The sequence below is a fragment of the Methylophaga muralis genome (genome assembly GCF_001720165.1).
Taxonomy (GTDB): domain Bacteria; phylum Pseudomonadota; class Gammaproteobacteria; order Nitrosococcales; family Methylophagaceae; genus Methylophaga; species Methylophaga muralis.
In genome coordinates, this window is the sequence record NZ_MCRI01000016.1 from 1 (window position 1) to 51066 (window position 51066).

Here is a 51066-nt window from a genome sequence, read left to right on the forward strand (position 1 = left end):
CTTACAAAGCACTGTCTAGCTGGACTAACCTGGGTGGTATTCTGAGCGTATTTAGCCTGTAAGACTGCTAGAAAGTCTATAGTTAATAAATAGACAAGTAAGTTAAATTAAGAACCCGGCATCATTGATGTCGGGTTTTTTTTTGCTGAAATTTAAACAAGTTCGTAGTAAAAATTTCAGGCTATTTTTCCTGATACCCATTCAGGAAAATCCTGAACTTCAAGAGGACAATTGCTGACGCTACTTATCCCACATCACCGTAATATGCTTGTACCGCGTGAATCGTTCAGGCGGCGTTAAATACAACTATTAGAGAGGAATTTATTATGTGGACTAAACCAGAATATTCAGACATGCGTTTCGGTTTTGAAGTAACCATGTATATCTGCAATCGTTAAGATTTAACGAGCAAATATGTGTCCGGGGTGAATGCCCCGGACATCTTCAACCGACCAGCAAATCAGACCGCTTTACGTTACGATGACGATCCATAATAAATCAGTGTGATTTGCTGAATAGTCGACAGGAAAGAGAAATATGCACATACATGTCATGGGGTCAGGCGCCGGCGGAGGTTTTCCACAATGGAATTGCAACTGCAACAACTGCAAAGGTGTGCGTGAAGGAACAGTAAAAGCGAGCCCTCGGACACAATCGTCAATTGCCATCAGCTCTGATGGTGTGGATTGGATTTTGTTTAACGCTTCACCTGATATCAAAAAACAAATGGATGATTTTCCGGCATTACAACCCGCCAGAGAAGTTCGTGATACCGCCATCAAAGCAATTCTGATTACTGATGCACAAATTGATCATGTGACAGGTCTGCTGACACTGCGTGAACATAACAAGCCTTGGGATATCTACTGTACTGAAGCGGTACATGGTGATCTGACCACTGGCTTTCCGGTATTTAATATTCTTGGTCATTTTCGTGGTATCAACTGGCACGAAATCAAAACCGATTTGAAGTCATTTACTATCCCGGCAGCACCAGGCTGATATTTACCGCCGTGCCACTAAAGAGTGAAGCGCCACCCTATTCACCTCATCGTCACAATACCGTGCCGGGCGACAACGTCGGCATTCGTGTTGAAGATACCCGCACTGGTAAAAATGTGTTTTATGCGCCGGGTCTTGGAGTAGTTGAAGATCACGTACTTGAATTTATGCGTAATGCTGATGTGGTTTTAGTAGATGGCACGGTTTGGACTGATGATGAGATGTCAAAAGAAGGCATTAGTGATAAACGTGCCCAGGAAATGGGCCATATCAACCAGTCAGAAGAGGGCGGTACGATCAGTTTCTTAAATTCGATGGAACGTCCACGCAAGATTTTGATTCATATTAATAATACCAATCCGATCCTCAATGAAGAATCGGCAGAACGTCAGGTGCTGAACAACGCAGGAATTGAGTTGGCATATGACGGCATGGATATTGAGCTATAACAATCGGGAAAGGGCAAACGATGGCTGACAACACACCATGGTCAAGAGAAGAATTTGAACAGAAGCTGCGTGATAAAGAGCAGTTCTATCACATCAATCATCCGTTTCATAAACTGATGCATACGGGCAAGCTGAACCAGAAACAGGTTCAGGGCTGGGTAGCAAATCGCTTTTATTATCAAACCGCGATTCCTATTAAAGATGCGGCAATTATGGCCAACTGTGAAGATGCCGAAGTACGTAAACATTGGGTACAACGCATTTTGGACCACGATGGTTTTGAAGGTCAGGAAGGTGGGATTGAAGCCTGGTTACAACTAGGTGAAGCGGTGGGTTTACCCCGCCAAGAACTGACTTCTTATGAACATGTTTTACCAGGTGTACGTTTTGCAATTGATGCGTATGTTAATTTTGCCCGCCGTGCGCCATGGCAGGAAGCGGCCGGTTCCTCTTTGACTGAGCTGTTTGCTCCGAAGATTCATCAGGCACGTCTGGATAACTGGCCTGAACTGTATCCATGGATTGATGAAAGTGGCTATCGTTATTTCCGTAAACGCCTAAGCGAAGCCCGCCGGGATGTGGAGCACGGACTACAAATAACGCTGGATTATTGTGATACGCGTGAGAAGCAGCAGCGAGCATTGGATTTGCTGCAATTCAAGCTGGATATCTTATGGACCATGTTGGATGCAATGTGGATGGCGTATATTGAAGATCGCCCACCTTATTGTATGGATGTTGAAAAATGACCAAGCGGGTATTTAACGCAGATAGTGTGCCGGTTTTGGCATTAGGTTACCGCTTTCAATGGGAGCCAATGCAGGATTGTTACGTATTGCTCTATCCCGAAGGCATGGTCAAATTAAACCCGGCCGCCGGTGAAATATTGAAGCGTATCAGCGAGAAAAAACAGACCGTCAGCGAGTTAATTGCTGAACTTAAAGTCGCCTTTGATGGCGCAGATTTAGACGATGACGTCTATCAGTTTTTGGAGGAAGCACATGGCAACGACTGGATCAGAGCAGAATAAAGCACCCGGCAGCACCGGTGGTGCTCTGGGGATGAATGTACGTGATGCTATCCGACAGCCATTATGGCTCTTGGCTGAGCTGACTTATGCTTGTCCGTTACAATGTCCATATTGTTCAAACCCGATGGATTTCGCCAAAATCAAAAGCGAATTGACCACCGAGGAATGGATTGATGTATTCAAACAAGCCCGGGCAATGGGAGCGACACAACTTGGTTTATCGGGCGGTGAGCCTCTAGCCCGCCCGGATATAATTGAATTAATTCGTGCTGCACGTGATTTGGGCTTTTATACCAATTTGATTACTTCTGGTATTGGTTTGGATTCAAGTAAAGCTATCGCATTTAAAGAAGCCGGACTGGATCATATCCAGGTTAGTTTCCAGGCAAGTTCAGAGGATTTGAATAATCTGATTGCCGGTACCGATGCATTTCAACATAAAATTGAAATGGCCAAAGCGGTTAAAGCTGCGGGTTATCCGATGGTATTGTGTTTTGTTACCCATCGGCAGAACATCGATAAAATCGACGAAATCCTGGATCTGGCAATCAATTTGGATGCGGATTATGTCGAGCTGGCGACCACTCAATATTACGGCTGGGCTATGCACAACCGTGATCAATTATTGCCTTTGAAAGAACAGCTGGTTCGTGCTGAGCGCATCGCGCATGAATATCAGGAACAGCAAAAAGGCAATATGAAGATCTATTACGTTGTGCCTGATTATTATGAAGATCGTCCTAAAGCGTGTATGAATGGCTGGGGCAATGTGTTCCTGACAGTCACTCCGGATGGCACGGCTTTACCATGCCATGCTGCACGTGAGTTACCTGGCATGACCTTGCCGAATGTCCGTGATACCAGCGTGAAAGAAATCTGGGAAGATTCCAACGACTTTAATCGTTTCCGTGGTTTTGATTGGATGAAAGAGCCATGCCGCAGCTGTGATGAAAAAGTAAAAGACTTTGGTGGCTGTCGTTGTCAGGCTTATATGTTGACTGGCGACCCAGCAGCAGCTGATCCGGTTTGTAGTAAATCTCCTAATCGACATGTTGTTGACGAAGCAATTGAACGTGGGCGTCGGGAGTCTGAAAAACCAATCGAAGTCGCCAAGCCATTGGTATTCCGTAACCCGAAAAACTCGAAACAAATCAGTGGATTCTGAGTGAGGGTCTGTTGATCTTTCATAGCCACCACTGCTGGAGGCACATTTTGTCCAACAAGGCGGTAATGATGCGGTGTAGTCGTTCTACATAAATCATTTCCAACGCAGTGGAGCGGAATGTGCCCCCAGCCCTCCGGGTTGTGATTGAAAAAACACCACACGGTGTTGCTCGTCATTCATTTAGAATAACTACAAAAACGTCTGGAACGTTTTTGAGCGTAAGCCCTAAAGGGTGAGATACATGGATGTATCTCACAAACTACATTCCTCGCGCCTTGTGTGGCGTTTTTTCAATTCACAACAGAGGCCGCTATGAAAGATCAACAGACCCTAACAATTAAGACCAGCGGCCTGACCAAACAATATGGTCAGGCGTTGTCGTTAATGGGCTGGATCTTCAGGTCAAAGCGGGTCAATGTTATGGACTGTTAGGTCCTAATGGTGCTGGTAAAAGCACTACTATTCATATGCTCACCACCATGACTTCGCCTTCAGCAGGTGAAGCCTGGATTGCTAACCGATCCATATCGGCTGATCCGGTGGCGATTCGACGTTCGGTTGGCTTGGTGTTTCAGGATTCAGCTTTAGATCGCACTATGACGGTGGATGAAAATCTGCAGTTTGCCGCCGCGCTGTATGGCATGTCTAAAAAACAGGCTAATGAGCGTATTGAAGAGTTATTAGCCGTATTTAATCTCGGTGCTCGACGTGATGCCAAATTGCTGGCGCTTTCTGGTGGTCAGCGTCGTGCTGTGGATATTGCCCGTGGTGTATTACATCAGCCGCAAGTGTTATTTCTCGATGAGCCTACAATTGGGTTGGATTTACCAAACCGGCGATCTATCTGGCGTTTTGTCGAACAGTTGCGTCGTGAGCATGGCATGACAGTATTTTTAACCACCCATTATCTTGAAGAGGCAGTCGCTTGTGACCATGTTGATTTCATTCAGCGTGGTGTGTTGCAAAAAGGTGGAAAGCCCACTGACTTGATGCGACAACTTGCTGCCTATGTATTGGAAATTGAATGTGTGGATGTTGAACACGTGGTTTCGCGTCTAACCCCGCAGTTTGGTCAACCGATTATCGAAGATGAACAATTAAGCTTTTTGATTAAAAATGCCGAAACCGATCTGCATTCTCTGCAACAAGCGTTGGGCAATAGCATTAATGCTATGCGCTGGCGCAAACCGAATCTTAATGATGTGTATCTATGGAAAGTCTGTCCACCAGATCAGGAGCAGGCAGCATGAGCTGGTTACCGGTTAAAGCGGTTGTAGGGCGTGAGCTGACAAAATTATTCCGTCAAAAGGCCCGTTTATTCAGTTCAATGGTAAGACCCATGATTTGGTTATTAGTCATTGGATCGGGTGTCGGTAGTATGCTTAGTGGAGAACAGCAGGAAGGTTATCTGCAATTTTTGGTGCCCGGTGTGTTGGCAATGACTTTGTTATTTGCTGCGTTGTTATCGGCTTTAACACTAGTCTACGACAAAGAATTCGGTGTTATGCGAATGATGATGATCGCACCAGTGGCGCATTACTGGATTGTTTTATCCAAGCTGATTGCCGCCACAATTACCGCTATGGTGCAGGCATTATTGCTATTGGTGATATTACTGTTGATTGGTTTGATTGATATCAAGATAGCATTGTTGTTGATACCACCCGCGTTATTAACAGCGGTGGCATGCGCGTCGATGGGTGGTTTGATTGCAGTATTTTCCAAAACATTGGATAACTTTGCAGTAATCATGAATTTCTTTATTTTTCCGGTGTTTTTCCTTAGTGGTGCGTTATATCCGGTGAGCCAATTACCGGATATTTTGCGGTATGTAGTGCTGATTAATCCATTCAGTTATGGTGTGGATCTTCTGAAACATGCCGTTCCTGCTGCTCAGTCGGATTTTTCTATTTGGACAGATATTGCGGTGCTTATAATCTTTTCTGCAGTCGCAATTGGGATCGCCTGCTGGCGTTTTTCTCGAGAATCGGTTCATGAGCCGTTGTTTCATCGTGCGACTAAGCGTGGTTAAGTAAAACAAATTTGGTGTTTGACTGCTAGAAAATCCACGCTCAGTCTCAACAGATCACTCACTAGTAATTTACTCTGCAACCAATCAAAGTCGCTCAGCTATTTCTACTTGAATTAGCAATACAGCTGCGGTTGCGCAGCCCATGGAAAGGCCCTATCCTAGCCAATTTAAAGCAGCAAGTAACGCTCAGGAATTACCAATGACATCCACCATGAATCCAGCTCATGCGAATATGGTCTGGCAGCAGGTACGGCCCAATGAAGTTTCCAATCCACAAGTTCTGGAGGCTTTACAACAGATTGATCGTGCACAGTTTGTCTCGGATGACTACAAAGAACTGGCTTATTCAGATACTCGATTGCCGATAGGCTGTGGGCAGTTTATGTGGACACCACTGGAAGAAGGGCGGATTTTGCAGTTCCTGCAATTGAAACCCACTGACTCGGTCCTGGAGATTGGCACGGGCAGTGGTTTTTTCACCGCATTGATCGCACAACTGTCTTCAAACGTCATTAGTATTGAGTATTTTGATGAACTGTCTAAATTAGCCAGCTCAAGACTGGAATCGGCTGGTATAAATAATGTGACTTTACATTGTGGCGATGCCAGTCATCGCTGGAATCTGGCCGATCGAATTGATGTCATTGTAGTGACGGCGAGCTGTCAGCAGGTGCCGGAAGATTATCTTCATGCACTCAAAGTTGATGGTCATTTAGTTGCAATCACTGGGCAGCCACCGGCGATGCAAGTGCAGCGCATAACCCGTTCCGGCGAATGGCAATGGCAAACCGAAAATTTATTTGAAACTGTCGTTGCACCCCTGGTGCACGCTGAAACAAAAACTGAATTCACTTTTTAACGTAGAGAACGTGTTATGAAACAAATGTCAGCAACTCAATTAGATGAATTTTTGCAGGACCACGGGCAGGAAGCCATTTTGATAGATGTGCGTGAAGCACACGAGCTTGCTAACGGCATGCTGGAAAATGCACAACATATCCCGATGAATAGTATTCCGGCCCATGTGGATGAACTTGAAACGGTGAAAGACAGTCCGATAGTGTTGATTTGCCGTTCTGGTCAACGCAGCGCTCAAGTCGGCCAATATCTTGAACAATTAGGTTTTTCTGACGTAATTAATCTTGAAGGTGGTATGAACGCCTGGGCAGCGCAAATCGATACCAGCATGAACGTATATTAAGGATTGAGCATGAAGTCGCTGTTTATCGTTAGTTTTTTTGCAGCTGTATTTTGTCGACCGGCATTGGCGGTTCAAGATCTGGTAGATATTTATTATCTATCTGTCCAAAGTGATCCGATCCTCATGGCGCAAGGCGCAGCACAACGAGCAACCGGCGAACTAGCTGATCAGGCCGATGCAGCATTTTTACCGCAGATTGATATTGTTGCTAACAATAGTCGGGTATGGAGTGACAGCTCATCTCAACGTTTTGGGGGCACCAGTGAATACAATGACCACGGTTACACTTTAAGTCTGGTACAACCGATTTACCGGCGTAATAATTTTGTGCAATCCCGTCAGGCAGATATTGCCATTGAAGGTGCGGCTGCCAATTATCAATTTGCCGAACAGGAACTGATTGTTCGTGTTGCTGAACGGTATTTTGCGGTATTGGGTGCAGAAGATGATCTGAGTTTTGCCCTGGCAGAGCTTGAAGCGATTGAAAAACAACTTGAACAGGCCGATCAACGATTTGAGGTTGGCTTGGCAACAATTACCGATGTCAGCGAAGCTCGTGCTGCTTATGATCTCGCCAACGCCGCCGTTATTGAAGCTGAAAATTTGGTGGCAAATAGCCGTGAAGCTTTGCGTGAAACGGCCGGTGTCTATCCTGGTAATCTGGCTGAACTCAGAGATGAAACACCGCTGGTTAAACCAGAACCTGAAAGTATTGATGAGTGGAGCGAGCAGGCCATCGTGATGAATCCGGTTTTGCTTGCTGCTGGCAGCAATGTCGGCCTTGCCAGAGAAAATATCGAGTTTGAACGTAGCGGGCATTATCCGACATTGGATTTAGTCGCCCAGAAAGGTTACACCTCGCAAAGTGACAGCAACTTAAGCGGTAGCAATAAAACCCATCAGAAGATATTAGGTTTGCAGGTCAATATCCCGATTTATGCCGGTGGTGTGGTCAGCTCCAGAACCCGTGAAGCCAGTTTCCGGCTGGATGAAGCGATGCAAAATGAAGAAGAACAACGGCGAGCTATTTTACGGCAGACGCGTGCAGCTTATAACAGTGTGATGTCGGGTATCAGCAGGGTGAATGCGTTAAAACAAGCGGTATATTCCAACCAAAAAGCATTGGAATCCACCGAAGCAGGTTTTGAAGTTGGTACTCGCACGACAGTGGATGTGTTGAATGCGCGCCGTGAATTATTCAGTGCATTACGTGATTATTCGCGTTCTCGTTATGATTATGTAGTGAATACATTAAGGTTGAAACAGGCGGCCGGTATTGTTAGTACCAATGATATTGAACAAATCAATCAGTGGTTGGAACCTAGGGCTTAAGGAGTCTTATTGCATGATGGCAAATTCCCAAGACAGCGTTTTAGTCGTAATCGATGTGCAACAGAAACTGGCTCAAGCCATGCCTGAAGGTGTGCATGAGCGCCTGACGAATCAGATTAAAATTCTGCTTACCGCCGCCAAGGTACTCAATGTTCCGGTTATTGTCACTGAGCAGTACCCCAAAGGGCTTGGACCCACGGAATCAGTGATTCAGAGCAACTTACCTATTGGTACAAAAACCATTGAGAAAACCTGTTTTTCCTGTATGCGCTCAGAGGATTTTCGCTATCAACTTGCTGCGACCAGACGCAAACAAGTCATTCTGGTGGGAATGGAAACCCATATCTGTGTATTGCAAACTGCATTGGCTCTAAAAGCTGAGAATTACAGTGTTCATGTGGCCGAAGACGGTGTTTGTTCGCGCGCAAAATGTAACCAGTACAATGCTTTGCAACGTATGCGTCATGCTGGCGTGGTGATCAGTAATGTGGAATCAGTATTGTTTGAATGGCTCGGCGATGCCAGTCACGCAGAATTTAAAACGCTGGCTAAATTGATTGTTTAACGATTTCGCTGTGTAGCGGATCGTTGCTGCCGTCTGGTTTTACAATTGATTACAGTGGCCTGCTTATCAGCTTCGCTCATTTTTTCCCAACGTAATATCTCATCCATCGTCCGAAAACAGCCCCGGCAGATATCCTGAGCATTAAGCCCACATTTTCCAATGCAGGGGCTGGGAGTGAATGATTTATCTGAGTTCATGATAGTGTCTGATCGTAGTTTGGCGCTGAGTTTGTGAAGCCCAACATTCATTGGCAGGGTAGGTTGGGTTGAGGTACGAAACCCAACAGCTTAAATTGGTTCCCAGCTAAGGCTGATTGTAAAGCTTAAGCATGAAACCGCTGGCGTTTATTTGCCGTGCCGACTTTGGCAGGTTTGTTTAAGGTTGGCAGCGCTTCATAATCCGGCTGACCTTTGAGACCTGCACGAGCATAATCCAGCCGCAGATGATCTTTGACCAGTTCCGCCGGGTGATGCATATCTTCTGTCAGCACAACATAAATCAGTTCAAACAGTCGTTTCAAGGCAATTTTGGCGGTTTGGCCGGTACGCTGATAAATCTGATCTGACAATGTCATAAAATGCCAGAACGGTTGTTCATCCAGCAGCAACGGCAGGGTATTGATGAAGCGTCCGGAGTTGCCGATTAAATCCCAATACCGGGCAAAACGATTGACCCGTTGCATGGTAGAAAAGTCGATTTCACGGCTGCTGAGCAGGTTATAAGGCGGCAGGGGATTGAAGCGTAAATCACTGGGTTCATTATGCCGGTTCAATGGCGCACCACGTAGACGTTTGAGAATGCCGACCTGAATTTCATGAGGGTTCAATGCGATTAATTGATCAAAGCTATCAGCAAAATTTTCCAAGGTATCGCCAGGCAGACCAAAGATCAGATCAGTGTGTAAATGCGCGCCGCTATGTTCACGCAGCCAGAGAATATTGTCTTTGCTTTTATCATTGTTCTGCTTGCGACTGATGCGTTCCTGAATTTCACTGTCAAAGGTCTGAATACCGATTTCAAATTGCAGGCTATTGGGCGGAAATTTCTGTAAAACTGATTTCAATTTGTCTGGCAGATTGTCCGGTACAACTTCAAAATGCAGATACAAATCATCGCTCATTCGTTCCAGGAAAAACTCCAGAATGGCAATGCTTGTGGTGATTTTCAGATTAAAGGTACGGTCGATAAATTTAAAATTTCGCACGCCGCGCTGCCAAAGCTGATCTATTTCAGCGAGAAACGCATCCAGTGGAAATGCCGTCGCGGTTTTATCCAAAGCCGATAAACAGAACTCACACTTGAATGGACAGCCACGGGATGCTTCGACGTAAATTAACCGGTTGCGAATATCTTCATCGTTGTAAAAACGATAGGGCAGAATCAACTGCTCCAGTGGTGTTGCCCGGCCATCAATATATTTAGTTGCAGGATTTTCATTGCGCAGTAATTTTTCACACAGCTCACGAAAATCCTGTTCGCCGGGTCCGGCAATCACGTAGTCGGCCAGCTCACACACTTTCGGTAAATCAGGTGAATGACTGACTTCCGGGCCACCGAGAATAATACGAATTTCAGGCTTAATCGATTTTAACAGCCCAACTACGGCCTCAATTTCACTAACATTCCAGATATACACACTGAACCCGATAACCTCAGGCTGATAGCTAAGCAATTTTTCAGCAATGCTTAGCGGTTGTTCTTGAATAGTAAATTCGATCAGTTCAGCGGCGGATTGCTGCTCACCGAGATTGGCATATAAATAACGCAAACCAAATGCCGAGTGCATATAGCGGGCATTAAGCGTAGTGAGCAGGATTTTGGCAGTAGTCGACATGCGCACATTGTAAATCAAACGTGGCCAATCAATCTGTTCAGTTAATTCCTAATGCGGTTTGTTGCTCGGTGACATAACGTTGTAAGTCGTCCAAAGTTTGCTGTTGGGCTGTGGTGAGGTCTTGCTGCCGACACTCCGCTAATGCGGCGTTAAATTTTTCAAATGTAAGTCCAGGCGACGCAGTTGCGGTTAATTTGTTACGACAGAACTGCTGCCATTGTTCCACCTCACTATCATTAAGCGATTCAGGCCAGTTACGCGCTCGGTAACGGAACAGCATTTCCGGTAATCGCAAATCATTAAAAGGAATTGATAACGTGCCCAATTGATCAGGAGCTGCTTCGCGAATCAGGGTCATTTTGTTTTTATCGCTGTCATCAAAGAATCCACCGCCATATAAGCTGGCATCAACATCGTCTATCTCATCAAATGATTTCTGACTGAACACAGCCTGCAATTTTTGCTGTAATGATTCACCGGCCTCACGTAATAGTTGCAGATGTTTATGACTTAATTCCCGATCAATTTGCAGCCGCTCGGCAGCGGCATCATCCAGCGTAGCTGCAGGCACAATGACCGGACATTTATTGATATGCACAGTTTTTAATGCCGGACGCGAAACACCTTCAGGTAAATCTTTAGTGGGCGTAAATAAACATTGCCGAATGGTATCGGCATCCTGCTCCAGTAACTCAGAGGGATCATGGCGCAGATCATAAACAATCACCCCATTGCTGTTATTGGGTTCTTTGGCAATTGGCACCACCAATGCCGTATTGCAATATTCAGAAGGGTACATGCGTGAGGTATGCAAAACCGGATCAGCCTGATGCAGGTTCAGTAACGGAGCAAGCTGCTGTTTACGGCGTAACTGATAAATATAGTCATACAGTTTTGGCTGACGATCTTTAATCAGTTTTGCCAAGGCGATGGTGGCATACACATCCACTAACGCATCATGTGCCCCCTTATGTTCTATACCGTTTGCTGCAGTTAAGGCTTCCAGACGAAAACTTGGCAGGCCATCTTCACGATTTGGCCATTCGATTCCTTCCGGACGAAGAGCCCGGGTGAGACGCACCATATCAATAATGTCCCAACGCGAATTACCGTTTTGCCATTCACGGGCATAAGCATCGTAAAAATTACGAAACAGGGCGAAGCGGGTAAATTCATCATCAAACCGCAAACTGTTATAGCCCACACCACAAGTGCTGGGCTGTGACAGTTCATTATGAATTTGTTTGATGAATTCGGCCTCAGTCAGACCTTCCTGCCGGGCTTTCTGTGGCGTGATGCCCGTTATTAAACTCGCCATTGGATGCGGTAATACATCGGCTGCCGGTTTGCAGTAAATCATCAACGGTTCACCGATGATATTCAGATCTTCATCGGTGCGAACTCCGGCGAACTGTAATGGCCGATCAAAGCGCGGATCGGTGCCAGTCGTCTCATAATCGTGCCAGTACAGCGTATTCATTTATAAGCTCGCCAATACCAGTTCAGCTGCTGCCAATGTGGCTTCAATTTCATCATCGCCATGTGCAGCAGAGACAAAGCCCGCCTCAAATGCAGAAGGTGCAAGATAGACCCCACGATCCAGCATGCCGTGATAAAACTTTTTAAAACGTTCCTGATCACATTGGGTGACCTGTTCAAAAAACTCAATGTTGTTTTCTTCGGTAAAGAAAAAGCCAAACATGCCACCAACATAATTAACACTCATCGGGATACCGGCCGCATCGGCTTTTTGTTTCAAGCCATTGGCTAATTTAGCTGTCTGTTGACTGAGGCGATCATGAAAACCGGATTGTTGCACCAGTTTCAAAGTCGCCAGGCCTGCTGCCATAGCCACCGGATTGCCGGATAACGTACCTGCCTGATAAACAGGGCCAAGCGGGGCAATCGAATGCATTACATCTTTGCGGCCACCAAAGGCTCCAACCGGTAAACCACCACCAACAACTTTACCCAAGGTAGTGAGATCCGGTTTGATTCCATAATGCTGCTGCGCACCGCCCAAAGCGACCCGGAAGCCGGTCATGACTTCATCAAAAATCAGCAGACTGCCGTATTGATCACAGACTTCGCGCAAGCCTTCGAGAAATCCCGGAATCGGTGGAATGCAGTTCATATTGCCAGCTACCGGTTCAACAATAATACAGGCCACCTGAGCACCAATTTCAGCAAAACACTGTTTGACTGATTCCATATCGTTATAGCGCAAGGTAATGGTGTGCTCGGCAATCGCTTTAGGCACACCAGCTGAAGAGGGTTCACCGAGGGTTAATGCGCCACTGCCAGCTTTGACTAATAACGAGTCTGCATGACCGTGGTAACAGCCTTCAAACTTAACGATTTTGTCACGACCTGTATGGCCGCGGGCAAGGCGGATAGCACTCATGGTCGCTTCAGTACCGGAGCTCACCATACGCACCATTTCCATTGAAGGTACTAATTCACAGAGCAAATCCGCCATTTCAGTTTCAATCGCTGTGGGCGCGCCATACCCCAGTCCATTTGCGCACATTTGCTGAACGGCCTCAATGACTTGCGGATGCGCATGACCGGCAATCATCGGACCCCACGAGCCGATGTAATCAATATATTTTTTGCCTTCCACATCGGTGAGCCAGGCACCTTTTGCGCTACTGAAAAATACCGGATCACCGCCGACACCTTTGAATGCACGTACTGGTGAATTGACGCCACCGGGGATATGTTTTTGAGCTTGAAGGAAAAGTTGTTGATTGCTTTGCGCTTGCATTTACAGAGTCCTGATTTGATGATGTGCGATAATTCTAGCCTATCACAGCGAGATAACTGACCCGACATGAGCCTGAAACTGCGTTTATTGATCATTGTAACCTTGATTCTGGTATTCAACTTTGTCGCCGCTGGCTATTTTATGATCCAGAATGCCCGCCAGGCGGTGGCTGCCGAAATGGCCTCCAGTACCCAGTTGGCGCGTGGATTATTGATCAATGCTTTACCGACATTAAGGTTTTCCAATGATTTGAGTGAACGGGTAACTTTGATCGTCGATAGTGTGCGACATACCCGCCATATCCGTGCCTGGTTTGAAGATATGAATGGCCAACCGTTGATTGGTCATGAAGAAGGAGTGCCATTCACTAATCGACCAGACGCGCCAGACTGGTTTATCCGATTAATGGAACCTGAAGCAGTCGCTTTTCGACGACTTATCACTCGTGGCAGTCAATCTTATGGTTATCTGGTAGTTGAAGCAGATCCCAGTGACGAGGTTACCGAGGTCTGGCGGGATATGGAAACTCTGCTATTTTTAGGTTTGTTTTTCCTGACAGTTATTTCCAGTTTGATCTATTTGGCGTTATTACATGGTTTAAGACCATTACAGCAATTAGCGGACGCCTTGGGACATCTGGAAAAAGGCGATTTTCATGCGCGGGTGGATACCGGCGGCGCCAAAGAATTAAAACCGATCCAGATTCGCTTTAATCATATGGCCGATGTCTTGGAAACTACCATGGCTGAAAACCATGCCCTGGCCGGAAACATGCTGACCTTACAGGAATCTGAACGACGAGATCTGGCACGTGAGCTACATGACGAGCTGGCACCGTGTCTGTTTGGTATCCGAGTCGATCTGGCTGAAATCGAACGCATTGCTATTGAAAATAAATTGCCGGATGTCGAAGAAAAAGTCAGCTCGGTTAAATTGATTACCAGCCACATTCAATCACTAGTACGTAAGATGCTGAGTCGTTTGCGGCCGATGACTCTGGATGATTTAGGTCTGGTGGAAGCCTTACGTGATATGTTGCATAACTGGCGTGACCGACAACCGGAAATTGATTGGGAATGGGATTTCGTTGGCGATTTCACCGGTCTTGCAGATACTTTGCAAGTGACGGTGTATCGCGTGGTGCAGGAATGTACAACCAATTGTGTTCGCCATGCAGAAGCCAGTCATGTACGGGTTGAAGTTAAGCGTGAAAAACAATATATAAAGGTTACAGTCACAGATGATGGTAAAGGTCTGGACACTTCTGCCGTGAAAGGCTTTGGTTTGATCGGTATGCGAGAGAGGGTCTCGGCATTAGGTGGTAAGATTGCGTTTGATACTGCCGAAGGTCAAGGTTTGCAGGTTCGGGTAATGATCCCTATGAAGAGTGAAAATAAAAAATGAAACCAAACATCACAATCCTTGTAGTCGACGATCATCCGATTGTCAGAGCGGGCTGTCGGCAGTTAATTCAGCAAATTCCCTCAGCCAAAGTAGTCGAAGCAGAGACTGGCGAAGAAGGTTACCGGATGTTTCAGGAACTGTATCCGGATATGGTGTTATTGGATATCACCCTGCCAGGCGTCGGTGGACTTGAAGTATTACGTCGCATTCGGGCCAATCGCGATACTGCCAAGGTCTTAATGTTCAGCATGCATGAAGATCCGGTATTTGCTTCTCGTGCCATGCAAGCTGGTGCGCGTGGTTATATCACCAAGAACAACGCTGCCGATCACCTGGTTGAAGCGGTGAGTAAAGTACTTGAAGGTAAAATTTACTTGAGTCCTGACATGGCGCAGCAACTGGCGATGTTAAACATTGATGCGGGTACCAGTGCGCTAAGTGATCTATCGCGCCGCGAATTAGAGATTTTACGGTTACTCGGCGAAGGTAAAAGCATGAATGAAATTTCGGACGTTTTAGGCATCAGTTATAAGACGGTCGCTAATAACCTGACACAAATAAAAGGCAAGCTGGACATCAATAAAACTGCTGAGCTGATGCGATTTGCAATCAGTCATGGTTTATCGTCCTAAGCGTCTGTATTACATGTATGTTTTTGAAAAGGAACATATTCCCGTTTTAAAAGGAGAAGTCGCTCATGGCGAATGGGCTTGCATTCAGTAAGCTGTATCACAAGTCCATAGGAATGTTCAGCTTCTATTGTCTTATATTTCTCTCTCCTTCTATGAAGGTTTAGCCAGACCCAATCGGTCTGGCTTTTTTTTGTCTTTTTTTTACACTTTTTTTCTCCATTGCTCGTCTAAATGATAAGAGATCGCATTTAGGCTTCCCTCTATGCGTTTTCTCTTATAAGATGTCGCTTTAATTTCCACCGCCGACATCCGGTAACACAAGGAAAACTTTATGCAATTCAATCTCAGCCGACTATGTTGCTTGCTTGGCATCTGGTTGGTGCCTACTTTCGCCTATTCCGGCGCATTGGACCAAGCCGTGGATCAACAGGTACAAACTGATACCGCGGCTCAACGTACTCAGCAACAAATTGACAGCCTGGATGATGAAACTCGTGAGCTGTTAGCCGAATATCGTAGCGTGCTGAATCAGAAAGAAAGTCTGGCGGCTTATAACAGTCAGCTGGAACAGTTAGTATCCTCGCAACAAGAAGAGCTGGTTTCAGTTGATGCGCAGTTAGCTAATATTGATACCACGCAGCGTGACATCGTTCCCCTGATGATCAAAATGGTCGAAGTGATTGAACAGTTTGTTGAGCTGGATAGTCCATTTCTGCCAGAGGAACGTGCGAGTCGTGTTGAACAATTAAAAACGATGATGCTCGCGCCGATGTGAATCTGGCTGAAAAATTCCGTCGCATTTTTGAGGCATATCAGGTCGAAACTGAATATGGCCGTACCTTGGAAGCTTATCAAGGAGAAATGGAAACTGAAGATCGCAGTCGCACCGTTGATTTTCTGCGGGTAGGGCGAGTAGGTCTTTATTACCTGACATTGGATCAACGTGAAGCGGGTATGTGGGATCAGGATACAAGAAGCTGGCAGCAGCTTCCGCGGGACTCAATTCAGTCTGTTGTACAAGGTCTGAAGGTGGCTCGTAAACAGTTACCACCTGATCTGTTAACCCTGCCGGTCAAAACGCCAGAGGCGATCCAATGAGAAACATTTCTATTTTTATAATTTCTTTACTGTTGTTGCCGCTGGCCGTTGTTGCCGATGATAAACCAGTGAACCTTGATCAGTTATTCGATCAAGTTAAACGTGAGCGGTTGATTGAACAAGAACAAAATCGAATTCGTGAAGCAGAATTTCTTCAGGCCCGCGATCGTCAAGCCCAACTACTGTCGGAGGCCAAAGCCGATTTAGCGGCAGAAGAGCGTCGAACTGAGCAGCTTAATGATGAATTTGAAGAGAATGAATTCAAATTAGCGGAAAAAGAGTCCCAATTACAGGAACGTTCAGGCTCATTGGGGGAACTATTTGGCTCCGTCCGACAAATGGCGAATGACAGCCGTGCCGTTATTGAAACCTCGATGACCACCGTTCAATACCCAGAACGTGTCGCTTTTCTGACAGGTTTAAGTGAACGTAAACAGCAGCCGACTATCGATGAGTTACGCGAGCTCTGGTTAGTGTTGCAACACGAGATGACACATTCCGGCAAAGTTGAGCAATTTAAAGCACAAGTTATCACCGCCAACGGTGAAGTTGCCGAAAGAGATGTAACACGCGTCGGTGTGTTTACCGCATTTAGTGATGGCAAATTCCTGCGTTACATGTCTGAAAACCGCACTCTGGTGGAACTGGCCAGACAACCTGTACAACGTTTACGCGATCAGGTTGAAGCGTTTGAAAACAGTGATGCCGGTGAATTAAAAACCGTGGTGGTTGATCCGACTCGCGGCGCCATCATGGCGTTACTTGTGCAAACACCGGACTTGCGTGAGCGTATCCAACAAGGTGGCTGGATTGGCTACATCATCCTGTTTTTGGGTGCGATTGGTTTATTGATTGCATTGATTCGCTTTGTGACCTTAATACGTCTGGAACGCGGTGTCAGCAAACAGCAAAAAACCAAAGAATTGAATCTGAAAAACCCACTGGGTCGTATTTTGTCTGTTTACAGCGACAAGATTGCCCAAGACGTAGAAACTTTGTCTCTGAAACTGGATGAAGCCATCCTAAGAGAAACTCCAAGTATTGAACGTGGCTTGATAACACTGGCAATTTTGGCGGCCGTTGCCCCAATGTTGGGATTATTAGGTACGGTTTCCGGCATGATTGAAACCTTCCAGGCCATCACTTTATTTGGTACTGGTGATCCAAAACTGATGTCTGGTGGTATCTCACAGGCTTTGGTGACGACGGAGTTAGGATTGGCCGTAGCTATTCCGATTTTGTTAATTCATAGCGCTTTATCAAGTAAGAGTAATCGGTTGATTCAGATCCTTGATGAAGAAAGTGCAGCGATAGTGGCACGTAACGCTGAAGCTCAAACCTTGCACCGTGACGGATAATTTCTTTCAAATACAGCTGCTGATGGAAAGCGGCGGCACAGTGCTCTGGCTGATTTTGCTGGCGTCTACTTTAATGTGGACGCTGATCATCGAACGTTACGTGTTTATTTGGTTTTTACATCCACGTGAAGTTCGCAAGATGATGGATGAATGGCATCAGCGTCAAGATTTAAGCAGTTGGTATGCGCAACAAATCCGTCAGGGCATGATTGCCGAAAGCCGGGTTATGTTGGAGCGGTTTCTGATTTTAATTCGTACGCTGACCGTCGCATTGCCGATGCTGGGTTTATTAGGCACGGTAAATGGCATGATCCAGACATTTGATGTTATGACCGTTTTCGGAACGGGCAACACTCGCGGTATGGCTGGTGGCATTTCAGTGGCATTGATTACAACGATGGGCGGCCTGCTGACCGCTTTATCAGGGCTCTATTTCATTACTCAGCTGGAACAGCGTGTTGCCAGAGAAGTCAATAATGTGGCTGACGCCCTACGCAGAGATTAGGAAAGTTTATGCGAAAACGACATTCCCGCCGTCAAAGTGGCGGTATAGCTGAAATCAACATGACACCATTGATAGATATGGTGTTTATATTGCTGATCTTTTTTATCGTCACCACCTCGTTTGTTAAAGAGACTGGTGTTGATGTAAACCGTCCATCGGCGAAAACAGCAGTAGAGAAAGAGCGGGCCAATATCCTGATCTCGATTCGTGAAAACGATGAAATCTGGATGGATCAACGGCAGATTGATCGGCGTGCGGTGAGAGCTAATGTAGAGCGTATGTATGCGGAAAATCCAGAAGGTTCGGTGATTATTCTGGCCGATGAAAATGCGAAAACCGGCCTGTTGATTGAGGTCATGGACCAGGCACGTTTGGCGGGAGTTGCGAATGTCTCAATTGCTGCTGAACGAGACTAGTCGCGGAGAATCACCGGCTATGCGGATCTTAATTGGACTATTACTGGCAATTGTCGTCAATTATGGTTTGTTTACCTTGATGAAGGAAATGACCAATTCAGATAGCAGCCTGTTTCGTGATGATAATGAAGCATTGGTTTTGGATTTCGTGCGTCTCAAGCCGGAAGAAACACAACCTGAGACAATAAAACGTGAGATCCCGAAAAAACCGCCACCACCGGAAGAACCACCGCCACCAACTCCGACTACGGCACCCAAAATGACGCAGCCTGATGTGCAGCAACCGAAAATGGATATGCCAAGAATTGATGTGCCATTGAATATTGCTGGTCAACCCTATTTGGGGGATTTCAGTGCAGAACCTGCCCCGGCGCCTTCAACAATGCCAGCACAACCAGGCCCGCAAATGGATGATGAGGTCGTGCCATTGGTACGTATTCCACCTAATTATCCTCGTGTTGCTCAGCGACGCGGAATTGAAGGCGTGGTGACAGTGGCGTTTACCATTACCCGTGATGGACAAGTTAAAGATCCCGTAGTGGTTTCTGCCAATCCGGAGAGTGTATTTGATAACGCAGCGATGACGGCGATTCTAAAGTGGAAGTTCAAACCTAAAGTGGTTGATGGCGAACCGGTAGAACGCCGCGCCACCCAGGAAATTGAATTTAAGCTGGCCAGATAATGATGAAGACATTAAATCAAAAAGTCGTTTTACTGACCTTATTAAGTAGTTTGGTCTGGCCGTTTAGTGTGCTGGCAAATGAGTATTTACTCAGTGAAAAAACCTACAACTCACTGAATGCAGCTCAGGAAAAAATGGAGCAACAGCAATACCGTCAGGCTGAAGCAGATTTAAAAAAACTGGTCGGCGAAACAGCAGCCGGCTCATACGAGCGCGCAGTGGTGTTACAAACACTGGGATATTTATATTCTGAAACTGAGCAATACAAACTGGCTGCAGATCAGTTTGAGCAGGCACTGGCACTGAATGCTTTACCGGAAGATGTAACACATAATCTGCGCTACAACCTTGCCCAGTTATTGATTGGTGATGACCGTTATCAGAAAGGTATCGATCTGCTTAATGAATGGTTGAAGAATGAGCCGCAAGCCAACAGTAATGCCTATGTTTTACTGGCAACCGCCTATTACCAAATCAATCAGTTTTCTAGAGCAGTAGAAGCTATCCGAACGGCCATTCAACGCGATAGAGCGCCAAAAGAAAGCTGGTATCGCTTGCAACTGGCGGCGCATATGGAAATGCAGCAATACAATCAATCAATAGATGTTCTGGAAATTCTGATTGAACGCTTTCCAGTGAATAAAACCTATTGGGATCAACTCGCTGCATTATATGCTCAACAGGACAAACGACTCACTTCATTGGCAGTGCAAATGCTGGCTAAACGCCTAAATATGGGTGATAACGATACTGTTATTCGTCTTGCCAATATGTATCGGTTTTTGAATATTCCGTATAAATCTGCTCAGTTATTGCAAAAGTCCATGGACGATGGCGTGATTGAACGTAATTTTAAAAATCTCGAATCATTGGCAGACAGCTGGTTAGCCGCCAGAGAAAATGAAAATGCGACCCAGGTTTTAGCCCGAATGCAATCGATGGATACTTCTGGCGAGACGGATTTGAAACTTGCTCGAGTCTTTATCAGCATGGAAAACTGGCCTGCAGCGGCTGGTCCATTGCAGCAGAGTTTGGAAAAATTACCTGAAGATAAACGCGGCCAAGCGTGGATGCTCTCCGGCATGGTCAATTATCACTTAGGAAATATGGAGCAATCCGAACAGCATTTAAATCGTGCTTTGGCCTTCGCTGAAGTGCGCAATCAGGCTTCACAATGGCTGAGACATTTACAGAATACGCGGTCGGATAAGGAAGATGCCTGAAACCGCACTGGCCGAGCTAAAAGGGCAATTGGTTCAACATTATCGTTGGCTACGCCAGTATGGTTGCAATGATTCGCATAGTGGTAATGCTTCATTGCGTTGGCATGATCAGATATGGGTAACGCCAACTGGCTGTTGTGCTGATACCCTAACCGCTGAAATGCTGGTGTTATGTGGTCTGGATGGACAAATTGGCGAAGGTGCTTCACTCGATGCGCCTCTTCATATAGCGACTTACCAATCTAATCCCACTGCAAAGGCTGTATTTCATAGTCATGGACCGCATGCTATTGCCATGACGATGAGCGGCGAAGATTTTATTCCAGTAGATTTTGAAGGGCAGTATTACTTCCCGATGGTGCCGGTTATTTCAATTGATTATGCGGAATATCTGGAAAAGTCACCTTCAGCCGTTGCACGCGGTCTTGCCAGTCATAAAGTTGTCATTGTTCGCGGGCATGGTGTGTATGCCTGTGCAGAAACCATTAATTTGGCTTATAAGTGGAGTTGTTCGGTTGAGCTCTCTGCAAAAACAGCCTGGCTGACTGCTCAACTATAATCTTTGACTGACGAAACCAATTAGTAAAGATTAAGTCAGATAGACTTCAACAGATATCCGTGAAGGGATTTTTGACACATGACTGCCGGAAAAGCCTTTTCTTTTTCTCTCCCAGAAACAACTAACTTACGCACTCCGCGGCTGGATATAAATGATACAGAAGCAATGCGTGCCGAACTTGCAACCTATTTTAATTCAACGTTTGAACGCTATGAATCTTTGTTCGAAACCTTGAAATCTGAAGAAGGTTTTTACCAGAAAAGCATTCCGTTACGTCATCCATTAATTTTTTACTACGGTCACACAGCGACTTTTTTTGTTAATAAACTGCTGTTAGCTGGTCTGTTAACCCAACGTATCAATCCACTGTTTGAGTCGATGTTTGCCATCGGCGTGGATGAAATGAGTTGGGATGATCTCAATGAAGCTCATTACGATTGGCCAACTGTTGCTGAGGTTAAGGCCTACCGTCAACAAGTTAAAAATTCGGTTAACCATCTGATTCAACAAGCACCACTGACTTTACCGATTAACTGGGAAAACCCCTGGTGGGCCGTGGTGATGTGTATTGAGCATGAAAACATTCATCTTGAAACCTCATCAGTATTAATACGTCAGCAGCAATTACACTGGGTGCAATATCAACCGGAGTGGAAAGCCTGTGATATTTCCGGACCTGCACCGGAAAACAAATTGTTACCAGTAGATGCCGGTAACGTAAAACTGGGGAAAAACTTTGATGATGCCTTTTACGGCTGGGACAACGAATACGGCCAGCATCAGGCTGAAGTGGGCGAATTCCAGGCCGCTAAATATCTGGTCAGTAATCAGGAATTTCTAACGTTTGTTGAAGCTGGTGGCTATCAGCAGCAACAGTATTGGTTGGAAGAAGGGCTGCAGTGGAGGGAATTCACCCAAGCCGAGCATCCGACGTTTTGGATTAAATCCGATCAAGGCTGGCAGTTGCGATTAATGACGGAAATAGTGCCAATGCGTTGGGATTGGCCGGTCGAAGTAAATTATCACGAGGCCAAGGCCTTCTGTCTGTGGAAAGCCGAAATAACTGGTGAAAATGTGCGACTGCCAACTGAAGATGAGTGGTATCGACTGGCACAAACTGCAAATGTTCAAGAGCTAAACCAAGCTCCAGCTCCAGCCAATATTCACTTGGATCATTTTGCTTCGTCTTGCCCTGTCAATCAATTCGCTCAAGGCGATTTTTATGATGTGACAGGAAATGTCTGGCAATGGACTGAAACCCTGATATATCCATTTGATGGTTCTCAAGTACATCGTTTATATGACGATTTCACCACCCCGACTTATGATGGAAAACACAATCTGATTAAAGGCGGTAGCTGGATTTCCTGTGGTAATGAAACTCGTCTATCATCTCGATATGCATTTCGCCGACACTTTTTTCAGCATGCAGGGTTTCGCTATGTCGTATCGGATTCGCCAGTGAAAAATCTGGATTCAAATTATGAAACCGACAAAATGCTGTCGGAATACGCCGAGTTTCACTTTGGTGAAAGCTATTTTGATGTACCGAATTTTCAACAAGCCATCGCTCAGCTTGCCATTGACAAAATGGGTGATAAGCCAGCCAGACGTGCTCTTGATTTGGGTTGTGCCGTGGGGCGAGCCAGTTTTGAATTAGCCCGACATTTTGATCAGGTTACTGGTATCGATTTCTCAGCCCGCTTGATCAATCTCGGTGTACAGCTCAAACGTGATGGGGTGATTCGCTACGCCGTTGCTGATGAAGGTGATTTATTGCTGTATCGTGAACAGCGTCTGGCTAATTTTGGTTTGCAGGATACCGCTCACAAAGTCGATTTTATGCAGGGGGATGCCTGTAATCTTAAAGCGACTTACAGCAATTATGATCTTGTGTTGGCAGCTAACTTACTGGATCGTCTGTATGACCCGATTTTATTCTTAAAACAGATCCACCAACGGATCAATGTCGGTGGACTGTTAGTCCTAACCTCACCGTATACCTGGCAGGAAGAACACACGGATAAAGCCAATTGGCTGGGTGGCTTTAAAAAAGACGGTGAAAGTTTTTCCACACTGGATGGTATTAAAAGCGTGCTGGAAAACCAATTTAAATTGATTGATGGGCCGTTTTCGCAAGCGTTTGTCATTCGTGAAACCCGACGAAAATTCCAGCATACTCTGTCAGAGGTGACTATCTGGGAACGTCTTGATGACGAAAATTGATTTTGACCAGCTGATTGATCGCAGCGGCACCAATAGTCTTAAATATGACGCACGCCAGCGTTTGTTTGGCCGGGATGATGCAATTCCGTTATGGGTGGCGGATATGGATTTTGCTGCTCCCAAGGCCGTTAGCCAAGCATTATCTGCCAGAGCACAACACCCGGTTTATGGTTACAGCGAGTATCCGGACGATTTATACCTTGCTACCCAGCAGTGGTTTTTACGACGACATCATTGGCATATTGAAGCCGAACAAATTCTGATTTGCCCCGGTGTTGTACCTTCATTGCATGCCACTATCATGGCGCTCACCGAGAAAAACGATCAGGTTATCGCTCAACCGCCAGTGTATTTTCCGTTCTTTTCAGCGGTTACAGAAACACAGCGTAAATTGGTATTAAATCCGTTAATTTTGCAGAATGACTTGTATCAGATAAATTTTGAGCAATTAGCTGCTCAAGCTGCTGATGGTGCCAAAATGCTGTTGTTATGTTCACCACATAACCCGGGTGGGCGAGTATGGACTGAGTCTGAGCTGCAAAAACTGCTGGAGATTGCCAGACAATTTCAATTGATTATTGTCAGTGATGAAATTCATGCCGATTTAGTCTTCACCGGACAAAAGCATATTCCGTTGGCATCACTAGCTAACGATGTTCCAATCATCACAGCCGTATCAGCCAGCAAGACCTTTAATATTGCCGGTTTAGGTATGTCGATGCTGATAGTACAGAACTCTCAACACAAAAAAGCGATTGAGGCAGTTTTTAATTCATGGCATGTCAGTGCGGCGAATCCATTCAGCATTGAAGCGACGATAGCGGCATACCAACAAGGCGATGAATGGCTAGATCAATTAATGATCTATCTTCAGCAAACTTATAAATGGGTAGAAAAGTTTTTTGCCGAACATTTACCGAAGATACGCGTATTGCCTTTGCAGTCGACTTATCTAATATGGCTGGATTGCCAGGCTTTGCAACTTGATGACAAACAACTGAGAACTTTTTTTGTGCAAAAGGCTGGTGTGGCGATGAATCCTGGACTAATGTTTGGAGAGGGCGGCAGTGGTTTTATGCGGATGAACATAGCGGCCCCAATGGCGGTTATCCAACAAGCCTGCCAGCAAATTGTTGCTGCATGGGAAAAAGCTGAATTAGCGGATTTTAAAGCGCAAAATTAATTGTATACGGCAGGTTGATAACAACGATTTACTTCAACAATATGAGGTTAGTGATGGAACAAATTATTGGGGATGCAGCAGGGAAAATTTGGAAATATTTACAACTAAACGGAGCGACCAGCACTACAAAACTGGCGACAGCTTGTGAACTTGATATTAAGCTGGTGCAACGGGCACTTGGTTGGTTGGCTAGAGAAGATAAGCTGGTGTCGATTCAAAAAGGTCGTACTGAAATTATCGACTTGAAAGAAAGTTAATCTGCCTTAGTAATTTCTTTCACACTAAACGCACCTCTGACACTGCCGATACTGAAGCCGGTGGCTTCATCGTCCGGGTAAAGTTTGTTTAATTCTGCCTGAATCTGCTCGGGTATTTTTTCACCGTGACAGGTAATGCAAACTAAATCAGTGCCGATGGCTTTCATTACGCGTCGTTGTTTTTGTCCATCAATATCAACTTGCTCGCTGAAACGCAGCTGTTTGATAGTTTCCCCTTTTTCCATACGTGTGTTGAAGTCTCTGAGCACCTTTTTTTCCCAATCATCAGCCCTGTTCTCTGGGTTTCTAACTTTCAATGAAGTACGGCTGACATCAAGATTGTATTTTTCGGAAACTTGCTGTGCCACTTTCGGGGCAATATCTTTACAAACAGCGATTGTTTTAATTGAACCATCAGTTTGCATTGATAGCATCAAAGCTGATTTGAGCGTTTCGGCAAATTCTTTTATTGCTTGATTGGCCTGTTTTTCAAAATACTTTGCATCGTCAGCATGGAGTGGTGCGGAAAATAATAAGATCGTTATAAAAAGAACCCGTCGAATATTCATAACATTACTCCGCGTTGAGTCATTAAAAGGCGTTGCCTTTAGGAATATTGAATTTTTTGAGTAACACCGCCAATGGACACAAACCGGTAAATGCTGCTTGTAACAAATTCAACCCTATAAACCCAGTGAACCACAGCCAGTAAATATGATGCAACTGTGAGAGTAATAAACTTATCAGAATAAAACTTCCTGCAAAAGCAAAAACCATTTTATCTATGTTCATGTTGCTTCCCTATTCAATAGATTAGTGTTTTCTAATATTAGGTAATAATTATATGTGATGCAAGCTTAGTTATTTCATTCCATGAGCTCAGATGCTTGTACATCTGGCTTTTATCCTGCTAACCTTCGGGCAACTTGAATTTTTTGACTAAGAGAAAATGACCAATATCTACGACGCTTCGGCAATTGAGGTTTTAACGGGATTGGATCCGGTCAGAAAACGGCCCGGAATGTACACCGATACCACAAGGCCGAATCATCTGGCTCAGGAAGTCATTGATAATAGCGTCGATGAAGCCATCGCCGGTCATGCGACCAATATTGAAGTCATCCTGCATCCCGACAATTCGCTAGAAGTCATCGATGATGGCCGCGGTATGCCAGTGGATATTCATCCTGAAGAAGGCGTGCCCGGTGTTGAAGTTATCCTGACCCGTTTACATGCTGGTGGTAAGTTTTCCAATAAAAATTACCGGTTTTCCGGTGGTCTGCATGGCGTAGGTGTCTCTGTTGTAAATGCCTTATCCAAACGTCTGGAAGTCAATATCCGCCGTGATGGCGTTAGTTACAGTATTGCCTTTGAAAATGGTTTGTTAGTTGAATCTTTAAAAGAAACCGGAACGGTCGGCAAAAAAAATACCGGCACCAGTGTACGCTTCTGGCCAGATACCAGTTTCTTTGATGCCCCTAGATTTCTGGTTTCCCGACTGCGTCATGTGCTGCGAGCCAAAGCAGTATTGTGTCCCGGTCTGGTTGTTACCTTCGAAGATTTAAGTGGTGCCGAAAAACAAAATGATCGTTGGTGTTATGAAGATGGTTTGAACAGTTATCTAGCTAATGCGATGACTGATGTTCCCTGTGTGCCAGCTAAACCGTTTGTCGGACATTTTGCTGATGAAATTCAAGAAGTTGACTGGGCTTTGATGTGGCAGCTTGAACCGGCTGAAGTCATCGCTGAAAGTTATGTGAATCTAATTCCAACTGCCCAGGGCGGTACTCATGTCAATGGTTTGCGTTCAGGTCTGCTGGACGCCTTACGTGAGTTTTGTGAGTTTCGCAGCCTTTTACCGCGTGGGGTAAAACTTTCTGCAGAAGATATCTGGGAACGTTGTAGCTACGTGTTGTCAGTCAAATTGCAGGATCCCCAATTTTCCGGTCAGACCAAAGAACGTTTATCGTCCAGACAATGTGCCGGGTTTGTGGCCGGTGCCGTAAAAGATTCGTTTAGCCTATGGCTTAATCACCATATTGAAGATGGTGAAAAAATTGCTGAGCTGGCGATAAATAATGCTCAATCACGCTTAAAACAAGCCAAAAAAGTAGTGCGTAAACGGGTGCAATCCGGCCCGGCATTACCCGGCAAACTCGCCGACTGTACTTCTCAGGATCCAGCCCGTACCGAACTGTTTCTAGTGGAAGGGGATTCTGCTGGCGGCAGTGCCAAACAAGGTCGGGATCGCGTATTTCAAGCCATCATGCCGCTACGCGGTAAAATCTTAAATACCTGGGAAGTAGAAGCTTCTCAAGTGTTGGCTTCACAAGAGGTTCATGATATTGCAGTTGCAGTAGGTGTGGATCCCGGCTCAGATGATCTTACCGGTCTGCGTTACGGCAAAATCTGTATCCTGGCCGATGCTGACTCAGACGGTGCACATATCGCCACTTTGTTATGTGCGTTATTTGTTCGTCATTTCCGGCCGTTGGTTGAAGCCGGACATATTTGTGTCGCCATGCCGCCTTTGTATCGGATCGATGTTGGCAAACAAGTTTTCTACGCGCTGGATGATGAAGAACGCAAAATCATTCTGGAACGTATTGAGCGTGACAAAATAAAAGGCAAAGTAAGTACCCAGCGCTTTAAAGGCCTGGGTGAGATGAATCCTTTGCAATTACGTGAAACCACCATGGCACCTGATACTCGCCGGCTGATTCGTCTGACCATCGATGCGGAAGACGATACATTTATGATGCTTGATAAATTGCTGGCCAAAAAACGGGCTGGTGATCGCAAAATCTGGCTGGAACAGCATGGCGATTTGGCTGATGGTTTAATCTGAACTGAGAATTTTAAATGAGTGCATTAGTCGACGATCTGGAACAGCAACCGCTACGTGATTTTACCGAAAAAGCGTATCTGGGATATTCCATGTACGTCATTCTGGATCGGGCCCTGCCACATTTGGCTGATGGTCTGAAACCAGTCCAGCGGCGTATTGTTTATGCCATGTCCGAGCTTGGTCTCAGCGCAGTTTCCAAACATAAAAAATCTGCTCGTACCGTCGGTGACGTTTTAGGTAAATATCATCCGCATGGTGATTCCGCATGTTACGAAGCCATGGTGTTGATGGCCCAGCCTTTCTCATATCGTTACACCTTGATTGATGGTCAGGGCAACTGGGGTTCGATGGATGATCCTAAATCCTTCGCTGCGATGCGTTATACCGAAGCGCGACTGGCACCTTATGCTCAAACCTTATTAAGCGAATTGGGGCAGGGCACAGTCGAATGGATGCCTAACTTTGATGGCACCATGGATGAGCCACAATTACTGCCTGCACGTCTTCCGAATGTATTATTGAATGGCGCCACCGGTATTGCCGTGGGTATGGCAACTGACATCCTGCCGCATAACCTGCGTGAAGTGGTCAATGCCTGTCTGTTACTGCTCAAGTCACCTAAAAGCACATTAGATGATCTGTTAACCGAAATTCAGGGACCTGATTTCCCTACCGGCGGTGAAATAGTTTCATCACAAGCAGAAATCCGCCGTATCTATGAAACTGGCCATGGTTCGATTCGCCAACGCGCTTCTTACAAAGTCGAAGAACACGAAGTCATTATTCATGCGCTGCCATATCAGACCTCTGGTGCCAAAGTGTTGGAACAGATTGCCGCGCAAATGAACAATAAAAAACTGCCGATGGTGGCAGATTTACGTGATGAATCTGATCATGAGCAGGCAGTGCGGCTGGTCATTGTGCCGCGCTCCAATCGGGTAGATATCGAAAGTTTGATGCTGCATCTGTTTGCAACTACCGACTTGGAACGCAGCTACCGCGTCAATATGAACATGATCGGTCTGGACGGTCGGCCACAGGTTAAAAATCTGCTGCAAATGCTCAGCGAATGGCTGACTTACCGTATTGAAACCGTTCGTCGTCGCTTGCAATACCGTCTTGATAAAGTGCTGGATCGCATGCATGTGTTGGAAGGCTTGCTGATTGCCTATCTCAACATCGACGAAGTTATTGCGATTATTCGAAATGAAGATGATCCCAAAGCCGAGCTGATGGCGCGTTTTAATCTCAGTGATCGCCAGGCCGAATCGATTCTTGAATTACGTTTACGCCATTTGGCCAAGCTTGAAGAAATGAAACTTCAGGGTGAAATGGATGAGCTAAGCAAGGAGCGTAAAGCGCTGGAATTATTATTAAGCTCTGACACCCGGTTGAGATCTCTTATACGCAAAGAACTTACAGCCGATGCTGAAAAATATGGCGATGATAGACGCAGTGAAATTAAACAGCGTGATGCCGCCAAAGCATTGAGTGAAAATGAGTTATTGCCGACCGAACCGTTGACCATCGTACTTTCAGCCAGTGGCTGGGTGCGTGCCGCCAAAGGCCATGATGTGGATCCAGTGTCATTAAATTACCGAACTGGCGATCGCTATCTGGCATCGGTGAAAACCCGAAGTAATCAACAAGTGGTGTTTCTTGATGAAAGTGGACGCAGTTATTCACTGTCAGCCCATACTCTGCCGTCGGCAAGAGGTCAGGGGGAACCACTTAGTGGTCGTCTGCAATCAGCTGCTGAAGTACGCTTTATTGCGGTGATTGCGGCGGAAAGTGAACAGATGGTGTTGTTATCCAATACTGCCGGATATGGTTTTGTCACTCGCTTTGAAAATTTACTGGCCAAGAACAAAGCCGGTAAAGCGTTGTTCAATTTACCGGAAAAATCCAGTTTGTTGCCACCGTTGGTGTTGGATAGCAAAACACCACAGCAACTCGCTGTAGCAGCGGGTGATGGCCGTTTGTTAGTGTTCCCGGTCAGTGAAGTACCTGAGCTTAATAAAGGCAAAGGTGTTCGCCTGATCAATATTCCACAGGCCCGTTTCAGCAGTGGCCAGGAATGGTTGCAATCGGTGACGCTGGTTCCAGAAAATTACAGTCTGACATTACATGCCGGACGCCGGCATTTGACATTGAAAACAGCTGATTTGCAGCATTATGCCGGCGAGCGCGGTAAACGCGGTCATAAACTGCCTCGGGGATTACAAAAAGTAACTGCAGTCGAAGTAACCGAGTAAAAAACTCGGTTACTTGTTATCCTATTAGGCTCAAATCAATAAGCCTGATAGTGATGCTGGACTTACCTTCTGATCATTTTTCCGTTACTGCAGTATTGCTGAAAAAAGCCAGTCAGCACCGCTGGGCCAAGCATTCATGGTCATTGCTTGGAGTCATGCCAGGATTGAGTGAAGCCAAATTGTCCGATGCGCAGACTCAAGGTGAACTGCTACTTTTTCCTGATTTACATTTACGTTTATTCCGCCATTATTGCGAAAGTTATTACGTGAATCTGATGTCCGAGCAGGCCAAGATCTATTTCATCGGCCGGCTGGAAAATGATTCATTAACCCCGGTGTTGTTAACAGTGGATTTTGACGAGGCAGCTTCGTATATGGAGCTGGTGATCAAGTGTTTGATGCGCCCCTGCCGGATGAGTTGTGTATCTGGCTGGAACGGTTTCTGCTTTATCATTACGCCCCACAAGCTCCAAAGAAACGCCGTCGTCAACGCTGGAAAGACAACGAAGGAGGCGCATGATGAAAGAAAAATCGGCATCCGAGAATTTCTTATCACGATGGTCTCGGCGTAAACAACAGTCTGAAACGGCCCCAGAAACCGTAACTGAAAACGCGCCGGTTACAGAGCAAGCTGAGCCAGCAGTAGCAAAAGATCCAGCCGAATTACCTATCTGGCAACGTGAAGATGTTGACCCCGAAACCAAACAGCAGGCATTACGCGATTTATTCCGTAAACCCGGTTTTAACAAAACGACGGGCTTGAAGAATATGAAAATGACTACAACTATCATGCTTTTGCAGGCTTGGGCTCAGTGGTTACCCATGAGATGAAACGGATGTTGGAACGCCAGCTGGCGGCAGATGAAGCCACTGAACAGACAACTGAAACAACTTCAGCTCAAGACAGTGAATTAGAACAAGACATAAAACCGCGACATAATCGCGACGAAGAGGATAAGCCCATTGCATAACGTGGTTTTGGAAGCAGGCCGAATCGAAATTCATCCTGTGCAATTAATTGAATTTGAATCCCGTGGTCGTTTATTGATTATCGGCAGTGCCGAAGCGGTCTCTGCCGTAGCACCACATTGTCAGCTATTGACGATCAGTGCTGTGGTCACTGATGACGCAGCTATCAGTAGCGAGATAGTGACGGTTTTAAACAGTGATTTAGTTAGCTTAACCGGCTGGCTAGGCGAGTTTGACGCCATCGTTGCTGGTCAAAGCTTACGGTTTGATTTGATTCTGGATCTGAGTGATTCGCCAATTCTCAAACACAAGGTTTCACCATTAGGCTATTTTGCTCCCGGTGATAATCAACAAGCGTTGGCAGAAGCGCTACAGCAACTCCCCGATTTGATCGGTATTTTCGACAAACCGCGTTATTTCCAATACAAACCGAATATCTGTGCCCATTCCCGACGCGGCATCAGCGGTTGTAACCAATGTCTCGAAGCTTGTCCTGCTGAAGCCATCAGCCATGCTGGTGACGAAGTAAGAGTTGATCCGAATTTATGTCAGGGTTGTGGCAGTTGCGTAGCCGTTTGTCCGTCAGGCGCGATGAATTATGCACTACCGACGCTTGATGTCAGCCTGGAACGTTTACGATCAATGATGCAGCAATATGCTGAACTGGAAACGCAGTCGCCACATATTTTGATCCATGATGAAGCCAACGCGCAGACCTTGTTGGAAATGCGCGGCCATGAACTCGCAAATAATGTAATCACTTTTTCGATTGAAGAAATCGGTGCGTTGAGTATGCCATTCTGGCTAGCCGCAATGGCTTATGGCGCTGCGGATGTCACGGTATGGGATGCGCTGACTCACAGTGATCATGATTGGCTGGAACTGCAGCAGCAAATGCAATTAAGCAATGAATTACTGAAGGGCATGGGCTATCCAGCTGCGATTTATTGGCATCAAGGCAACGATTTCTCTGCATTGAAAAGCCATCTACAGCAGCTACCAGAAAGAGAAGCTGTCTCTCCAAGTCTTTTTGCCGGTATCGACAACAAACGCCGGGTCAGCACGATGGCCTTATCTCACCTGTATGAACAAGCACCTGCACCGCAAGCCGAAATCAAACTTGAAAAACCTTCACCATTTGGTGAAATTCTGGTCGATAAACAAGCCTGCACCTTATGTATGTCATGCGTTTCAGTCTGCCCGGTTGGTGCCTTGGTCGATGGCGTTGATAAACCCCAGCTCAATTTTATTGAAGATTTATGTGTGCAATGCGGTATTTGCGAAACCGCCTGTCCGGAAAATACTATTACGTTGGCACCACGATATCTTTATCAGCGGGATCAGGCGCGGCAGAAACGTTTGCTGCATGAGGAGGCCATTTTTCACTGCATCAGCTGTGCAAAACCGTTTGCCACGCAAAAGATGATCGATACCATTACCGCTAAATTAAAAGATCATCATATGTTTCAGGGAGCGGCTTTAGAACAATTAAAAATGTGTGAAGACTGCCGTGTTAAAGCCATGTTCAAAAAAGGGTGATGGCGATGGAAAATATCGAAGAAAATCAGTGGCGCGCCCAAACCTATGCCTTATTAGCAACATTGCTGGCGACACCTCCGCAGCAGGATCTGCTCGACAATATCAGCAGTCTGCAAGTCACGGAACCGGAAAGCCCACTCGGACAAGGCTGGCTGGCATTGATTGAAGCTGCCAAACAATTTACTGCTGAGCAAATTGCTGATGAATATCAAGTATTGTTTATCGGTCTGGCGCAAGGTGAGGTGATCCCTTACGGCTCGTATTATCAAAGTGGTTTTCTAAATGAAAAACCACTGGCCAGACTCCGTGTCGATCTTGGCAAGTTAGGATTAGAACGCCAGCAGGATAAAGCCGAACCTGAAGATCATATTGCCGGCGAGTGTGATGTCATGCGATTGATTTTGACAGCCAACGGTACACCAATCATTGATGACAAAAGCTTTTTTAACAGCCATTTACGTCCTTGGGCAGCTAAGTTTTTTAATGATTTAGCCAAAGCCAAAAGTGCTGGATTTTATGCCGGGGTCGCAATATTGGGTCAACAGTTTATCGAGGCGGAACTTCAACGTCTTGAAGTGTGACATATACTTTGAAATTGCCAGCGAATAACCTTGAACAGTGGTGCCGTCTGCGCGATAATTGTGACTCAATTTTTGTTGTCGACGCTGACAACTTCTTGCTTGTCACTGCATTGAATTTCATTCGGAGAAATCCATGACTGCAAAGCCATCAAACAGCCGCAGAGAGTTTCTGCACAAATTGACTGCCACAATTGGTGGAACGGCGACGCTGGCTTTGACAGCAAATACGCTGCAGGCGGCTCCGCAAAAAATTATTGAAACACCTAACGAACCTGTTCCTGCTGCAAAAGGTTATCAACATACCAAGCATGTTGATACCTACTATCAGCTGGCTGACTTTTAAAAGACTGACGTTATGAAACTGACTAAACGTGACCCGGCAGCCATCATCACTGGCGTTTCAGGCGTTAATCGTCGAACCTTCCTGAAAGGTTCAGGCATAGCCGCCGGTGGTGCCGCTTTTATGAGCATGTTGCCCACCGCGATGATTCAAAAAGCCGATGCAGCCGAACGCCGTCAAGCAGCTTATGACGAAGGTGAAATAACTCGGGTTCGCAGTGTCTGCAGTCATTGTAGTGTTGGTTGTGGTGTAACCGCTGAAGTACAAAATGGCGTTTGGATTGGTCAGGAGCCCAGCTTTGATCATCCGTTCAATCTTGGTTCACATTGCGCCAAAGGTGCCTCAGTTCGTGAACATGGTCACGGTGACAAACGTCTCAAATATCCAATGAAAAAAGTCGATGGCAAATGGCAACGTTTGTCATGGGAACAAGCCATTGATGAAATCGGCACCCAAATGCTGAACATTCGTGAAACCTCTGGTCCTGACTCGGTTTACTGGTTGGGTTCAGCAAAATTCAGCAACGAACAAGCCTATCTGTTCCGTAAGTTTGCGGCGTTCTGGGGGACCAATAACGTCGATCACCAAGCTCGTATCTGTCATTCCACCACAGTAGCCGGTGTTGCCAACACCTGGGGCTTTGGTGCAATGACCAACTCGTATAACGATATTCATAATTCCAAAGCCATTTTCATTATCGGCGCGAATCCAGCTGAAGCGCATCCGGTTTCACTGCAACATATTTTCCGTGGTAAAGAACGTGGTGCACCGATCATTGTTGTCGACCCACGTTTTAGTCGTACCGCGGCACATGCCGATCAATTTATTCGTATTCGCAGCGGTACTGATATTCCGTTTGTCTGGGGTATGTTGTGGCATATTTTTGAAAACGGCTGGGAAGATAAAACCTTTATCGAACAGCGCGTTTTTGGCATGGAAGAAATCCGTAAGGAAGTAGCAAACTGGCCTCCTGCGGAAGTTGAAAGAGTTACTGGTGCCAAAGAAGCAGATATTTACCAAGCTGCTAAAACCATGGCTGAACATCGTCCCGGTACGGTTATCTGGTGTATGGGTATTACCCAGCACACCGTAGGTAACAGCAACACCCGCGCTTTATGTATTTTGCAATTAGCACTTGGCAATATGGGTGTTTCCGGTGGCGGCACCAACATTTTCCGTGGTCATGATAACGTTCAGGGCGCGACGGATTTTGGTGTTGTTTCCAATAGTTTGCCAGGTTATTACGGTTTGGCAGAGGGAGCTTGGGAACATTGGGCCCGAGTCTGGAATGTCGAGCTGGATTGGATCAAACAAAAATTTGATCAAACCAAATACGAAGAAGTCGAAGGCACCATGGTGTCACCGATGTATACCAACGGTATTACCGTGTCACGCTGGATTGACGGCGTTTTAGAAAATAAAGATAACATCGAGCAGAATGACGCCATCAAAGCGATGGTGTTATGGGGACATGCTCCAAACAGTCAGACCCGTGGCCCGGAAATGAAAGAGGCGATGGAAAAACTCGACTTGCTGGTAGTTGTTGATCCTTATCCGACGGTTTCTGCCGTAATGAATGATCGCACTGATGGCGTGTATTTATTACCGGCCTCAACCCAGTTTGAAACCTATGGTTCATTGACCTCATCCAACCGTTCAGTGCAATGGCGTTTTCAGGTTATCAAACCATTATTTGAATCTTTGCCTGATCACACCATCATGTACAAATTCGCCAAGAAATTTGGCTTTGAACAAGAGCTGTGCAATCAGATTGAAGTAAATGGTGAAGAACCATTAATCGAAGATATTACCCGCGAATACAACAGAGGTATGTGGGCGGTGGGTTATACCGGCCAGTCGCCAGAACGTTTGAAGTTGCAGTCTGAAAATCTGCATACCTTTAACACCACCACATTGAAAGCCGAAGGTGGCCCATGTGATGGTGAAACCTATGGCCTACCTTGGCCATGTTGGGGTACGCCGGAGATGAAACATCCCGGAACCCACATCATGTATGACAATTCTGTTCCTGTTGCTGAGGGCGGTGGACCGTTCCGTGCACGTTTCGGTGTCGAATATGATGGCGTTAATCTGTTATCTGAAGGATCCAGCACAGTAGGTGCAGAACTTACCGACGGCTATCCAGAATTTACCGCCGATATGCTCAAAGAATTGGGCTGGTGGGATGATCTGACGGCTGAAGAAAAAGCTGAAGCCGAGGGTAAGAACTGGAAAACCGATTTGTCCGGCGGTATTCAACGAGTTGCTATCAAACATGGCTGTGCACCGTATGGTAATGCTAAAGCTCGGGCGATAGTCTGGCAGTTCCCGGATCCAGTGCCAATTCACCGTGAACCGCTTTACACAACTCGTCGTGACTTGGTGGAAAAATATCCAACCTATGAAGATCGTCGCAGCTTCTATCGTCTGCCAACTCGTTATGGATCAATTCAGGCACAGGATTTCAGCAAAGATTTCCCATTAATCATGACCAGTGGTCGATTGGTGGAATATGAAGGGGGCGGTGAGGAAACCCGCTCTAATCCTTGGTTGGCTGAATTACAACAAGACATGTTTATTGAAATCAATCCAGCTGATGCCAACAATGCTGGTGTTAAAGATGGTCAGCAAGTTTGGGTAGATGGTCCTGAAGGCGGAACCATCAAAGTTATGGCAATGGTCACTCAGCGTGTAGAACGCGGTGTCGTATTTATGCCATTCCACTTTGGCGGCCATTATCAGGGTAAAGATTTGATTGATAACTATCCGGAAGGCACTGTGCCGCATGTTCGTGGTGAATCGTGTAACACCGTATTCACCTATGGTTATGATTCTGTTACGGCGATGCAGGAAACCAAAGTTTCCCTCTGTCGTATCCGTGCTGCCTGATTAAGGGGATTGCTAAATGGCTCGAATGAAGTTTTTGTGTGATGCCGAGCGTTGTATTGAATGCAATGCCTGTGTCACCGCCTGTAAAAATGAACATGAAGTACCTTGGGGCATTAACCGTCGTCGGGTCGTCACCATTGATGATGGTATTCCAGGCGAAAAATCCATCTCAGTCGCCTGTATGCATTGTACTGATGCGCCATGTCAGGCTGTTTGCCCAGTAGATTGTTTCTACACTACGGCTGATGGTGTCGTATTACATGACAAAGATATTTGCATTGGATGTGGCTACTGCTTTTATGCTTGCCCGTTTGGTGCGCCGCAATATCCTCAAGAAGGCGCTTTTGGTGCCCGCGGTAAAATGGATAAATGCACATTCTGTGCTGGCGGTCCTGAAGAAGATAATTCTGCTGCAGAAGTTGAAAAATATGGCCGTAACCGTTTAGCCGAAGGTAAATTACCATTGTGTGCTGAAATGTGTTCGACCAAAGCGTTGATTGCCGGTGATGGTGATATCGTTGCTGACTTGTTCCGTAGCCGTGTAGTGCGTCGTGGCGGCCGTCCTGATAACTGGGGTTGGGCAACAGCCTACAAGGATTAATCATGAAACTGATGGTTTTTTTGCTTGGCGCATTTCTGCTGACTGCCTGTTACGAAGACACTGATGTAACCATGCACAAAGCCGGTGTTTATAAAGGCAAAGAAGATAATCATGCTATGTCTGCCGAGGAACGTGCTGAAGTGCTGAAGCAACGTTTCAACAGCGTTCAAACGGATCGCTAACGGAGAGAGCATGTCTGCATCTGCTGCTATGACCAATCGTAAAAAAACATCGCTCTGGGCGATGCTGATCATCGTATTGGCAATTCTGGTATTACCATTAACCGGTTATCTGTATGTCAGTGTCACTGATCAACCGACAGCGGTTGAGCAGACCAATCCGCGAGCCGATACTTGGAGACAAGTGCGTGAGGGCAACAAAGGCTACAGTGCAGTAACAGGCCAGGAAACCAATGTATTGATTCAAGGTGCCGGTCAAAACTGGCGTCAATTGCGTAATGGTCCTATTGCAACATATGGTGCCTGGTTACTTAGTGGTGTTCTGGTGATCCTCGCCGCATTTTACTTGTTGCGTGGTGAGGTCAAACTCAATCATCCACGAACCGGCAGAACCGTTGAACGCTGGACTTTAAACGAACGTCGTTTGCATTGGACTACCGCTACGCTATTCATCCTGTTGGCTATCACCGGTCTGAGTTTGTTATACGGCCGTTATGCTTTAATTCCATTACTTGGTTATCCAGGATTTTCTGCCTACGCTACCGCGGCCAAATGGATACATAATGTATTAGGCCCGGTGTTTATGGTCGCTTTGTTTATCATTCTTATTAAATGGTTCAAACAGAATCTATTTACCAAAGTGGATATTCAGTGGTTTAAAGACTTTGGCGGCATGATCGGTGATAAGCATCCCTCTGCTGGCAAATTCAATGGTGGTGAAAAACTCTGGTTCTGGACCTTGGCAAGTGCTGGTGTTGCATTGTGTTTTTCAGGTCTGGTTTTGGATTTCCCTAATTTTGGCCAAGAGCGTTTCGTTATTATTGTTGCCCACCTGATTCATATCCTGACAGCGATGCTGTTGATGGCATTTTCTCTAGGCCATATTTATATCGGTACCATTGGAACTGAAGGTGCACTGGAAGGCATGACGACGGGACATGTAGATGTTGCTTGGGCAGAACAGCATCATGATTTGTGGTTAAAAGAGCTCGAGCAGCAAGAGCAAAACCCCAAGCATTAATTTGCGCAAACTGGATACTTGTTAACAGCCGAGCGGTGAAAACTGTTCGGCTGTTGTCATTTTTGGGGTCATTTATAAAACAATTTTATGATCCAATTTGGATCAAAATTACTGTCACCCTGATAAGTTTTTCCTTGCCATCCAGTCAATCTGCATCTAATTAGTGCATTTTTGACCAACATCAAATGCCTCATTGCCTATCAATATTCAAAAGCCTGATTTAGCTTTACTTTTTGCTCATCTCCACACTTCACATCAACCCTTAGCCATGATAGTTTTGACTGGTTTTTTAATATAAAAGCCAAAGCAGGCTACGAAGTGAGAGAGGGGCAGTACATGATCGATCAACCCATCAGTGCTCAAAAAACTGGTAAAAAAACCAAGTTGGCACGGATTACCAGTAAAGGTCGGCAAATTAATCCGAAAGCACTGGCGGAAGTACGGCAGTTACTTGGCGATGCATCCAGACAAAAAGATTTACTGATAGAACATCTGCATAAAATTCAGGATTTTTACAAACATATTTCAGCCAATCATCTAGTAGCTCTAGCCTACGAAATGAAATTATCACGAGCTGAAGTTTACGAAGTTGCCACCTTTTATCATCATTTTGATGTAATCAAAGAAGGCGATGCCATTCCTGCCGATTTAACTGTCCGTGTCTGTGACTCAATGAGTTGTGGCATGGCCGGAGCCGAAGATCTGGTCAGTTCCCTTGAATCGGCAATGGGCGAAAAAGTCCGGGTACAGCGGGTTCCATGTATTGGTCGTTGTGACAAAGCACCGGTCGCCGTTGTCGGTATGCATCCGGTGGAATTTGCTGATGTTCAAAAGGTTGATGAGCTGGTTGAAAAAGGCGTAACTGAACCGGAAACCCTGGCGCCAATTTTGTTTGAACAATATCTGGCAAATGGTGGTTACACCATTTATCAGCAATGCATTGCCGGTCAGCATGATGTGAATAATGTGCTCGATATGATGGATGATTCTGGGCTGCGTGGTTTAGGTGGTGCAGGTTTCCCGGTAGGCCGTAAATGGCGCATTGTGCGTGACCAACCTGCGCCGAGATTAATGGCCGTCAATATTGACGAAGGCGAGCCGGGTACATTCAAAGACAAATATTATCTGGATCGTGATCCGCACTGCTTCCTTGAAGGTATGTTGATCGCCGCCTGGGCTGTCGGAATAGATGAAATCTATATTTATCTACGTGATGAATATGCGGCTATTCGCGTCATGCTGGAACAGGAACTCGCCAAGCTGCGTGCACATCCTCCCGTTCAAAATTTACCAACGATTTATTTACGGCGCGGTGCCGGAGCTTACATCTGTGGTGAAGAGTCAGCAATGATTGAATCCATTGAAGGCAAACGCGGCATGCCACGCTTGCGCCCACCGTTTGTAGCTCAAGTGGGTTTATTCGGTCGGCCGACGCTGGAACACAATATGGAATCACTGTATTGGGTGCGCGATATTCTCGAAAAAGGACCGCAATGTTTCACCGATCATGGGCGTCACGGCCGTAAAGGTCTGCGTTCATTCTCTGTTAGTGGCCGTGTTAATAAACCCGGCGTGCACCTCGCACCAGCCGGTATCACCATGCGTGAATTGATTGACGAATATTGTGGCGGCATGCTGGAAGGACATGAGTTTTATGGCTATTTTCCAGGCGGTGCATCGGGCGGTATTTTGCCAGCCTCTTTAGGTGATATTCCACTGGATTTTGATACGTTAAATGAATACGGCTGTTTTATCGGCTCGGCTGCGGTGATTGTTTTCTCTGATAAAGACAGAGCCCGCGATCTGGCTGTTAATGCCATGCATTTCTTTGAAGATGAGTCCTGCGGCCAATGTACGCCTTGCCGCGTCGGAACAGCCAAAGCAGTCACCTTAATGAAACAGGCTAAATGGGACGAACCATTGCTCGAAGAGTTGTCTCAAGTAATGGTAGATGCATCAATTTGCGGTCTGGGGCAAGCTGCTCCAAACCCACTGCGCTGCGTCGTCAAGTATTTCCCTGAGGAGTTGAAATAATGGCCACTCAATTACAAGACAGCGTAGAAATGGTCGAATTTACGCTTAACGGCCAGAAAATCAGTGCACGTGCTGATGAAACCATCTTAAAAGCCGCCGAGCGTGAAGGTATCGAAATCCCACATTTATGTTATTCCGAGCGTGAAGGCCAAGACGGTAACTGTCGTGCCTGCATGGTCGAGATTGATGGGGAGCGCGTTTTAGCACCTTCGTGCTGCCGTTATCCTGGCAATGATATGAAAGTGCAAACCAATAGCGAACGGGCTTTGCATTCACAACGCATGGTAATCGAACTGCTCAAATCCGATGTTTCCGAAAAACCGCATACACTGCATTCCGAACTGGATTATTGGGCCAGTAAATTAGAAGTCAGCACGCCGCGCTTCAAACCCCGTAAACAAGTCGCACCGGATTTATCGCATCCTGGTATCGCGGTGAATATGGATGCCTGTATTCAATGCACCCGCTGTTTACGTGCTTGCCGTGATGAACAAAATAACGATGTCATCGGCTTGGCCATGCGTGGCAGTCATACCGAAATAGTCTTTGATCTTGCTGATCCAATGGGTGAAAGCACCTGTGTTGCTTGCGGTGAATGTGTTCAGGCTTGCCCGACCGGTGCGTTGATGCCAGCCAATGAAGTGGCGATGGTTGAACCAGATCGTCAGGTTGAATCAGTTTGTCCATATTGTGGTGTAGGTTGTCAGCTGACCTACAACATTAAAGACGACAAGATTTTATATGTTGAAGGTCGTGATGGCCCAGCCAACCATGGACGTTTATGTGTCAAAGGACGATATGGTTTTGACTATGTGCATCATCCACACCGTTTAACCAAACCGCTTATCCGTCGTGAAGGGGCACCGAAATCCGGTGACTTTACGATGGAGCCTAACGATATCGATAAAATCTTCCGTGAAGCCACTTGGGAAGAAGCATTGGATATGGCGGCTAAAGGCTTCCTGAAAATTCGCGATGAAAAAGGCCCAAATGCTTTAGCCGGTTTTGGCAGTGCCAAAGGCAGTAACGAAGAAGCGTATCTTTTCCAGAAGCTGATCCGTACCGGCTTCAAAACCAATAATGTCGATCACTGTACCCGTCTTTGCCATGCTTCTTCGGTAGTGGCGTTGCTGGAATGTCTGGGCTCCGGTGCGGTATCCAATCCGGTGGCTGATGTTGATAAAGCTGATGTGATTGTGTTGATTGGTGCCAATCCGACGGTTAATCATCCGGTCGGTGCAACGTGGATGAAAAATGCACTGCGTGCTGGTACCAAATTGATTCTGTTGGATCCGCGTACTACTGAGTTATCCCGTCAGGCGACCCATCATTTGGCGTTTAAACCGGGCAGTGACGTGCCGATGCTTAATGCCATCATGCACGTCATTGTTGAAGAAAATCTGGTGGATAAAAACTTTGTTGCCGAGCGTACGCTGGGCTTTGAAGCAATGAAAAAACATCTGCAGAAATATTCACCGGAATTGATGGAACCGATTTGTGGCATTCCTGCACAAACCTTGCGTGAAGTGGCGCGTCTCTATGCCACAGCCAATACGGCAATGATTCTTTGGGGCATGGGCGTTTCCCAACATGTTCATGGTACCGATAATGCCCGTTGTCTGATTTCCTTGTCATTAATGACTGGACAGATTGGCCGTCCGGGCACCGGTCTGCATCCACTGCGTGGGCAAAATAATGTTCAGGGTGCTTCGGATATGGGGCTGATTCCTATGCGCCTGCCGGACTATTACAAAGTGCAAGATGACTCAGCACGCCACAAGCTTGAACAATTATGGGGTTCAGAAATTGATTCCAAACCTGGTTTAACGGTCGTTGAAATCATGGATGCAATCCATGAGGGCAAGTTAAACGGTCTATATATCATGGGTGAAAACCCGGCGATGTCCGATCCGGATGCCAACCATGCCCGTCAGGCATTGTCTGAGCTGGATATTCTGGTGGTGCAAGATATCTTCCTGACCGAAACGGCTTATCTGGCGGATGTTATTTTGCCAGCGTCAGGTTTCCCGGAAAAAACCGGTACTTTCACCAACACTGATCGACTGGTGCAAATGGGACGCACAGCCATCCCAATGCCCGGTGATGCACGTCAGGATTTATGGATCATTCAACAGATCGCCCAACGTATGGGGCTCGACTGGAATTACGATGGGCCCAAGGAAGTCTTTGATGAAATCCGTAAAGCGGTTCCATCGATGGGCGGTATTACCTGGGAACGTCTTGAACGTGAACATGGTGTGGTCTATCCATGTGAGCAGGAAGGTGATCCGGGTGAGCCAATTATCTTTACGGATCGTTTCCCGACAACTGATGGACGTGGCCTGTTTGTCCCGGCCGATATTGTTGAGCCGGATGAGCGTCCAGATGATGAATATCCGTATATCTTAATCACCGGTCGTATGCTGGAACATTGGCATACTGGTTCGATGACACGTCGTTCCAATGTTCTGGATGCCCTGGAACCGGAAGCGGTGGCAACTATCCATCCACTGACATTGGAAGAGATGAATGTCAGACCGGGTGAAATGGTGACTTTATCAACACGACGCGGTGAAGTATCTGTGGTGGCGCGGGTTGATGAAGCCGTACCGACTGGTGCGATATTTATGGCCTTCTGTTATTACGAAGCGGCGGTAAACAAGCTGTCTAATGCGGCTTTGGACCCAGCGGCCAAAATTCCAGAGTTCAAATATTGCGCCGTGAAGGTAACACCAGGCGGTGAACCACTGAAGTTTCATAGCTACGGTGGCGGTCAGTCGCAAAATAAATTAAGGCATTGAAACGGCCTCGGTGGCTTACATCACAAAAGGGCATGATTTCATGCCCTTTTTTATGTCATAACCGCGCATTCTTGCTAAGATAGCGGACGAATAATCTCTTGACGCAACAGGTCAAAAACATAAATGAAAATCCTCATTAGTAACGATGACGGCTACATGGCAAAGGGTATCCGCACATTGGCGCGTTCGCTTGCCGGTTTGGGGGAAATTACCGTGGTCGCTCCAGACCGTAACCGAAGTGGTGCCAGTAACTCGCTGACATTGGAAAATCCATTAAGACTGGATCGCATGGAAGACGGTGTTTACCGTGTGGAAGGCACGCCCACAGACTGTGTGCATTTGGCGATCACCGGCTTGCTGGAAGATGAACCCGATATGGTGGTTTCAGGCATAAATGCCGGCGCTAATCTGGGTGATGACGTACTTTATTCCGGCACTGTAGCTGCTGCCATGGAAGGGCGCTTTCTCGGATTACCGGCGATTGCTATTTCACTGGCAAGTTTTGAAGGCAAACATTACGAAACTGCCGGTTGGGTCGCACAACAATTAGTCGAAAGACTTAAATCTGTAGCATTACCCGCCGATACTATTTTGAATGTAAACGTGCCTGATTTACCGATTGAAGAAATTATCGGCTTTGAAAGCACTCGTCTCGGACATCGTCACAGAGCCGAGCCGGTAATAAAAGAATTTGATCCGCGCGGCAGACCGATGTACTGGATAGGTCCAGCAGGACAAGAACAAGATGCCGGACCAGGCACCGATTTTGATGCGGTTCGCCGTGGCGCAGTTTCGGTCACGCCATTGCAAATTGATTTGACTCGATACGATGCTATTGATGGTGTTTCACGGTGGTTGGAAAGCACTTTGCCATGATTGCCGATCCTCGCGGAATAGGAATGACATCGCAGCGGACGCGGGATCGTTTGATCCAGCGCCTGCAAGAGCGAGGTATCAAAAATATTCATTTATTGGCAGTGATGCGCCAGTGCCCGAGGCATTTGTTTGTTGATGAAGCCTTGGCCAGCAGAGCCTATGAAGACACAGCATTACCGATTGGCCTCGGCCAGACTATTTCGCAGCCATATATCGTGGCGCGGATGACCGAAATTCTATTGCAGGATGGTCCGAGAAATAAGGTATTGGAAATCGGTACAGGGTCGGGCTATCAGACAGCGGTGCTTTCAGCATTAGTGCCCAGAGTGTTCAGCGTAGAACGTATTGCCCCTTTACTGAAGCAGGCAAGGGAACGTTTTTATGAGTTAAAGCTTAATAATATTCGCCTTAAACACAGTGATGGCAGCTGGGGTTGGCCGGAAAATGGTCCTTACGATGGCATTATTGTCACTTGTGGTGCAGAGCAGATTCCACCAACCTTGCTGGAGCAACTGGCTCCGGGAGGACGATTGGTTATCCCTGTCGGTGGCAGCAAAGGACAAATTTTAAAAGTGATTGATCGCGTTGGCGGTAAATTTGAAGAAACGGAATGGGACGCCGTTAGTTTTGTCCCACTGTTAAGTGGACAGATTGGATGAAATTATTTTCCGGGCTTTACGCAAGAGTCATGCAATGGGCAAGGCATAAATATGCCACCTATTGGTTAGCACTGGTCAGCTTTACCGAGTCCTCATTTTTTCTGATTCCGCCAGATGTCATGCTGGCACCAATGTCATTAGCCAGACCCGATAAAGCCTGGTTTTATGCTGGCCTGACCACTGTAGCCTCAGTTTTAGGCGGATTACTAGGTTACCTGATTGGCTTATTTGCTTTGCAAATGGTTGAGCCATGGATCATTCAGTTTGGTTATGTCGAAGCCTATGAGACAGCCCAACAATGGTTTGCTGATTATGGCTTCTGGGCCATATTTTTAGCGGGATTTACGCCAATTCCCTACAAGATATTTACTATTGCTGCCGGTGCCGTTGGCATGTTGTTACTGCCATTTATTCTCGGCTCATTAATCGGTCGCGGCATGCGGTTTTTCCTGGTGGCGGGTTTAATGAAGTGGGGCGGCAAGCCGTTCGAAGAAAAATTGCATTTGTGGGTGGATCGCCTTGGTTGGTTAACGGTGGGGTTATTAGTCCTGGCCTACTTTATTTTTATGTAATATGAAGTTTTTAACGAGCTTATTAATACTTTTATTGACGGCATGTAGTGGTGGCAGTGCATTAGCACCGATCGGCCGTGAAGGTGAAAGCCGTACGCAACCTCGGCCTCAGTCTCAGGCAGCCCCGACTCCGGCCCCGAATAGCTACACCGTGAAACGCGGTGATACCCTGTATTCGATCAGTTTCCGTTATGGCATGGACTATCGTGATGTGGCGCGTATTAACGGTATTCGAGCGCCATACACCATTTATGTCGGGCAACAAATTAAATTCACCGGTGCGCCGACGACTACCACTGCAACCCGTCCTGCCCCTGCACAAACACGGCCAAGCCAACCTTCTACACCGTCGGTAACACGGCCTTCAACGCCTTCACAGGCAACAAGACCTTCTACCGCCACACAAACACCGCAGGCTCGACCATCAACACCTGCTGTAACTACTTCTCCAGCAGTGACTGGTGCTAATGAAAGTATGGTTTGGCGCTGGCCAACGGATGGTCGTGTGGTCTCAACCTTTTCTGAATCTGGTCCCGGTAGAAAAGGCATTAATATCGTTGGCAAACCCGGTCAAGCGATAACAGCCGCCGCTGATGGCACTGTGGTTTATAGTGGCGATGGCTTGCCACGCTACGGTAATTTGTTGATTATCAAACACAATGACACGTATTTAAGTGCCTATGCACACAACGATACGTTGCTGGTAAAAGAAGGCGATAAGGTGAAAAGTGGTCAGCGGATTGCCACCTTAGGTCGCTCTGGTACTCAGACCGATCAACTGCATTTTGAAATCCGCCGTAACGGTAAACCGGTCGATCCATTACGTTTTCTACCTAAACAATAAACCCCGTATTCCGTTACAATACCGGGTTTGCTACGGCAACATTATCAATCAATATCAATGAGGTATTAGCGTGGAACTCGGCGCGACGATGCAACGAATTAAAACTCTCCGCGATCGCAGTGACGATCTCAGGGGGTATCTTTGACTTCGATACCAAGGCAGAACGCCTAGTAGAAGTCACCCGCGAGCTGGAAGATCCAGCCGTGTGGAATAATCCAGAAAACGCTCAGAAACTCGGACAAGAACGCTCAAGCCTGGAGCGAATCGTTAAAACCCTGTCTTCGCACAGTGAAGTTTTAGACGATGCAAAAGACCTGCTCGAACTCGCTGTAGAAGAAAACGATGAAGACACCTTCAATGCGGTGAATGCTGATCTGGACGAGCTGGAAAAAGGTCTGGAAAAACTCGAATTCCAACGCATGTTCTCCGGCAAACTCGACGCCAACAGCGCCTATCTCGATATTCAATCCGGCTCTGGTGGTACTGAAGCACAGGACTGGGCCAATATTATTCTGCGTATGTATCTGCGTTGGGGCGAAGCTCAGGGTTACAACGTCACCTTGATGGAAGTCTCTGCAGGTGAGGTTGCCGGTATTAAATCGGCCACTGTGCGTTTTGAAGGCGAATATGCATTTGGTATGTTGCGTACCGAAACCGGTGTACATCGTCTGGTGCGTAAATCACCGTTTGATTCCGGTGCCCGTCGTCATACCTCATTTGCTTCGGTGTTTGTCTATCCGGAAGTCGATGACACCATTGAAATCGATATTAATCCGTCTGATTTACGTATTGATACCTACCGCTCAAGCGGTGCTGGTGGTCAGCACGTTAACACCACCGATTCGGCAGTACGTATTACCCACGTACCCACCAACACCGTGGTCCAATGTCAGATGGAACGCTCACAGCATAAAAACCGTGACCAGGCGATGAGCCAGTTACGCGCCAAACTGTATGAGCTGGAATTACAAAAGCAAAACGAAGTGAAACAAGCCGCCGAAGAATCCAAATCGGATATCGGCTGGGGCAGTCAAATCCGCTCCTATGTACTCGATCAATCACGCATCAAAGATTTACGTACCGGTGTCGAAACCGGAAACACGCAGGCGGTTCTGGATGGCGATCTGGATCAATTCATTGAAGCCTCACTCAAATCAGGTTTATAAGCGAATCCAACATGACCCAAGAAACAGAATTTGACGAAAACCGACTGATTGCTCAACGTCGTGAAAAACTGGCGACCATTCGTGAGCAAGGCAATGCCTTCCCCAATGATTTCCGTCGCAATGTGATGAACGGTGAGTTACAAACCGAATATGCCGAATGGGATGGCGATCAACTCAAAGCCACACCACGCCGCGTCGCCATTGCCGGTCGGATGATGACCAAACGGGTGATGGGTAAAGCCAGCTTTGCTACCGTGCGTGATATGTCCGGTGATATCCAGCTTTATGTCGCGCGTGATGAATTACCAGAAGGCGTTTACCCACAATTCAAAACCTGGGATAACGGCGATATCATCGCCGCCGAAGGTACCTTGTTTCGTACCCAAAAGGGTGAATTGTCGATACATGTCGAAACCATCAAATTACTGACCAAATCACTACGTCCATTACCGGAAAAATTCCACGGTCTGTCCGATATGGAAACCCGCTATCGCCAGCGTTATGTCGATCTGATCATGAACGAAGCCAGCCGTGAAACCTTCCGGATTCGCACCAAAGTGATCGATGGCGTGCGTCGTTACCTGATGGATAAAGACTACCTCGAAGTCGAAACGCCGATGATGCAAGCCATTCCCGGCGGTGCCACAGCCCGACCCTTCACCACTTATCACAATGCGTTAGATATGGACCTTTTCCTACGTATCGCACCGGAACTGTATCTGAAACGACTAATTGTCGGTGGCTTCGAACGGGTGTTTGAAATCAACCGTAATTTCCGTAATGAAGGTCTGTCCACTCGTCATAATCCTGAATTCACCATGGTCGAGTTTTATCAGGCCTATGCCGATTTCAATGATCTGATGGATCTCACCGAAGATATGCTGCGTACTGTGACCCAAAATGTATTGGGCAGCAGCCAGGTACATTACCAAGGGCTGGATATTGATTTTGCCCAGCCATTTGATCGCATGACCGTCAAAGATTCCATCCTGCATTTCAACCCGGATCTGAAAGCCGAACAACTCGACAGTATCGAAGCGGCCAGAGAAGTGGCCCAAGGCTTGGGAATACCACTGAAAGACAGCTATGGTCTTGGCAAAGTACAAATCGAAATCTTCGAAAAAACTGTCGAACATCAACTGATGCAACCGACCTTTATCACTGCCTATCCAACCGAAGTATCACCATTGGCAAGACGCAGTGATAACGACCCATTTGTCACCGACCGTTTTGAATTCTTCGTCGGTGGCCGTGAAATCGCCAATGGCTTCTCGGAATTAAACGACGCCGAAGACCAGGCCGAACGCTTCAAAGCCCAGGTCGCCGAAAAAGATGCCGGTGATATCGAAGCCATGCACTACGACGCCGACTATATTCGTGCTCTCGAATACGGCATGCCGCCAACAGCGGGTGAGGGGATTGGTATTGATCGACTGGTGATGTTATTGACTGACTCACCGTCGATTAGGGATGTTTTGCTGTTTCCTCATATGCGGCCTGAGTAAACTCTAGATCTTCATCCTGCGAATACGGGAATCCAAACAAACGGGCTTAAAGCCCGTTTGTTTGTTTCAAGGTATATTTGCCTATAATCTCTAGGTATGGATTACTTTGAGATCCAACTTCAACGGGACAAAAATGTGTCAAAAGAACGCCTGCTTAATCGTCTAGCAAATCTGTCATTTAAGAGTGAAGATGATGTTCGTGAAGAGTTTGTTACGCCACTCCTTCGGCTATTAGGTTTTGATCACGTACGCGGTGAAGTCATTCGAGGTAAGAATCTCTCAACTCCCTACCAGTCAGGCACTAAGCGAAAGGAGTATATAGTTCCAGATTACATGGTTATATCGGATGGAATAATCCATCTGGTGCTCGATGCAAAGAAGCCTAATCAGGATTTAAGTCAAGATTTAAGTCAGGTTGTACTGGATCCCGTATACATAGGACAGGTGCACAGCTATGCATCTCATCGAGAAGTGCAAGCTCCGTATTTTATAGTTACAGATGGATGTGCGTTAGCGATTTTTGATACGACGAAGACGACATTTGAGCCATTATGTTTGATCTATCAGAGCGAACTCTCAACTCGATACAATGAATTAGAATCAATCGTCTCTAAGAAATCTATAGCACGTGTCCTCGAAATGAGGATGCCGTTGAAGTGGGTAATCCCAGTTAGACAAAAGGAAGTAGGTTTTCAACCCATCAATATTGATGTTGGTGACATTAATCAAGACGGACTTCCAAAGATAGCAATTGCTCTTAGTGAAAACCAAATTCCGATCATAAACTCACGAGGTGAACAAACAGCATCAATAGAAACGAGTGGATGGGTATGGTGGGTGAAGTGTACTGGCGCTCAAGAGCCAGACGAGGCTACGCTTATTGCAATCCAGAAGGACAGCGGTGCCAATGATCTTACTGGTCGTATTCTAGGCATCCAGGGCGATAGGATAATTTGGTCACATACATTGTCACGCGCAGGCTCTGGATTTGAGGAGCTTGATAGAATCGTTGTTGACCTGCAGCGTAGCTGCATAGTTTTTGGAGTTGCATGTGATAATACCATTCAATCTATAACTTTGAACGGGAAGTTTTTATGGAGTGTCAGAGTAACTGAAACACAGACATCGGGGTCAATCATGCATGTTTATGGTTACCATATGCACAGTGTATTGGTCACAGCTGGATTTCAGAGTTACGGGGTTTTAGCTGAGATAGATGTAGACACGGGCCGCATAATACGTAAGGTAGACTTGTCGTTTAGGGGAGCTGAGATTGCTGCATTAGACAGGGGTAAAGAGCAAATAGTTGTATCCAATGCAGATGCTGGGGAGGTCGTACTCATCGATTTAACGGGGAAAGTTCCACCCCAGATAGTATGGAATGATCCTGATACCCGTAATCCACGCATTGCAGTAAATCCTGAGCTTGGAGTTCTTTTGATTGCAGGAAAAGACAAGATTGTCTCTTTCAGTATTGAAGACATTCTCAGCGGTGCATTTAAGCCTTTAGTAGTTATCGACGTTGTTAAAGGTAACATCAATAGATTGTCGTGGTTGGAAACTGCTGAAGGACCTCGAATTTTAGCGTCAACTGTCGGTACTTGGGCCTATCCCAATCCAAATGGTATTCATGTCATCACCCCTGAAGGCATCGTGGAAGCGCAGTACTTCTTGTCATCGGAAATAATTGCTGATTATGGTCTTACGGGAATTCGAGATGTGAGAGCAACAATTTTATCTCGTGAGAACACTATCGATATCATTGCGGTCGCCGATGACTGCCAATTGTATGTGTGGAACCCGAATCCGTGAAAGAACCAAAGAGGAAAAGTAAAAATCAAGGGGTCAGCCAACTTGATTTAGTTTGATTCCTCATACTCATTTAGTAAAGTAGACAAAAACTTATCGCTACAAGGATGTAACGACATGGCAAGACTTCCCCGGTTGGTACTACCCGATCAGCCTCTGCACATCATGCATCGAGGTAATAATCGTCAAAACATATTTGAAAATGAAGAGGATATGGCTCGTATTCTCGATGATATTGCAGAGTCACGGGCTAAAACTGACTGCCAGCTTCATGCCTATGTCGTCATGACAAATCACCTGCATTTACTCCTTAGCCTCAAAGATAAACATGAACTTACTGTATTTATGCAGTCGATGACGAATCGATATGTGAGATATTTTAATGCCAGCCGAAAACGTACAGGTACTATTTGGGAGAACCAATGGGGTCAGAGTGTTTGATTTTCTTGATTGCCTGAACCTTTCGCTTTAAAAATCTAACTGACTATAATTGAGATGTCATCACAAAAGAATTATAAATAAATCAAATTTGCATCAAATATGATTCTAACGTAAAGTGGCTTCATCGTAACTATGGAAATGTTTTTATGAACGATTTAAAAAATTTGATCAGGAAGTCAAAAACAACACGAAAAGAACTTGTAGCCACAACAGTTCG

Annotated in this window: 48 protein-coding genes and 3 pseudogenes; 45 read left to right on the plus strand and 6 right to left on the minus strand. The window is 46.2% G+C overall.

The window, feature by feature from the left end; genetic code table 11:
- Positions 1-326: 326 nt before the first annotated feature.
- From pqqA to A9E74_RS08020, 11 genes and pseudogenes are all read left to right on the plus strand, one after another.
- Positions 327-398: a pyrroloquinoline quinone precursor peptide PqqA gene (gene pqqA, locus A9E74_RS14050; RefSeq protein ID WP_081443609.1), complete on the plus strand. Its 72-nt coding sequence runs from the start codon at positions 327-329 to the stop codon at positions 396-398.
- 328 nt (positions 399-726) lie between these two features.
- Positions 727-1451: pseudogene (pqqB, locus tag A9E74_RS07975) on the plus strand (pyrroloquinoline quinone biosynthesis protein PqqB).
- Positions 1452-1471: 20 nt separating this feature from the next.
- The gene (gene pqqC, locus A9E74_RS07980) at positions 1472-2200 is read left to right on the plus strand and encodes a pyrroloquinoline-quinone synthase PqqC (RefSeq protein WP_069296109.1); all 729 of its coding nucleotides are present in this window, start codon (positions 1472-1474) and stop codon (positions 2198-2200) included.
- On the plus strand, positions 2197-2481 hold the full coding sequence (pqqD, locus tag A9E74_RS07985; RefSeq protein WP_069296110.1) for a pyrroloquinoline quinone biosynthesis peptide chaperone PqqD: 285 nt from the start codon (positions 2197-2199) through the stop codon (positions 2479-2481). Before pqqC ends, pqqD begins: the two co-directional genes overlap by 4 nt.
- Positions 2453-3646 (plus strand): pyrroloquinoline quinone biosynthesis protein PqqE, encoded by a 1194-nt coding sequence (gene pqqE / locus A9E74_RS07990; RefSeq protein ID WP_176718912.1) that lies wholly within the window; start codon positions 2453-2455, stop codon positions 3644-3646. The genes pqqD and pqqE overlap by 29 nt, the downstream gene beginning before the upstream one ends.
- A gap of 425 nt (positions 3647-4071) precedes the next feature.
- A complete protein-coding gene (locus A9E74_RS07995) occupies positions 4072-4896 on the plus strand; it encodes an ABC transporter ATP-binding protein (RefSeq protein WP_245652112.1) in 825 nt (274 codons plus the stop codon).
- Positions 4893-5678 carry an ABC transporter permease gene (locus A9E74_RS08000; protein WP_069296111.1) on the plus strand — a complete coding sequence of 262 codons (786 nt, stop codon included), beginning with the start codon at positions 4893-4895 and terminating at the stop codon, positions 5676-5678. Before A9E74_RS07995 ends, A9E74_RS08000 begins: the two co-directional genes overlap by 4 nt.
- Positions 5679-5877: 199 nt before the next feature.
- Positions 5878-6537, plus strand: a complete 660-nt coding sequence (locus A9E74_RS08005; RefSeq protein ID WP_245652108.1) for a protein-L-isoaspartate O-methyltransferase family protein — start codon at positions 5878-5880, stop codon at positions 6535-6537.
- A gap of 15 nt (positions 6538-6552) precedes the next feature.
- Positions 6553-6879, plus strand: coding sequence for a rhodanese-like domain-containing protein (locus A9E74_RS08010; protein WP_069296112.1), 327 nt, complete (start codon positions 6553-6555; stop codon positions 6877-6879).
- Positions 6880-6888: 9 nt separating this feature from the next.
- The gene (locus tag A9E74_RS08015; protein ID WP_069296113.1) at positions 6889-8211 is read left to right on the plus strand and encodes a TolC family outer membrane protein; all 1323 of its coding nucleotides are present in this window, start codon (positions 6889-6891) and stop codon (positions 8209-8211) included.
- Positions 8212-8224: 13 nt separating this feature from the next.
- On the plus strand, positions 8225-8776 hold the full coding sequence (locus A9E74_RS08020; protein WP_069296114.1) for a hydrolase: 552 nt from the start codon (positions 8225-8227) through the stop codon (positions 8774-8776).
- Here A9E74_RS08020 and A9E74_RS08025 read toward each other — a convergent pair.
- From A9E74_RS08025 to hemL, 4 genes are all read right to left on the minus strand, one after another.
- Positions 8773-9024: a DUF1289 domain-containing protein gene (locus A9E74_RS08025; protein ID WP_342670169.1), complete on the minus strand. Its 252-nt coding sequence runs from the start codon at positions 9022-9024 to the stop codon at positions 8773-8775. The genes A9E74_RS08020 and A9E74_RS08025 overlap by 4 nt on opposite strands.
- 74 nt (positions 9025-9098) lie before the next feature.
- Positions 9099-10610: a B12-binding domain-containing radical SAM protein gene (locus A9E74_RS08030; RefSeq protein WP_069296149.1), complete on the minus strand. Its 1512-nt coding sequence runs from the start codon at positions 10608-10610 to the stop codon at positions 9099-9101.
- A 37-nt stretch (positions 10611-10647) separates the two neighbouring features.
- Positions 10648-12090: an exodeoxyribonuclease I gene (gene sbcB / locus A9E74_RS08035; RefSeq protein WP_069296116.1), complete on the minus strand. Its 1443-nt coding sequence runs from the start codon at positions 12088-12090 to the stop codon at positions 10648-10650.
- Positions 12091-13377, minus strand: coding sequence for a glutamate-1-semialdehyde 2,1-aminomutase (hemL, locus tag A9E74_RS08040; RefSeq protein WP_069296117.1), 1287 nt, complete (start codon positions 13375-13377; stop codon positions 12091-12093).
- Between the two features lie 66 nt (positions 13378-13443).
- Here hemL and A9E74_RS08045 point away from each other — a divergent pair, with 66 nt between their 5' ends.
- From A9E74_RS08045 to A9E74_RS08100, 12 genes and pseudogenes are all read left to right on the plus strand, one after another.
- The gene (locus A9E74_RS08045; RefSeq protein ID WP_069296118.1) at positions 13444-14781 is read left to right on the plus strand and encodes a LapD/MoxY N-terminal periplasmic domain-containing protein; all 1338 of its coding nucleotides are present in this window, start codon (positions 13444-13446) and stop codon (positions 14779-14781) included.
- Positions 14778-15413 (plus strand): response regulator, encoded by a 636-nt coding sequence (locus tag A9E74_RS08050; protein ID WP_069296119.1) that lies wholly within the window; start codon positions 14778-14780, stop codon positions 15411-15413. The genes A9E74_RS08045 and A9E74_RS08050 overlap by 4 nt, the downstream gene beginning before the upstream one ends.
- Positions 15414-15744: 331 nt before the next feature.
- Positions 15745-16511, plus strand: a pseudogene (locus A9E74_RS08055) (DUF3450 domain-containing protein).
- Positions 16508-17869: a MotA/TolQ/ExbB proton channel family protein gene (locus tag A9E74_RS08060; protein WP_069296120.1), complete on the plus strand. Its 1362-nt coding sequence runs from the start codon at positions 16508-16510 to the stop codon at positions 17867-17869. Before A9E74_RS08055 ends, A9E74_RS08060 begins: the two are co-directional and overlap by 4 nt.
- A 40-nt stretch (positions 17870-17909) precedes the next feature.
- Positions 17910-18374, plus strand: a complete 465-nt coding sequence (locus A9E74_RS08065) for a MotA/TolQ/ExbB proton channel family protein (RefSeq protein WP_245652109.1) — start codon at positions 17910-17912, stop codon at positions 18372-18374.
- A gap of 8 nt (positions 18375-18382) precedes the next feature.
- Positions 18383-18790 carry an ExbD/TolR family protein gene (locus A9E74_RS08070; protein WP_069296122.1) on the plus strand — a complete coding sequence of 136 codons (408 nt, stop codon included), beginning with the start codon at positions 18383-18385 and terminating at the stop codon, positions 18788-18790.
- Positions 18762-19472, plus strand: a complete 711-nt coding sequence (locus tag A9E74_RS08075) for an energy transducer TonB (RefSeq protein ID WP_245652110.1) — start codon at positions 18762-18764, stop codon at positions 19470-19472. Before A9E74_RS08070 ends, A9E74_RS08075 begins: the two co-directional genes overlap by 29 nt.
- Positions 19472-20695, plus strand: coding sequence for a tetratricopeptide repeat protein (locus A9E74_RS08080; protein ID WP_245652111.1), 1224 nt, complete (start codon positions 19472-19474; stop codon positions 20693-20695). The genes A9E74_RS08075 and A9E74_RS08080 overlap by 1 nt, the downstream gene beginning before the upstream one ends.
- On the plus strand, positions 20688-21254 hold the full coding sequence (locus A9E74_RS08085; protein ID WP_069296123.1) for a class II aldolase/adducin family protein: 567 nt from the start codon (positions 20688-20690) through the stop codon (positions 21252-21254). Before A9E74_RS08080 ends, A9E74_RS08085 begins: the two co-directional genes overlap by 8 nt.
- Before the next feature lie 78 nt (positions 21255-21332).
- On the plus strand, positions 21333-23480 hold the full coding sequence (gene ovoA / locus A9E74_RS08090; RefSeq protein WP_069296124.1) for a 5-histidylcysteine sulfoxide synthase: 2148 nt from the start codon (positions 21333-21335) through the stop codon (positions 23478-23480).
- Positions 23467-24663: a MalY/PatB family protein gene (locus A9E74_RS08095; protein ID WP_069296125.1), complete on the plus strand. Its 1197-nt coding sequence runs from the start codon at positions 23467-23469 to the stop codon at positions 24661-24663. Before ovoA ends, A9E74_RS08095 begins: the two co-directional genes overlap by 14 nt.
- A 53-nt stretch (positions 24664-24716) precedes the next feature.
- Positions 24717-24920 (plus strand): winged helix-turn-helix domain-containing protein, encoded by a 204-nt coding sequence (locus A9E74_RS08100; RefSeq protein ID WP_141696784.1) that lies wholly within the window; start codon positions 24717-24719, stop codon positions 24918-24920.
- On the opposite strand, the gene A9E74_RS08105 is transcribed toward A9E74_RS08100, so the two are convergent.
- Together A9E74_RS08105 and A9E74_RS08110 are read right to left on the minus strand one after the other, a co-directional pair.
- Complete coding sequence (locus tag A9E74_RS08105; RefSeq protein ID WP_069296127.1) at positions 24917-25489, minus strand: Tll0287-like domain-containing protein; 573 nt, start codon at positions 25487-25489, stop codon at positions 24917-24919. The two genes, A9E74_RS08100 and A9E74_RS08105, sit on opposite strands and share 4 nt — an antisense overlap.
- Before the next feature lie 22 nt (positions 25490-25511).
- Positions 25512-25712, minus strand: coding sequence for a YgaP family membrane protein (locus A9E74_RS08110; protein WP_069296128.1), 201 nt, complete (start codon positions 25710-25712; stop codon positions 25512-25514).
- A gap of 157 nt (positions 25713-25869) precedes the next feature.
- Between A9E74_RS08110 and parE the strand changes: the two genes are divergently transcribed.
- From parE to A9E74_RS08215, 22 genes and pseudogenes are all read left to right on the plus strand, one after another.
- On the plus strand, positions 25870-27768 hold the full coding sequence (gene parE / locus A9E74_RS08115; RefSeq protein WP_069296129.1) for a DNA topoisomerase IV subunit B: 1899 nt from the start codon (positions 25870-25872) through the stop codon (positions 27766-27768).
- A 14-nt stretch (positions 27769-27782) separates the two neighbouring features.
- Positions 27783-30023 (plus strand): DNA topoisomerase IV subunit A, encoded by a 2241-nt coding sequence (gene parC / locus A9E74_RS08120; RefSeq protein WP_069296130.1) that lies wholly within the window; start codon positions 27783-27785, stop codon positions 30021-30023.
- Between the two features lie 53 nt (positions 30024-30076).
- Positions 30077-30543, plus strand: a pseudogene (locus tag A9E74_RS08125) (DUF3305 domain-containing protein).
- Complete coding sequence (locus A9E74_RS08130; RefSeq protein WP_141696785.1) at positions 30540-30854, plus strand: hypothetical protein; 315 nt, start codon at positions 30540-30542, stop codon at positions 30852-30854. Before A9E74_RS08125 ends, A9E74_RS08130 begins: the two are co-directional and overlap by 4 nt.
- Before the next feature lie 5 nt (positions 30855-30859).
- The gene (locus A9E74_RS14930) at positions 30860-30994 is read left to right on the plus strand and encodes a hypothetical protein (protein ID WP_281198092.1); all 135 of its coding nucleotides are present in this window, start codon (positions 30860-30862) and stop codon (positions 30992-30994) included.
- Position 30995: 1 nt separating this feature from the next.
- A complete protein-coding gene (locus A9E74_RS08135; RefSeq protein ID WP_245652113.1) occupies positions 30996-32531 on the plus strand; it encodes a 4Fe-4S binding protein in 1536 nt (511 codons plus the stop codon).
- 5 nt (positions 32532-32536) lie between these two features.
- Positions 32537-33112, plus strand: coding sequence for a TorD/DmsD family molecular chaperone (locus A9E74_RS08140; RefSeq protein ID WP_069296152.1), 576 nt, complete (start codon positions 32537-32539; stop codon positions 33110-33112).
- A 133-nt stretch (positions 33113-33245) separates the two neighbouring features.
- The gene (locus A9E74_RS08145; protein ID WP_069296133.1) at positions 33246-33455 is read left to right on the plus strand and encodes a Tat pathway signal protein; all 210 of its coding nucleotides are present in this window, start codon (positions 33246-33248) and stop codon (positions 33453-33455) included.
- Positions 33456-33467: 12 nt separating this feature from the next.
- A complete protein-coding gene (locus tag A9E74_RS08150; protein ID WP_069296134.1) occupies positions 33468-36341 on the plus strand; it encodes a formate dehydrogenase subunit alpha in 2874 nt (957 codons plus the stop codon).
- A gap of 16 nt (positions 36342-36357) precedes the next feature.
- On the plus strand, positions 36358-36942 hold the full coding sequence (fdh3B, locus tag A9E74_RS08155; protein WP_069296135.1) for a formate dehydrogenase FDH3 subunit beta: 585 nt from the start codon (positions 36358-36360) through the stop codon (positions 36940-36942).
- Between the two features lie 2 nt (positions 36943-36944).
- A complete protein-coding gene (locus A9E74_RS08160; RefSeq protein ID WP_069296136.1) occupies positions 36945-37124 on the plus strand; it encodes a hypothetical protein in 180 nt (59 codons plus the stop codon).
- A gap of 10 nt (positions 37125-37134) precedes the next feature.
- Positions 37135-38142: a formate dehydrogenase subunit gamma gene (locus A9E74_RS08165; RefSeq protein WP_069296137.1), complete on the plus strand. Its 1008-nt coding sequence runs from the start codon at positions 37135-37137 to the stop codon at positions 38140-38142.
- Positions 38143-38478: 336 nt separating this feature from the next.
- Positions 38479-40176, plus strand: a complete 1698-nt coding sequence (locus tag A9E74_RS08170) for an NAD(P)H-dependent oxidoreductase subunit E (RefSeq protein ID WP_069296138.1) — start codon at positions 38479-38481, stop codon at positions 40174-40176.
- Positions 40176-42977, plus strand: a complete 2802-nt coding sequence (gene fdhF / locus A9E74_RS08175; RefSeq protein ID WP_069296139.1) for a formate dehydrogenase subunit alpha — start codon at positions 40176-40178, stop codon at positions 42975-42977. The genes A9E74_RS08170 and fdhF overlap by 1 nt, the downstream gene beginning before the upstream one ends.
- A 123-nt stretch (positions 42978-43100) precedes the next feature.
- Positions 43101-43853, plus strand: coding sequence for a 5'/3'-nucleotidase SurE (surE, locus tag A9E74_RS08180; protein WP_069296140.1), 753 nt, complete (start codon positions 43101-43103; stop codon positions 43851-43853).
- Positions 43850-44512, plus strand: coding sequence for a protein-L-isoaspartate(D-aspartate) O-methyltransferase (locus A9E74_RS08185; protein ID WP_069296141.1), 663 nt, complete (start codon positions 43850-43852; stop codon positions 44510-44512). Before surE ends, A9E74_RS08185 begins: the two co-directional genes overlap by 4 nt.
- A complete protein-coding gene (locus A9E74_RS08190) occupies positions 44509-45084 on the plus strand; it encodes a YqaA family protein (protein WP_069296142.1) in 576 nt (191 codons plus the stop codon). Before A9E74_RS08185 ends, A9E74_RS08190 begins: the two co-directional genes overlap by 4 nt.
- Position 45085: 1 nt before the next feature.
- Complete coding sequence (locus A9E74_RS08195) at positions 45086-45928, plus strand: peptidoglycan DD-metalloendopeptidase family protein (protein WP_069296143.1); 843 nt, start codon at positions 45086-45088, stop codon at positions 45926-45928.
- 88 nt (positions 45929-46016) lie between these two features.
- Positions 46017-47094, plus strand: a protein-coding gene (prfB, locus tag A9E74_RS08200) for a peptide chain release factor 2 (protein ID WP_141696786.1) whose coding sequence is annotated in 2 segments (ribosomal slippage) — positions 46017-46070 and positions 46072-47094 — 1077 coding nt in all. Because the reading frame shifts where the segments join, the coding sequence is not laid out codon by codon here.
- A gap of 11 nt (positions 47095-47105) precedes the next feature.
- Complete coding sequence (gene lysS / locus A9E74_RS08205) at positions 47106-48599, plus strand: lysine--tRNA ligase (RefSeq protein WP_069296144.1); 1494 nt, start codon at positions 47106-47108, stop codon at positions 48597-48599.
- Positions 48600-48734: 135 nt separating this feature from the next.
- The gene (locus A9E74_RS08210; protein WP_141696787.1) at positions 48735-50411 is read left to right on the plus strand and encodes a type I restriction enzyme HsdR N-terminal domain-containing protein; all 1677 of its coding nucleotides are present in this window, start codon (positions 48735-48737) and stop codon (positions 50409-50411) included.
- 114 nt (positions 50412-50525) lie between these two features.
- Positions 50526-50849: a transposase gene (locus A9E74_RS08215; protein WP_069296146.1), complete on the plus strand. Its 324-nt coding sequence runs from the start codon at positions 50526-50528 to the stop codon at positions 50847-50849.
- Positions 50850-51066 lie beyond the last annotated feature (217 nt).

What these genes read in the sequence shown, in the direction of transcription:
- pqqC (WP_069296109.1), top strand. Translation starts at nt 1,472, where the DNA reads ATGGCTGACAACACACCATGGTCAAGAGAAGAATTTGAACAGAAGCTG.
- pqqD (WP_069296110.1), top strand. Translation starts at nt 2,197, where the DNA reads ATGACCAAGCGGGTATTTAACGCAGATAGTGTGCCGGTTTTGGCATTA.
- pqqE (WP_176718912.1), top strand. Translation starts at nt 2,453, where the DNA reads ATGGCAACGACTGGATCAGAGCAGAATAAAGCACCCGGCAGCACCGGT.
- A9E74_RS08000 (WP_069296111.1), top strand. Translation starts at nt 4,893, where the DNA reads ATGAGCTGGTTACCGGTTAAAGCGGTTGTAGGGCGTGAGCTGACAAAA.
- A9E74_RS08005 (WP_245652108.1), top strand. Translation starts at nt 5,878, where the DNA reads ATGACATCCACCATGAATCCAGCTCATGCGAATATGGTCTGGCAGCAG.
- A9E74_RS08010 (WP_069296112.1), top strand. Translation starts at nt 6,553, where the DNA reads ATGAAACAAATGTCAGCAACTCAATTAGATGAATTTTTGCAGGACCAC.
- A9E74_RS08015 (WP_069296113.1), top strand. Translation starts at nt 6,889, where the DNA reads ATGAAGTCGCTGTTTATCGTTAGTTTTTTTGCAGCTGTATTTTGTCGA.
- A9E74_RS08020 (WP_069296114.1), top strand. Translation starts at nt 8,225, where the DNA reads ATGATGGCAAATTCCCAAGACAGCGTTTTAGTCGTAATCGATGTGCAA.
- A9E74_RS08025 (WP_342670169.1), bottom strand. Translation starts at nt 9,024, where the DNA reads ATGAATGTTGGGCTTCACAAACTCAGCGCCAAACTACGATCAGACACT.
- A9E74_RS08030 (WP_069296149.1), bottom strand. Translation starts at nt 10,610, where the DNA reads ATGTCGACTACTGCCAAAATCCTGCTCACTACGCTTAATGCCCGCTAT.
- sbcB (WP_069296116.1), bottom strand. Translation starts at nt 12,090, where the DNA reads ATGAATACGCTGTACTGGCACGATTATGAGACGACTGGCACCGATCCG.
- hemL (WP_069296117.1), bottom strand. Translation starts at nt 13,377, where the DNA reads ATGCAAGCGCAAAGCAATCAACAACTTTTCCTTCAAGCTCAAAAACAT.
- A9E74_RS08045 (WP_069296118.1), top strand. Translation starts at nt 13,444, where the DNA reads ATGAGCCTGAAACTGCGTTTATTGATCATTGTAACCTTGATTCTGGTA.
- A9E74_RS08050 (WP_069296119.1), top strand. Translation starts at nt 14,778, where the DNA reads ATGAAACCAAACATCACAATCCTTGTAGTCGACGATCATCCGATTGTC.
- A9E74_RS08060 (WP_069296120.1), top strand. Translation starts at nt 16,508, where the DNA reads ATGAGAAACATTTCTATTTTTATAATTTCTTTACTGTTGTTGCCGCTG.
- A9E74_RS08070 (WP_069296122.1), top strand. Translation starts at nt 18,383, where the DNA reads ATGCGAAAACGACATTCCCGCCGTCAAAGTGGCGGTATAGCTGAAATC.
- A9E74_RS08075 (WP_245652110.1), top strand. Translation starts at nt 18,762, where the DNA reads ATGTCTCAATTGCTGCTGAACGAGACTAGTCGCGGAGAATCACCGGCT.
- A9E74_RS08080 (WP_245652111.1), top strand. Translation starts at nt 19,472, where the DNA reads ATGATGAAGACATTAAATCAAAAAGTCGTTTTACTGACCTTATTAAGT.
- A9E74_RS08085 (WP_069296123.1), top strand. Translation starts at nt 20,688, where the DNA reads ATGCCTGAAACCGCACTGGCCGAGCTAAAAGGGCAATTGGTTCAACAT.
- ovoA (WP_069296124.1), top strand. Translation starts at nt 21,333, where the DNA reads ATGACTGCCGGAAAAGCCTTTTCTTTTTCTCTCCCAGAAACAACTAAC.
- A9E74_RS08095 (WP_069296125.1), top strand. Translation starts at nt 23,467, where the DNA reads ATGACGAAAATTGATTTTGACCAGCTGATTGATCGCAGCGGCACCAAT.
- A9E74_RS08100 (WP_141696784.1), top strand. Translation starts at nt 24,717, where the DNA reads ATGGAACAAATTATTGGGGATGCAGCAGGGAAAATTTGGAAATATTTA.
- A9E74_RS08105 (WP_069296127.1), bottom strand. Translation starts at nt 25,489, where the DNA reads ATGAATATTCGACGGGTTCTTTTTATAACGATCTTATTATTTTCCGCA.
- A9E74_RS08110 (WP_069296128.1), bottom strand. Translation starts at nt 25,712, where the DNA reads ATGAACATAGATAAAATGGTTTTTGCTTTTGCAGGAAGTTTTATTCTG.
- parE (WP_069296129.1), top strand. Translation starts at nt 25,870, where the DNA reads ATGACCAATATCTACGACGCTTCGGCAATTGAGGTTTTAACGGGATTG.
- parC (WP_069296130.1), top strand. Translation starts at nt 27,783, where the DNA reads ATGAGTGCATTAGTCGACGATCTGGAACAGCAACCGCTACGTGATTTT.
- A9E74_RS08130 (WP_141696785.1), top strand. Translation starts at nt 30,540, where the DNA reads ATGATGAAAGAAAAATCGGCATCCGAGAATTTCTTATCACGATGGTCT.
- A9E74_RS14930 (WP_281198092.1), top strand. Translation starts at nt 30,860, where the DNA reads ATGTTGGAACGCCAGCTGGCGGCAGATGAAGCCACTGAACAGACAACT.
- A9E74_RS08140 (WP_069296152.1), top strand. Translation starts at nt 32,537, where the DNA reads ATGGAAAATATCGAAGAAAATCAGTGGCGCGCCCAAACCTATGCCTTA.
- A9E74_RS08145 (WP_069296133.1), top strand. Translation starts at nt 33,246, where the DNA reads ATGACTGCAAAGCCATCAAACAGCCGCAGAGAGTTTCTGCACAAATTG.
- A9E74_RS08150 (WP_069296134.1), top strand. Translation starts at nt 33,468, where the DNA reads ATGAAACTGACTAAACGTGACCCGGCAGCCATCATCACTGGCGTTTCA.
- fdh3B (WP_069296135.1), top strand. Translation starts at nt 36,358, where the DNA reads ATGGCTCGAATGAAGTTTTTGTGTGATGCCGAGCGTTGTATTGAATGC.
- A9E74_RS08160 (WP_069296136.1), top strand. Translation starts at nt 36,945, where the DNA reads ATGAAACTGATGGTTTTTTTGCTTGGCGCATTTCTGCTGACTGCCTGT.
- A9E74_RS08165 (WP_069296137.1), top strand. Translation starts at nt 37,135, where the DNA reads ATGTCTGCATCTGCTGCTATGACCAATCGTAAAAAAACATCGCTCTGG.
- A9E74_RS08170 (WP_069296138.1), top strand. Translation starts at nt 38,479, where the DNA reads ATGATCGATCAACCCATCAGTGCTCAAAAAACTGGTAAAAAAACCAAG.
- fdhF (WP_069296139.1), top strand. Translation starts at nt 40,176, where the DNA reads ATGGCCACTCAATTACAAGACAGCGTAGAAATGGTCGAATTTACGCTT.
- surE (WP_069296140.1), top strand. Translation starts at nt 43,101, where the DNA reads ATGAAAATCCTCATTAGTAACGATGACGGCTACATGGCAAAGGGTATC.
- A9E74_RS08185 (WP_069296141.1), top strand. Translation starts at nt 43,850, where the DNA reads ATGATTGCCGATCCTCGCGGAATAGGAATGACATCGCAGCGGACGCGG.
- A9E74_RS08190 (WP_069296142.1), top strand. Translation starts at nt 44,509, where the DNA reads ATGAAATTATTTTCCGGGCTTTACGCAAGAGTCATGCAATGGGCAAGG.
- A9E74_RS08195 (WP_069296143.1), top strand. Translation starts at nt 45,086, where the DNA reads ATGAAGTTTTTAACGAGCTTATTAATACTTTTATTGACGGCATGTAGT.
- lysS (WP_069296144.1), top strand. Translation starts at nt 47,106, where the DNA reads ATGACCCAAGAAACAGAATTTGACGAAAACCGACTGATTGCTCAACGT.
- A9E74_RS08215 (WP_069296146.1), top strand. Translation starts at nt 50,526, where the DNA reads ATGGCAAGACTTCCCCGGTTGGTACTACCCGATCAGCCTCTGCACATC.